At 65.3% G+C, this 56,773-nt stretch carries 51 protein-coding genes and 1 tRNA gene (1 of these 52 cut by a window edge); 28 read left to right on the top strand and 24 right to left on the bottom strand.

The window, feature by feature from the left end; translation table 11 throughout:
• From J7367_RS06615 to J7367_RS06595, 5 genes are all read right to left on the bottom strand, one after another.
• Positions 1-1,442, bottom strand: partial view of a glucoamylase family protein gene (locus J7367_RS06615; RefSeq protein WP_057661553.1) — the 5' portion only. It extends 178 nt beyond the left edge of the window; the window shows 1,442 of its 1,620 coding nt (coding positions 1-1,442); the start codon lies at positions 1,440-1,442; its stop codon lies off the left edge, out of view.
• Between the two features lie 103 nt (positions 1,443-1,545).
• Positions 1,546-4,524 carry a TonB-dependent receptor gene (locus tag J7367_RS06610; RefSeq protein ID WP_057661551.1) on the bottom strand — a complete coding sequence of 993 codons (2,979 nt, stop codon included), beginning with the start codon at positions 4,522-4,524 and terminating at the stop codon, positions 1,546-1,548.
• A gap of 136 nt (positions 4,525-4,660) precedes the next feature.
• Positions 4,661-5,683: a LacI family DNA-binding transcriptional regulator gene (locus J7367_RS06605; RefSeq protein WP_057661548.1), complete on the bottom strand. Its 1,023-nt coding sequence runs from the start codon at positions 5,681-5,683 to the stop codon at positions 4,661-4,663.
• Between the two features lie 382 nt (positions 5,684-6,065).
• Positions 6,066-6,335 carry a BolA family protein gene (locus J7367_RS06600; RefSeq protein WP_008571805.1) on the bottom strand — a complete coding sequence of 90 codons (270 nt, stop codon included), beginning with the start codon at positions 6,333-6,335 and terminating at the stop codon, positions 6,066-6,068.
• A complete protein-coding gene (locus tag J7367_RS06595; protein ID WP_057661546.1) occupies positions 6,332-6,631 on the bottom strand; it encodes a YciI family protein in 300 nt (99 codons plus the stop codon). Before J7367_RS06595 ends, J7367_RS06600 begins: the two co-directional genes overlap by 4 nt.
• A 365-nt stretch (positions 6,632-6,996) precedes the next feature.
• Here J7367_RS06595 and J7367_RS06590 point away from each other — a divergent pair, with 365 nt between their 5' ends.
• Genes J7367_RS06590 through J7367_RS06580 form a run of 3 tightly spaced genes read left to right on the top strand, consistent with a single transcriptional unit; the run spans position 6,997 to position 10,736 of the window.
• Complete coding sequence (locus J7367_RS06590) at positions 6,997-7,902, top strand: ScpA family protein (RefSeq protein WP_057661544.1); 906 nt, start codon at positions 6,997-6,999, stop codon at positions 7,900-7,902.
• 13 nt (positions 7,903-7,915) lie between these two features.
• Positions 7,916-9,115: an SMC-Scp complex subunit ScpB gene (scpB, locus tag J7367_RS06585; RefSeq protein WP_057661541.1), complete on the top strand. Its 1,200-nt coding sequence runs from the start codon at positions 7,916-7,918 to the stop codon at positions 9,113-9,115.
• Complete coding sequence (locus tag J7367_RS06580; RefSeq protein WP_057661539.1) at positions 9,108-10,736, top strand: pseudouridine synthase; 1,629 nt, start codon at positions 9,108-9,110, stop codon at positions 10,734-10,736. Before scpB ends, J7367_RS06580 begins: the two co-directional genes overlap by 8 nt.
• A 335-nt stretch (positions 10,737-11,071) precedes the next feature.
• Here the strand turns inward: J7367_RS06580 and J7367_RS06575 are convergent, their stop codons facing one another.
• Positions 11,072-11,509, bottom strand: a complete 438-nt coding sequence (locus tag J7367_RS06575) for a hypothetical protein (protein WP_003487019.1) — start codon at positions 11,507-11,509, stop codon at positions 11,072-11,074.
• 163 nt (positions 11,510-11,672) lie between these two features.
• Between J7367_RS06575 and J7367_RS06570 the strand changes: the two genes are divergently transcribed.
• Positions 11,673-12,443, top strand: a complete 771-nt coding sequence (locus tag J7367_RS06570; protein ID WP_279627083.1) for a glutaminyl-peptide cyclotransferase — start codon at positions 11,673-11,675, stop codon at positions 12,441-12,443.
• Positions 12,444-12,519: 76 nt separating this feature from the next.
• On the opposite strand, the gene J7367_RS06565 is transcribed toward J7367_RS06570, so the two are convergent.
• The gene (locus tag J7367_RS06565) at positions 12,520-13,323 is read right to left on the bottom strand and encodes an amidohydrolase (protein ID WP_007964633.1); all 804 of its coding nucleotides are present in this window, start codon (positions 13,321-13,323) and stop codon (positions 12,520-12,522) included.
• A 140-nt stretch (positions 13,324-13,463) separates the two neighbouring features.
• Positions 13,464-14,612: a pyridoxal phosphate-dependent aminotransferase gene (locus J7367_RS06560; protein ID WP_057661535.1), complete on the bottom strand. Its 1,149-nt coding sequence runs from the start codon at positions 14,610-14,612 to the stop codon at positions 13,464-13,466.
• Positions 14,613-14,840: 228 nt separating this feature from the next.
• On the opposite strand from J7367_RS06560, the gene ccmA reads away from it, so the two are divergent.
• The 11 genes from ccmA to J7367_RS06505 all read left to right on the top strand — a co-directional run bounded on the left by ccmA (position 14,841) and on the right by J7367_RS06505 (position 24,130).
• A complete protein-coding gene (gene ccmA / locus J7367_RS06555) occupies positions 14,841-15,485 on the top strand; it encodes a heme ABC exporter ATP-binding protein CcmA (RefSeq protein ID WP_008573812.1) in 645 nt (214 codons plus the stop codon).
• On the top strand, positions 15,482-16,177 hold the full coding sequence (gene ccmB / locus J7367_RS06550; protein WP_003487009.1) for a heme exporter protein CcmB: 696 nt from the start codon (positions 15,482-15,484) through the stop codon (positions 16,175-16,177). The genes ccmA and ccmB overlap by 4 nt, the downstream gene beginning before the upstream one ends.
• Before the next feature lie 94 nt (positions 16,178-16,271).
• Complete coding sequence (ccmC, locus tag J7367_RS06545; RefSeq protein WP_007971022.1) at positions 16,272-17,024, top strand: heme ABC transporter permease CcmC; 753 nt, start codon at positions 16,272-16,274, stop codon at positions 17,022-17,024.
• Positions 17,021-17,191 (top strand): heme exporter protein CcmD, encoded by a 171-nt coding sequence (gene ccmD / locus J7367_RS06540; protein ID WP_022559269.1) that lies wholly within the window; start codon positions 17,021-17,023, stop codon positions 17,189-17,191. The genes ccmC and ccmD overlap by 4 nt, the downstream gene beginning before the upstream one ends.
• On the top strand, positions 17,188-17,658 hold the full coding sequence (gene ccmE, locus J7367_RS06535) for a cytochrome c maturation protein CcmE (RefSeq protein ID WP_042675285.1): 471 nt from the start codon (positions 17,188-17,190) through the stop codon (positions 17,656-17,658). Before ccmD ends, ccmE begins: the two co-directional genes overlap by 4 nt.
• Before the next feature lie 171 nt (positions 17,659-17,829).
• Positions 17,830-19,767, top strand: coding sequence for a heme lyase CcmF/NrfE family subunit (locus tag J7367_RS06530; protein ID WP_057661590.1), 1,938 nt, complete (start codon positions 17,830-17,832; stop codon positions 19,765-19,767).
• Positions 19,760-20,362 (top strand): DsbE family thiol:disulfide interchange protein, encoded by a 603-nt coding sequence (locus J7367_RS06525; protein WP_017157799.1) that lies wholly within the window; start codon positions 19,760-19,762, stop codon positions 20,360-20,362. The genes J7367_RS06530 and J7367_RS06525 overlap by 8 nt, the downstream gene beginning before the upstream one ends.
• Positions 20,359-20,793, top strand: coding sequence for a cytochrome c-type biogenesis protein (locus J7367_RS06520; RefSeq protein ID WP_057661533.1), 435 nt, complete (start codon positions 20,359-20,361; stop codon positions 20,791-20,793). Before J7367_RS06525 ends, J7367_RS06520 begins: the two co-directional genes overlap by 4 nt.
• Positions 20,793-21,791: a tetratricopeptide repeat protein gene (locus tag J7367_RS06515; protein WP_057661531.1), complete on the top strand. Its 999-nt coding sequence runs from the start codon at positions 20,793-20,795 to the stop codon at positions 21,789-21,791. Before J7367_RS06520 ends, J7367_RS06515 begins: the two co-directional genes overlap by 1 nt.
• A gap of 371 nt (positions 21,792-22,162) precedes the next feature.
• Positions 22,163-23,365 carry a homoserine O-acetyltransferase gene (locus J7367_RS06510; protein ID WP_057661528.1) on the top strand — a complete coding sequence of 401 codons (1,203 nt, stop codon included), beginning with the start codon at positions 22,163-22,165 and terminating at the stop codon, positions 23,363-23,365.
• Positions 23,366-23,515: 150 nt separating this feature from the next.
• Positions 23,516-24,130 carry a DUF1294 domain-containing protein gene (locus J7367_RS06505; RefSeq protein WP_022559274.1) on the top strand — a complete coding sequence of 205 codons (615 nt, stop codon included), beginning with the start codon at positions 23,516-23,518 and terminating at the stop codon, positions 24,128-24,130.
• 71 nt (positions 24,131-24,201) lie between these two features.
• Here the strand turns inward: J7367_RS06505 and cydC are convergent, their stop codons facing one another.
• Both cydC and cydD read right to left on the bottom strand, forming a co-directional pair.
• The gene (gene cydC, locus J7367_RS06500) at positions 24,202-25,887 is read right to left on the bottom strand and encodes a thiol reductant ABC exporter subunit CydC (RefSeq protein WP_057661525.1); all 1,686 of its coding nucleotides are present in this window, start codon (positions 25,885-25,887) and stop codon (positions 24,202-24,204) included.
• Positions 25,884-27,620, bottom strand: a complete 1,737-nt coding sequence (gene cydD, locus J7367_RS06495) for a thiol reductant ABC exporter subunit CydD (protein WP_057661523.1) — start codon at positions 27,618-27,620, stop codon at positions 25,884-25,886. The genes cydC and cydD overlap by 4 nt, the downstream gene beginning before the upstream one ends.
• Before the next feature lie 152 nt (positions 27,621-27,772).
• Between cydD and J7367_RS06490 the strand changes: the two genes are divergently transcribed.
• The 5 genes from J7367_RS06490 to J7367_RS06470 all read left to right on the top strand — a co-directional run bounded on the left by J7367_RS06490 (position 27,773) and on the right by J7367_RS06470 (position 32,259).
• Positions 27,773-29,410: a cytochrome ubiquinol oxidase subunit I gene (locus J7367_RS06490; RefSeq protein WP_057661521.1), complete on the top strand. Its 1,638-nt coding sequence runs from the start codon at positions 27,773-27,775 to the stop codon at positions 29,408-29,410.
• 16 nt (positions 29,411-29,426) lie between these two features.
• Positions 29,427-30,578 carry a cytochrome d ubiquinol oxidase subunit II gene (gene cydB / locus J7367_RS06485; protein WP_057661519.1) on the top strand — a complete coding sequence of 384 codons (1,152 nt, stop codon included), beginning with the start codon at positions 29,427-29,429 and terminating at the stop codon, positions 30,576-30,578.
• 85 nt (positions 30,579-30,663) lie between these two features.
• A complete protein-coding gene (gene cydX, locus J7367_RS06480; protein ID WP_022559279.1) occupies positions 30,664-30,774 on the top strand; it encodes a cytochrome bd-I oxidase subunit CydX in 111 nt (36 codons plus the stop codon).
• Positions 30,775-30,833: 59 nt separating this feature from the next.
• Positions 30,834-30,910: transfer RNA gene (locus J7367_RS06475), tRNA-Pro, on the top strand.
• An 83-nt stretch (positions 30,911-30,993) separates the two neighbouring features.
• On the top strand, positions 30,994-32,259 hold the full coding sequence (locus J7367_RS06470) for an MFS transporter (RefSeq protein WP_081027830.1): 1,266 nt from the start codon (positions 30,994-30,996) through the stop codon (positions 32,257-32,259).
• Here J7367_RS06470 and J7367_RS06465 read toward each other — a convergent pair.
• Positions 32,240-34,153, bottom strand: coding sequence for a CocE/NonD family hydrolase (locus tag J7367_RS06465; RefSeq protein WP_057661588.1), 1,914 nt, complete (start codon positions 34,151-34,153; stop codon positions 32,240-32,242). The genes J7367_RS06470 and J7367_RS06465 overlap by 20 nt on opposite strands.
• 326 nt (positions 34,154-34,479) lie before the next feature.
• Between J7367_RS06465 and J7367_RS06460 the strand changes: the two genes are divergently transcribed.
• On the top strand, positions 34,480-36,891 hold the full coding sequence (locus tag J7367_RS06460; RefSeq protein WP_057661515.1) for a glycoside hydrolase family 95 protein: 2,412 nt from the start codon (positions 34,480-34,482) through the stop codon (positions 36,889-36,891).
• Positions 36,892-37,153: 262 nt separating this feature from the next.
• On the opposite strand, the gene J7367_RS06455 is transcribed toward J7367_RS06460, so the two are convergent.
• The 12 genes from J7367_RS06455 to J7367_RS06395 all read right to left on the bottom strand — a co-directional run bounded on the left by J7367_RS06455 (position 37,154) and on the right by J7367_RS06395 (position 49,405).
• A complete protein-coding gene (locus J7367_RS06455) occupies positions 37,154-38,398 on the bottom strand; it encodes a glutamate-5-semialdehyde dehydrogenase (protein WP_057661513.1) in 1,245 nt (414 codons plus the stop codon).
• 164 nt (positions 38,399-38,562) lie between these two features.
• Positions 38,563-39,717, bottom strand: a complete 1,155-nt coding sequence (gene proB / locus J7367_RS06445) for a glutamate 5-kinase (protein WP_057661510.1) — start codon at positions 39,715-39,717, stop codon at positions 38,563-38,565.
• A 13-nt stretch (positions 39,718-39,730) separates the two neighbouring features.
• On the bottom strand, positions 39,731-39,991 hold the full coding sequence (locus J7367_RS06440) for a YciI family protein (RefSeq protein WP_003486965.1): 261 nt from the start codon (positions 39,989-39,991) through the stop codon (positions 39,731-39,733).
• The gene (locus J7367_RS06435) at positions 39,988-41,286 is read right to left on the bottom strand and encodes an argininosuccinate lyase (protein WP_057661508.1); all 1,299 of its coding nucleotides are present in this window, start codon (positions 41,284-41,286) and stop codon (positions 39,988-39,990) included. Before J7367_RS06435 ends, J7367_RS06440 begins: the two co-directional genes overlap by 4 nt.
• Before the next feature lie 223 nt (positions 41,287-41,509).
• On the bottom strand, positions 41,510-42,460 hold the full coding sequence (gene argC / locus J7367_RS06430) for an N-acetyl-gamma-glutamyl-phosphate reductase (protein ID WP_057661506.1): 951 nt from the start codon (positions 42,458-42,460) through the stop codon (positions 41,510-41,512).
• Positions 42,457-43,068 (bottom strand): GNAT family N-acetyltransferase, encoded by a 612-nt coding sequence (locus tag J7367_RS06425; RefSeq protein ID WP_057661504.1) that lies wholly within the window; start codon positions 43,066-43,068, stop codon positions 42,457-42,459. The genes argC and J7367_RS06425 overlap by 4 nt, the downstream gene beginning before the upstream one ends.
• Positions 43,069-43,073: 5 nt before the next feature.
• Positions 43,074-44,417, bottom strand: a complete 1,344-nt coding sequence (locus J7367_RS06420; RefSeq protein ID WP_057661502.1) for an acetylglutamate kinase — start codon at positions 44,415-44,417, stop codon at positions 43,074-43,076.
• Between the two features lie 44 nt (positions 44,418-44,461).
• Positions 44,462-45,562 carry an acetylornithine deacetylase gene (locus tag J7367_RS06415; protein WP_057661498.1) on the bottom strand — a complete coding sequence of 367 codons (1,101 nt, stop codon included), beginning with the start codon at positions 45,560-45,562 and terminating at the stop codon, positions 44,462-44,464.
• 5 nt (positions 45,563-45,567) lie between these two features.
• Entirely contained in the window at positions 45,568-46,020 is a 453-nt protein-coding gene (locus tag J7367_RS06410) for a GNAT family N-acetyltransferase (protein WP_057661496.1), read from the bottom strand.
• Between the two features lie 241 nt (positions 46,021-46,261).
• The gene (locus tag J7367_RS06405) at positions 46,262-47,503 is read right to left on the bottom strand and encodes an argininosuccinate synthase (RefSeq protein WP_022559288.1); all 1,242 of its coding nucleotides are present in this window, start codon (positions 47,501-47,503) and stop codon (positions 46,262-46,264) included.
• Between the two features lie 70 nt (positions 47,504-47,573).
• On the bottom strand, positions 47,574-48,599 hold the full coding sequence (locus J7367_RS06400) for an N-acetylornithine carbamoyltransferase (protein ID WP_007963158.1): 1,026 nt from the start codon (positions 48,597-48,599) through the stop codon (positions 47,574-47,576).
• A gap of 311 nt (positions 48,600-48,910) precedes the next feature.
• Complete coding sequence (locus tag J7367_RS06395; protein WP_057661494.1) at positions 48,911-49,405, bottom strand: hypothetical protein; 495 nt, start codon at positions 49,403-49,405, stop codon at positions 48,911-48,913.
• Positions 49,406-49,581: 176 nt separating this feature from the next.
• Between J7367_RS06395 and cysS the strand changes: the two genes are divergently transcribed.
• The 3 genes from cysS (at position 49,582) to J7367_RS06380 (ending at position 52,964) form a co-directional block, all read left to right on the top strand.
• Positions 49,582-51,006 carry a cysteine--tRNA ligase gene (gene cysS / locus J7367_RS06390; RefSeq protein ID WP_033481156.1) on the top strand — a complete coding sequence of 475 codons (1,425 nt, stop codon included), beginning with the start codon at positions 49,582-49,584 and terminating at the stop codon, positions 51,004-51,006.
• A 273-nt stretch (positions 51,007-51,279) separates the two neighbouring features.
• Positions 51,280-51,717, top strand: coding sequence for a SufE family protein (locus J7367_RS06385; RefSeq protein ID WP_007963163.1), 438 nt, complete (start codon positions 51,280-51,282; stop codon positions 51,715-51,717).
• Positions 51,714-52,964: an MFS transporter gene (locus tag J7367_RS06380; RefSeq protein WP_057661492.1), complete on the top strand. Its 1,251-nt coding sequence runs from the start codon at positions 51,714-51,716 to the stop codon at positions 52,962-52,964. Before J7367_RS06385 ends, J7367_RS06380 begins: the two co-directional genes overlap by 4 nt.
• A gap of 201 nt (positions 52,965-53,165) precedes the next feature.
• Here the strand turns inward: J7367_RS06380 and dksA are convergent, their stop codons facing one another.
• Positions 53,166-53,654: an RNA polymerase-binding protein DksA gene (dksA, locus tag J7367_RS22215; protein WP_007963167.1), complete on the bottom strand. Its 489-nt coding sequence runs from the start codon at positions 53,652-53,654 to the stop codon at positions 53,166-53,168.
• 58 nt (positions 53,655-53,712) lie between these two features.
• On the opposite strand from dksA, the gene J7367_RS22210 reads away from it, so the two are divergent.
• From J7367_RS22210 to J7367_RS06360, 4 genes are all read left to right on the top strand, one after another.
• Complete coding sequence (locus J7367_RS22210; protein WP_057661490.1) at positions 53,713-54,306, top strand: hypothetical protein; 594 nt, start codon at positions 53,713-53,715, stop codon at positions 54,304-54,306.
• Positions 54,306-54,599: a membrane protein insertion efficiency factor YidD gene (gene yidD, locus J7367_RS06370; protein WP_005913106.1), complete on the top strand. Its 294-nt coding sequence runs from the start codon at positions 54,306-54,308 to the stop codon at positions 54,597-54,599. The genes J7367_RS22210 and yidD overlap by 1 nt, the downstream gene beginning before the upstream one ends.
• Positions 54,596-55,945 (top strand): dihydroorotase, encoded by a 1,350-nt coding sequence (locus J7367_RS06365; protein WP_057661488.1) that lies wholly within the window; start codon positions 54,596-54,598, stop codon positions 55,943-55,945. The genes yidD and J7367_RS06365 overlap by 4 nt, the downstream gene beginning before the upstream one ends.
• Positions 55,945-56,773, top strand: an 829-nt coding sequence (locus tag J7367_RS06360; RefSeq protein WP_057661486.1) for a M23 family metallopeptidase, incomplete at its 3' end; no start/stop codon positions are given. The genes J7367_RS06365 and J7367_RS06360, both read left to right, overlap by 1 nt.

Here is a 56,773-nt window from a genome sequence, read left to right as displayed (position 1 = left end):
CGGATGTAGGGGTTCTTCTTCATCACGTTCCAGACGAATTCGTCTTGGTAGTTGGCGATCATCGTCAGGATCGGGCCCTGGTCGATGGCGATGTAGTCGCTGGCCACCCAGCCACGGTCCGGCACCATGCGCCCGGTCTTGATCGGGATGTCGTAGTTGAAACTGGGGTTGAACGAATCCAGGAACCCATAGCTCGAATACAGGAAGTCGCCATAGCGCTTGTGCATCTCCTGGGTGGCAGGAATCACCACTTCCGGGGCGAACACGATCGAGGAGATCGCCGCAGTCGGGGCGATGGTGCCGTCGTCGAAATTCTCGCGCAGACCGGCGCCGCGCGAAGAGTAATGGCGGAACTGGCGCTGCTCGCCGCGGTATTCCTGGCTGGTGTTCTGCGGACCATCGCTGGCGGTAAGGCCCCAGACGTTCTCGCCGTAGTCCTTCCACTTCATCGGGTTGTCGATGGCGTAGTCGCGCTGCGCCAGGGTGGCGCGGCGGCTGTTGAGGAAGTAGTCGATGCCGCGTTCGCGCATGTACTGGTCCTGGATATCGCGAAAGTCGATCCAGACATGGCTGTATTGGTGGCCGAACAGCGGGCCGAACGACAGGTATTCCTGGCCCTGGTAGACGCCCCAGTCGTTGTTGTAGGTGCGGGTCCAGCTGGTCCAGGCGTCCGGGTCCACGCCATGCGTCGGCGAGCCCAGCGCGAGGATGTACAGCATCATCGCCTCGTTGTAGCCCATCCAGTCGTGGTTGATGAAGCCGCTCTCGGGGAACCAGCCCATCGAGATCAGCGGCGCACGCTGTTGCAGCCAGCGCCAGTCCACGCGCTTGTAGAGCGTGTCGGCGATCTGGCGGATCTCCTTCTCGCGCGGGTCGTCGCCGTCGTAATACGACTGGGTGAACAACACGCCCATCATCAGCAGTGCGGTGTCCACGCTCGACAGCTCGACCCAGCTGTCGTAGCGGTTGCCCTGCTGCATGTCCAGAAAATGGTAGTAGAAACCTTTGTAGCCGGCGCGGCCGGTCTTCTGCGGGCCCATCGGCGCGTCGCGGAAGAATTTCAGCGTGGTCAGGGTGCGGTCGATCGCCTGATTGCGGCTGACCCACCCGTTTTCGATGCCGATCGGATAGGCAGTGAGCGCAAATCCGACCGACGCAATGCTGGCGAACGGGCGCGACGGAAACCGATCCGGCGACAGGCCGTTGACCTCGTTGGTGGTGTCCCAGAAAAACTGGAACGTGCGGCGTTCGATGTCCGAAAACAGCGGCGGCAGCGGCGGCTTGACCGGTTTGGGCGGCAGCTGCGCCTCAACCAGGATGACTTTGACCGGTGCCTTCTTTTCGGCCACCTTGGGTTCCTCGGCTTGCTTGCACGACGCCACGACCAGCGCGCCCAGCAAGAGTGGAATCGTCAACCATCGCGACGTGTTGCCCCTGTCCATCCGCCCCCCACGTGTGTAATCGATTACATCTGACACGCCAACCTACCCTATCCAGGCGCCGAGTTCGACCGCCCTGGCGTTGCGGCCAGGGCGGTCGAGCACCTCACCAGTTCAGGCCGAAAGCCAGACGGAAGGTGCGCATCGGCGACGCCAGCACACCGGTCGGTGTGCCGTAAGCCGTGTTCAAGTCCTGCAATGTTCCGGTATCGCCGTTGAAGGTGGCGTAATTGACCCAGTTGAACACGTTGAGGATATCCGCACGCACATTGAATTTGACACCACCGCCGGTGTCCCACTCTTTATTGGCGGCAATGCTGAATTCCTTGTAGCCCAGCGTGCCATCCGGCTTGAACTGGATGATCTCGCACTGGTCGTTGCCGGCCAGGCAATTCTGGCCATAGCGCGCGGTCTGGCTGGCCAGGGAGAGCTTGCCGGACAGCTTGATCTCGTACGGCAGCTCGTAGATGCCGGTGACCACCAGGCGGTTCTTCGGGATGCCGCCGGCCTCACGCCAGCCGTAGTCCTGGATGCGTTCGCGGTCCAGCGCATAGTGCTCGCCGAACTGACGGTTCTCCTTCGCATCGGAATAGGTGTAGGCCACGGTCAGGCCCCAGCCGGATTCTTCGTCGAAGGGCTTTTCCACCTGCAAGGCCAGCTGGTTGTTGCGGGTTTCCACGCCATTGGTGCCCAGCACGATGGCGCTATAGCCGTTCGGGCCATCGGTCGGCACGCCGGAGGTGGTGCCCGGCTGGAAGAACGAACCGTCCGGCAGGCGGTTGCCGCGCACGAAAGCGAAACCGTCGTGGCTCTCGATGCGGCTAAGGGTGACATCGGTGAACCAGTCCTGGCCCCACAACGGCACCATATTGCGCATGCCGATGCTGAATTGGTCGGAGTACGGGGTCTTGAGGTTGTTGTCGATCAGGTAGACCTCACGTCCGCCACCACCGGTGCTGTTGGCCGTGAGTGTGTTCAAGCCATCCTGGCTGTTGTACGCCGGATTCCAGGCCGTGCACGGGTCGCCCAGGCAAGTGGGGTTGTTGGCGCTGGTGAAGTAGTAGCTATACGACTTGAAGGAGTTGTTGAGCTGCTCCAGTGCCAGGTAATCGAAGATGTTGCGGTCATAGGCACGGCCGGCGCCGCCATAGATCACGTGGGCCTGATCGCCGAACAGGTCGTAGGACGCACCCAGGCGCGGCTGCCAAGCATTCTTGAACGCCTTGCGGTTGTTGCCGGTGCTGATGAAGTCGTTGATGTTGTAGTTGGCGTTGCGCAGGTTGGGCCAGTTCTGCAGCGCGCTGGCGACATCCGAGGGGGTCACGAAGTCCAGGAATGCCGGGGTTTCTTCGTAGTCGTAGCGCACGCCCAGGTTCACGGTCCAGTGCTCGTTGACTTCCCAGTCGTCCTGCAGGTAGATGCCGTACTGCTTGTTCTTGGACACCACCGAACCGCCACCTTCCACCAGCGGCGCACCGAAGCGCACCCGGTACGGCGTTTCGACGTCGGTGAGGATGTTGTAGTAGTACTGCGGGTTGGCCGGGTTGAACTGGGTCGAATCCAGGTCGATGCTCTTGAACTTCACACCCATCTTGACGGTGTGCGCGCCGTGCCATTCCAGGCTGTTCAGGGTGAGGTCGTCCTGGAAGGTCCAGCCCTTCTGCCCCTTGCGCTGGAAGCTGCTGCCGGCCCCCGCCGCCAGGATGTCGGTCTCGTTGCCGCGCCCCGGCGCGTAGCTGAGGATGTAGCCATTGCCGTTGTTGATCGGCGCCTGGTTCCAGAACGCGCTTTCGTAGCTCAGGTTGGCCTCGTTGAGGAAATTGGCCCCGCTGTACTGCCAGCGCAGGTTGGCGCGCTTTTCTTCCTGCCCGTTGATGCTGCCGTGCTCATAGGTCGAGGTGCGGCCAACGTCGTTGAGCTCGTCTTCCTTGCGGTACTTGCCGGTCAGCTCGAAGAGGTTGTTCTCGCCAATGGTCCAGTCGATCTTGCCGAAATACAGGTCTTCCTTGAACGGCGTGCTGGAGGTCACCACCAGCGGCTGCAGCTGGGCCGGCAGCTGGTCGACGCGGTCGGAATAGATCGAGCCGGGAATCACCACGTTCGGGGTGGTGTATTCCTTGGCCTCATAGGCGATGAAGAAGTGCGCCTTATCCTTGAGGATCGGGCCGCTGAAGGTGGCGCCGTACTGGGTTTCTTCGAAGTCGTCGCGCACGCCGGCCTTTTTCTCCAGCGGGCTTTCCTCGCGCCAGCCGTCGTTGCTGGTGTCCCAGAAGAAGCTGCCGTGGAAGTCGTTGGTGCCGGACTTGGACGAGGCCACGATGGCCGCGCCGCTGACCTGGTCGAACTCGGCCTTGTAGTTGGACGTAATGACCTTGTATTCGCCGATCGCCGACTGCGGGAACGGGTTACCGCGGCTGGAATCCTGGCCGCTCACACCGCCGGTCAGCACGTAGTTCTTCTGGCTCACACCGTCGATGTAGACATTGGTGCCTTCGGCCGAGGTGGCACCGGTGCGCACCTTGGTGGTGCCGTTGGCCTCGCGGGTGAACTGCACGTTGGGCACGGTGTCGGCCAGTTCCAGGAAGTTGCGCGTGGCGCGCGGCAGGTTCTGGATCTGCACGTTGGAAATGTAGGTCGCGTTCTCGGAGGTGCGCGTCTCCACCAGTACCGGTGGCGCCTTCACCTGCACCGCATCCAGCGTGGTGGCGTTACCACCGGCGGCCGTGGCCGGTTCGCCGCCGACGCCCAGATTCAAGGTCGCGGTCTGGCCGACCTGCACGGTGACGTTCTGCGAGCTGGTCTGGCCATTGGCGGTGACATCGATGCGGTACGAACCCGGCGGCAGGCCGCCTACCGAATAGCCGCCATTGCTGACCTGCACGGTGCGGGTCAGGCCGGTGGCCAGATTGGTGGCGGTGACCTGCGCCTGGGCGGCAGGTGCGGCATCGACGGTGACCTGGCCACGGATGGTGGCGGCGGTGCTCTGTGCGAAGGCCGGTGCGGCGCCCAGCAGCAGGCAGCTGGCAAGCGCGCAGCTGAGCAGCTTGCGCGCCGGGCGGGCGGAATGGGGGTGGTGGTGGCGCATGGTCGTCCCTCCAGGGATCGGTACAGATTGTTGTTGTGGCAGTGCAGTGGTGCAGGAACAGCCGCTGCGGGGACAGCGGGAGCGGACAGAACGTCCGCGAAAGGGTCGGCAGCCCAGAAACGCGTGGCCGCAAAGGTCAGTGAGCCGATTCGCCAGCACCGCAGGAGGCGCGGATCACCAGCTCGGGTGTCAGCAATTGCCGGATGCCGTCGTCGCGGTCGGGCGTTTCGACCAGGCGCATCAGCCGGCTCATCGCCTGCTCGCCCAGCCGGGCGATGCTCACCCGCATCGTGGTCAGCGCAGGGTGGACAAAGCGGGCCAGCGGAATGTCGTCGAAACCCGCCAGCGCCACGTCGCCAGGCACCGACACATCGGCCTGGGCGAACGCGTACAGGCAGCCCAGCGCAGTCATGTCGTTGGCGGCGAAGACCGCATCCGGCAACGCGCCGGCCGCCAGCATCGCCATCCCGGCACGGTGGCCGGAGGCTTCGTCGAAGTCGCCCGGGTATTCCACGCCCTGCGCTTGCGCACCGAACGCAGCAAGCGCATCGCGGAAGCCGCGCAGGCGTTCGCGCGCGTCGAAATTCAGCGCCGGGCCACCGATGAAGGCGATTCGGCGGTGCCCGGCACGCAGCAGGTGCTCGGTCATGGCCATGGCACCGGCGTGGTCGTCGATGCCCAGCACCGGATAGTCGGCACCGGGCAGGTGCGCATTGATCAACACCGTCGGCAGCGACTGCGGCAGGTTGTCGGTCAGGAACCCCGGCTGCTCGGCGTAGGGCGAGAGCACCAGCAAGCCATCGACGCGCCCGCGCATCGAGCGCAGCGCCCTGCCCTGGGCTTCCGGGTCGCCGTGATAGCTGGACACCAGCAGGTGCTGGCCCGCCGCACGCGCCGCGCCATCGATGCCGCGAATCAATTCGGAGAAGAATTCGCCATACAAGTCCGGCAGCACCACGCCCAGCGTCTGCGACCGCCGGCTGCTCAGGCTGCGCGCGGCCGCATGCGGGCTGTAGCGCAGCCGCTCGGCCACTTCCAGCACCTGCTGGCGCACCGGTCCGGCGACATTGTCGTGCCCGTTGAGCGCACGCGACACCGTTGCAACGGAGACCTGCGCTTCCCGAGCGACATCTTTGATGGTGACCGCACCCTTGGCCATTCGTGTCGCCCTCCGCGACCGACTTCCCAAAAACTGGCGCGGACTGTAAGCGTTTTCATACAGAGGCGTAAACCCCTATCTTCACACGCGTGAAAGCGCTTACAGATCAACTAGCTGCAAGTGAGGAGCGCGTGAAGCAATGTGCTGCGACGCAACAAATATGTACCCATGCGTCCACAAGCGAAGCACGATGCAGGTCACGCTTAACAACGAATCGACCAGGTCTCACCAGGAGTCGCACGACCGGTAGCCATCATCGGAACCGCCACGGCCTGGCCGGCTGCGCCCTGACCTTAGCTGGCGTGAAGGCGGTTGCCGTTGTGCCCCTGCGTTTCTGACACCGCGCGCGTTCGGGTACGACCGCATCCCTGCCCTGCAACGTTCAGCCCACCTCGCCCGGCGCGAAGGCCTCGATCGACAAGGCATGAATATCGGTCTGCATCATCTCGCCCACCGCGGCATACACCGCGCGGTGCCGTGCCAGTGGCGGCTTGCCGACAAATGCGGCGCTGACCACGCGCACATTGAAGTGCCCGCGCCCGTCGCGCGCACCGGCATGGCCTGCATGCCGCGCGCTATCGTCGACGACGTCCAGCTCGGTGGGCGCCAGTGCCGCCTGCAACGCTGCGCGGATCTGCTCGACCCGGCTCACGGCAAGACCCGGCGGAACGGCCGGACCTCGGTGCGCGTGTACACACCCGCTTCCACATAGGGGGCGGCATCGGCCCAGGCGCGCGCCTCGTCCAGAGCGTCGAACTCGGCAATCACGACGCTGCCGCTGAAACCGGCCGGACCCGGATCTTCGGCGTCGATGGCCGGGCACGGGCCCGCCACCAGCAATCGCCCCGCGGCCGCAAGTTCCTGCAGACGCGCCAGATGCGCCGGCCGCGCCTGCTGCCGTGCCGCCAATGCGTCGGGCCGGTCATACCCCTCGATTACGTACCACACACGCCACCTCGCCCAAGACTGGAAGATCACCGCGCTGATTCTAGCCGCGTCGGCGCTGGACACCGCCCCCGCGCACGCATTACCCTTGGCACCACTGCACACGCAACCGGACGCAGCGGCCCGTCGGCCCAGGCTCAACGCTCTTCCCGACGACCGATTCGCTGCCCACCGCCGGCCCGCGTAGACGACCTCCTCGCTGTTCCGTCGCCGCATGCCACACGGCGCCTGCTTGCATGTGGATTGGCGTATGTAGATTTGTGGGATCGTGCCGGCACAGGCACGACATTGATCGCAATAACTCAAGGCAAAGCCCTGCAGGCGCGGCTCAGACCTCCGCCGGCGACCGTAAGACCGATGTCGACCTGATGAATTCCGAACTCGCGCACGCCGCGACTCCGCCAGCCACGAGCGCGCCGCCACAGCAGCAGGAAATGCCGCTGGCGGTGGTGCATGGGCAACCGGTCCTGCAGATCCCGCAGGATCTGTATATCCCGCCGGATGCCCTGGAAGTCATCCTGGATGCCTTCGAAGGCCCGCTGGACCTGCTGCTGTACCTGATCCGCCGCCAGAATCTGGACATCCTGGACATCCCCGTCGCCGAGATTACCCGGCAATATGTGGACTACATCAATGTCATGCAGGAACTGCGCTTCGAACTGGCAGCCGAATATCTGGTGATGGCGGCGATCCTGGCCGAGATCAAATCGCGCATGCTGTTGCCGCGCCCTCCCAGCCAGGATGGCGAAGAAGAAGATCCGCGCGCCGAATTGGTCCGCCGTCTGCAGGAATACGAACGCTTCAAGCAGGCCGCCGAGGATTTGGACACCCTGCCCCGCATGGGCCGCGACAGCGCGCCGGTGCATGCGCATCTGCCCGAGCGCGCAGCGGTCAAGCTGCCGCCGCCGGTGGAATTGAAAGAAATGCTGATGGCGCTGTACGACGTGCTCAAACGCGCCGAGCTGTTTACCGGCCATGCGATCAAGCGCGAGGCGCTGAGTGTGCGCCAGCGCATGGGCGATGTGCTGAGCCGCCTGGACGATGGCAAGTTCTACCGTTTCGAATCGTTGTTCACTGCCGAAGAAGGCAAGCTCGGCGTACTGGTCACCTTCCTGGCGCTGCTCGAACTGGCCAAGGAGCAGTTGCTGGACATCGTGCAGGAAGCGCCGCTGGCGCCGATCTACGTGAAGTCGCTGGCGTTGGGCAATACCAATGCGCCGTTGCAATTCTCCAGCGAATTCGACGACAGCGATGCCGCCAACGAACCTATCTGAAGCCGATCATCGAATGGATCAAGCGCTGATCACCCGCATTATCGAAGCCGCCCTGCTGGCGAGCAGCCAGCCGCTGACGCTGGCGCAGCTGCAGGGACTGTTTCCGGAAGAAGAGCCGGCGCCGCCCGGCAGCGTGGAGCGCGCACTGGAACTGCTGCGCGAGGCCTGTGCCGACCGTGGCGTGGAACTGGTCGAGGTGGCCTCCGGCTTCCGCTTCCAGGTCAAGGCCGATGTGCATGGCTGGGTTGCCCGGCTATGGACCGAGCGCCGCACCAAGTACACCCGCGCCACGCTGGAGACACTGGCGCTGATCGCCTACCGCCAGCCGATCACCCGCGGCGAGATCGAGCAGGTGCGCGGCGTGGCAGTGAGCAGCAACATCATCCAGGCGCTGGAAGAGCGCGAATGGATCCGCGTGGTGGGCCACCGCGACGTGCCCGGCAAGCCGGCCCTGTTCGGCACCACCAAGGGCTTTCTGGATTACTTCGGGCTCAAGCGATTGGACGAGCTGCCGCCATTGTCTGAGTTGAAGGACATCGCCGAGCTGGAACCGCAGCTGCCGCTGGACCGCGACGGGCAACTGGATGGCGCAGTGCCGGCCTCGGCAGCGATGGACGCGGCGCAGGATCGGGCGGATGCCGGTGACGCTGAAGGCGGCGATTCGGATGCAGCGGCTGACGCTGCGGGTACTGCGGACGCGGATGCAGAAGCCAACGCTGGCGCCGAGGCCGACGACATCGGCGGCACCGGCGGTTGGCAAGATGCCCCGGATGCGGACGAGGCCGACGCCTCGGCGACTCCGTCCCGCAACACCGATGCAGCGAGCGACCACCAGACCAGCGCCGAACGCGATCCTGAAAGTGAAACCGACAACGATGCCGATGCCGACCAGGATGCGCAGGAACCGGTCGGCGATGCCGGGTTCGACCAGCAAGCCCCCGATCTCGACCAAGCAACCGATACGCACGCGACCGACGCAGTAAACGACCAGACACCGCAACACCCCGAGCATGGCTCGGTGCACGAGAAGAACACGCAGGACCCAGACGACGCCCGTGAGGGCGACCCCGACACCGCGCCGGGAACGCGCGCGGATGCAGTGAACGAAGACGAAGACAACGCCGTCGCGACGACGACCGTGGCTGTTGACGAAGCCGATTCCGCCCCAGAGGCCGACCCGCAACGCGGCGGCCGGAGCCAGACACATGAGTGACACCCCCCGCAAGCTGTCGTTGAACAAGCTTTCCCTCAAGCGCGACAGCGCGCACGAAGCGCCCAAGCTGGAAGAGCGCCTGCACAAGGTGCTGGCCCAGGCCGGCCTGGGTTCGCGCCGCGCGCTGGAACAGCGCATCGCCGACGGCCTGATCAAGGTCAATGGCGCCGTTGCGCAGACCGGCATGTCGGTGCGCAGCGGCGACAAGATCGAGTTGGACGGCCGCAGCTTCGTGGCCAGCGCGCTGACCGAACCCTCGCGCGTGCTGATCTACAACAAGCCCGAAGGCGAAGTGACCACGCGCGAAGATCCCGAAGGCCGCCCGACCGTATTCGAGTCGCTGCCGGCCTTGAAGGGTTCGCGCTGGATCGCCATTGGCCGCCTGGACATCAACACCACCGGCCTGCTGCTGCTCACCACCGACGGCGAGCTGGCCAACGCGATGATGCATCCCTCCTACGAGGTCGAGCGCGAATATGTGGTGCGCGTGCGCGCACCGGAAGGCGAAGAAAAAGTCTCCGATGCCATCATCGAGCGCCTGTCGCGCGGTGTGCTGCTGGAAGACGGCGGCGCCAAGTTCGACGAAATCGAACGCATCGGCGGCACCGATTCGCACGACTGGTTTCGTGTGGTCGTCAAGGAAGGCCGCAACCGCGAAGTGCGCCGTCTGTGGGAATCGCAGGGTTGCCAGGTCAGCCGCCTCAAGCGCAGCCGCTACGGCAAGATTTCGCTGCCGCGCGAACTGCTGCGTGGGCACTCGGTGGAAGTGGCGCAGGACAAGGTCGACGCCTTGCGCGCCGAACTGAAACTGGAAGAAGGCGCGCCGTCGGCACTGACGCTGCAGCCGGTGATCGGCCAACGCCGCGCCGCCAAGTCCACCGTGCACGTCTCGCGCGATGGCCGCAGCAATGCCTACGTCAACGGCCAGACCTCCGGTGCCGATGAAGGTCGCGAGCTGCGCCGTTTCGACAATCTGCGCGAAGATCGCGGCCGCGGCGGTCGCGGCAAGCCGGGCGGCTTCAAGGGTGGCCTGACGGTCAGCGGCGAAGCGGCCGCGCGGCAATCGCAGCAGCGCCCGTTCAAGCAGCGCGGCCCGGCCAAGGGCGACCGCGGCGCGTTGCCGGACGGCAATCCGGCCGCGTTCCGCAGCTGGTATGTGCCCGATGGGGTGAGCACCGGCCCGAGCGGTCACCGCAATGCCGGCCCAAGCGGCCCGGGCACCGGTCAGGCACGCCCGTATGCGAAGAAAGGACCAGGCGGCGCGCGTCCGGGTGCTGGCGGTCCAGGTGGCGCCCGCTCGGGTGGTCCGGGACGCGGCGCTGGCGGCGGACAGGGGCAATCGCAAGGTCAAGGCCAGGGGCAGCGCAAGCACCCGTATGGCCACCCGGGCAACGCACCGAGCTTCCCTTCCGATCACGCCAACCCGGGTTTCAATCCGTACGGTGCGGCACGCCCTGCTGGCCGCCCGAGCGGTGGGCGGCCGGGACCGGGTGGCAATCGTGGCCCGGCATCCGCCAACCGCGGTCCTGGCGGTCCAGGTGGCGCACCGCGTGGCCCGGGCGGCCGTCCGCCGGGCGGCGGCAATCGTCGCCCTCCCGGCGGCGGCAATCGCGGTCGTTGAGCGTCAACTGATCCGCACGATAAAAAACGGCCCTGCAAGGGGCCGTTTTTTATGGCGGACGGCATCGGCCATCTACTTAAGACCGGGAAGTTGCGGCGCATCCGCGCATGCGGTCGTTTAGCGAAGGCACTCCCGGCGTCATCGCGATGCAAGGACCGCACGCACCGATTGGGTGAGCGCACCCCGGATGCTGCGACTCAGGCCGGCAGACGCCCGCGCAGCCGTCGAGTGGGCGCGACTCGTGCCGGAGATCGACACGAATCACTCGTGCTCGCCGATTTCGGACGTGCCGTGCACGCCCACCCGGGACCTGCTCGCCCGGTTTGTCACCACGCTTACTTGCGACGCTCGATCACGAAGTTACCGACGTTGACACCCAGGTCCACGCCCTCGCCTGTGCCTGCCAGCGCGAGCGAGATATCGCCCTTGGTGACCACCTGTGCGGTGCTGGACTTCACGACGCCCGCATGCGCTTCGGCAGCGGCATAGGTGCCGAACAGGTCGTTGAGGCTATAGGCACCGCTGAAGGTGCCGCGGCCGCCGACAATCTTGGATTTACCGACGGTCAGGCCACCGCCTTTGCTGGAGATCTTGACCGGAATGACCGCACCGTTATCGCACTTGATGGTGCCGGTACCGCTGGCGGTCTTGTAGAACACCGACCAACCGGACAAGTTGAACGACAGCTGGCAATCGATGTTGCCGGCGGCCTGCGCCTGCGGCGCCAGCGTGGCGGCGCCGAGCAGCGCGATGAGCGAAAGTGACTTGATCATGTGAGCAGTGCCAGTGGTGGACGTGGCGCGAGACTAGCAGCGCCGATGTGGCAGCCGCGACAAGATTTCAGTGCGGCGGATGCGTTTGTTCAGCGGGGTCTTAGCTAGCCTCGACATGGCAGCAGAGCTGCCGCCTGCAGCCGCGCCATGGGATGATTACCGCATGCCACGCACCGTCTACAGCCTGCTCGTCAGCGCACTGCTGCTGCCCACCCTCGCCCATTGCGGCGAGGCAATTCCCACCCAGGGTTACGCGGTCGTCAGGACCTATCCGCACGACACCGCTGCCTTTACCGAAGGCCTGTTCTATCTGGACGGGCATCTCTACGAGAGCACCGGCGAGCTGGGCCAGTCCAGCGTGCGCAAGGTCGACCTGGACAGCGGCAACGTCCTGCAGCAGGTCGACACGCCGCCGCCTTTCTATGGCGAAGGCATCGTGGCCTGGAAGGACCGCCTGATCCAGCTGACCTGGCGCAATCAGCGCGGCTTCGTCTACGACCTGGCCACGCTGGCACCGCGTACCCAATTCACCTATTCCGGCGAGGGCTGGGCGCTGACCAGCGACGACCGCCAGCTCTACATGAGCGACGGAACGGCCAACATCCGCCGGCTGGACCCGCTGAGCCTGAAACAGATCGGCACCATCCAGGTCACCGCCCGCGGCAAGCCGCTGGACAACCTCAACGAGCTGGAATGGGTCAAGGGCCAGTTGCTGGCCAACGTCTGGCTGACCACGCGCATCGCACGCATCGACCCCGCCAGCGGCAAGGTCATCGCCTGGATCGACCTCAAGGCACTGGTGCCAGACCCCGACACCTTGACCGACCCCACCAACGATGTCCTCAACGGCATTGCCTACGACGCCGAGCACGATCGCCTCTTCGTCACCGGAAAGCGCTGGCCGAAGATCTACGAGATCACGCTGGCTCAGTAGCCGGGATTGGGGATTTGGGATTGGCAGCAGCGGGCTGGCAGGGCATCTGTGCGGCCGTGCTTGTACCAATCTCGAATCACGAATCCCCAATCTCGAACCGATCGGCATCCAGCATCGCGGGAAAACGGGCGCGGTGCTCGGCCAGCGCGGTGGCGCTGATGGTGGTGGTGACCACCTGCTCGCGTTCGCGGATTTCCACCTGCGGCTGGCCAAGGAAATCGATCACCGCGCTGTCGCCGGCGTAATGCAGTTGGTTACCATCGATGCCAATGCGGTTGACCGCTGCCACAAAGCACAGGTTTTCGATTGCGCGTGCGCGCAGCAACGTCTTCCACGCATAGGCGCGGGCGGACGGCCAGTTGGCGACGAACAATTGCAGATCGAAATCCAGCTGCCCCGGGCGCTCCACATCGAAGCGGTTGCGGCAGAACACCGGGAAACGCAGGTCGTAGCAGACCTGCGGATTGATCCGCCAGCCCTTCCATTCCACTGTCAGACGCTCGCGCCCGGCCGCGTAGCGCAGATGCTCGTTGCCGAAGCGGAACAGGTGGCGCTTGTCGTAATACTGCAGCGCCCCGTCAGGCGTGGCCCAGAGCAGCCGGTTGAACACACCGGCATCAGTGCGCAACTGCACGCTGCCGGTGACCACCGCACCCAGGCGTGCGGCTTGCGCGCGCACCCACGCCACGGTCGGCCCGTCCATCCCTTCGGCCTTATCGATGGCGTCATTGGAGAACCCGCTGGTGAAGGTTTCCGGCAGGATCACCAGATCGGTCCGCCCGACCAGCGGCTCCAGCAGCGCAGCGTAATAGTCGCGATTGCCGGCGGGGTCATGCCAGCGGGTGTCGCCTTGGATCAGGGAGATGCGCAGGTCGTTCATAGAGAGGCGGGATCTGGGAGTCGGGATTGGGGATTCGAAACAGCGGGTGTCGGGCGGCTTGGTGCTATCGGTTTCGTATGGATTCAAAGCGACAAACAGCGCGCCGCCGTTGCCAATCCCGAATCCCGAATCCCCGCTCGTTAGAGCCTTTGCAGGCGCTCGATCGCCGCATCCAGCGTCGCATCGTTCTTGGCAAAGCACAGCCGTGCCAGGCGCTGCCCTGCAGGCGCGTTCTCGTAGAACGGCGACAACGGAATCGCGGCCACGCCCTTCTCGATCGTTAGCCACTTCACGAATTCGGTATCGGGCAGATCGCTGATGGCCGAGTAGTCCACCAACTGGAAGTAGCCGCCGGGCACAGGCAACGGCTTCAAGCGCGTGGTCAGCAATTGTTCGCGGAACCGGTCGCGCTTGGCTTGATAGAACGCGCCCAGTTGCTCGTCGTGTTCGGGTTCGTCGCGGATCATCGCAGCGAAGGCGTGCTGGGCCGGACCGAAGCTGGTGAAGGTGTTGTACTGGTGCACCTTGCGGAATTCGGCGGTGAGCGCCGGCTGCGCGATGGCGTAGCCGATCTTCCAGCCGGTGCAGTGGTAGGTCTTGCCGAAGCTGGAAATCACGAATGCGCGCTCGCGCAGTGCCGGCCAGCGCAGCACCGATTCGTGCCGGTGGCCATCGAACACGATGTGTTCGTAGACCTCATCGGACAGCAAAAAGATCTCGGTGCCGCGCAGCAGTTCGGTCAGCGTGTGCATGTCCTCGGCCGACAGCATCGCGCCGGACGGGTTGTGCGGCGAGTTGATCATCAACAGGCGCGTCCTGGGCGTGATCGCGGCGCGCAGCGCATCCCAGTCCACCGCAAAAGTCTGCGGGTGCAGCGCTACGTGCACCGCCCGCGCGCCGGCCAGATCGATCGCCGGCTCGTAGCAGTCGTAGGCCGGGTCCAGCACGATGACCTCTTCGCCGGCTCGCACCACCGCGTGGATGGCGTTGAAGATCGCCTCGGTGGCACCGCTGGTGACGGTGATCTCGGTGTCGGCATCGACCTGCGCGCCATAGCAGCGCTGCGCCTTGCCGGCGATGGCCTGGCGTAACGTGGCCACGCCGGTCATCGGTGGGTACTGGTTGTGGCCGGCCGCCATGGCCTTGCTCAGTTCGTCGACCAGCCGCTGCGGCACCGCGAAATCGGGAAAGCCCTGGCCCAGATTGACCGCGCCGTGCTCGGCCGCCAGCTGCGACATGACGGTGAAGATGGTGGTGCCCACCTTGGGCAGCTTGGTCGTGAGGGGCATGGTGCCTGTCCGGACAAGAAACGGGGGGACCGCGAGTGTACGCAAAGCCGCCAGCAGGTTGCGCCCGGACGCTGCAAAACAGCGTTCCCTGACACACCGCGGCGCCTGCAGCGCTGCCGCCGACGTCCCCGGCATGCCACCATCGTCGCTACAATGCGCGCCCGGTCCGGCGCGTGCCTGCCCCCGGCCCTTCCCCATGCCGTCCTGCGACCCGAGCCCGCTGCACCGATGATCGAACCGCTGCACACCGCACCGCCGCTGCTGGCGGCGCACGCCCTGGCCTTCAGCCGCAACGAGGAGCCGGTGTTTGGCCCGCTGGATTTCCATGTCGATGCCGGCGAGGCGCTGCTGGTGCAAGGCGACAACGGCGCCGGCAAGACCACGTTGCTGCGCGTGCTGGCTGGCCTGCTGCATGTGGAGCGCGGGCAGATCCAGATCGATGGCAAGACCGCCAAGCGCGGCGACCGCAGCCGCTTCATGGCCTACCTCGGCCACCTGCCCGGCCTGAAGGCCGACCTCAGCACGCTGGAAAACCTGCACTTCCTGTGCGGCCTGCACGGCCGCCGCGCCAAGCAGATGCCCGGCAGCGCGCTGGCGATCGTCGGCCTGGCCGGTTACGAAGACGCACTGGTGCGGCAGTTGTCGGCAGGCCAGCGCAAGCGGCTGGCGCTGGCACGGCTGTGGCTGTCGCCGGCGCCACTGTGGTTGCTGGACGAGCCGTACGCCAACCTGGATCTGGATGGCATCACCCTGGTTAACCGAATGATCTCCGCGCATCTGCGCGGCGGTGGCGCGGCGCTGGTCACCACGCATGGTGCGTATGCAGCGCCACCGGTGCGCACGCGCATGCTCACGCTGGAGGCTGCGGCATGAGCACGCATTCGCCGCAACCGTCGCTCTGGCAGGCGGCCCGCGCTCTGCTTGCCCGCGACCTGCAGCTGCTGTGGCGGCGCCGCAGCGATGCGTTGCAGCCGGCATTGTTCGCGCTACTGATCGTGGTGTTGTTCGCGTTGGGACTGGGCGGCCGCCCGGACCTGCTCGCGCAGGCTGCACCGGCGGTGTTGTGGCTGTCGGTGTTGCTGGCTGGCCTGCTGTCGCTGGATGCCTTGTTCCGCAGCGATGTGGAAGACGGCTCGATGGAGCAATGGCTGCTGGCACCGGTGCCATTGGCGTGGTTGATCGCAGTGCGCGTGCTGCTCCATTGGGCGACCAGTGCGTTGCCGCTGATTGCAGTGACGCCGCTGCTGGGCGAATTGCTGCACCTGCCGCATGACCAACTGCCGGTGCTGCTGGCATCGTTGGCGCTGGGAACGCCGCTCCTGAGTCTGCTCGGCGCTGTGGTTGCGGCACTGACGGTGACGATGAAACGCTCTGGTATTCTCGTCGCGTTGCTGGCGTTACCGTTGTACGTGCCGGTGCTGGTGTTCGGTGCCGGCAGCGTGGCGGCCAGCGGACAAGGGCAGGATGCGGTGGGTGCGTTGTTGTTGTTGGGCGCCGGATTGGTGATCGGTGTGGTCCTCGCACCGCTGGCTGCAGCGGCCGCGATCCGCATTTCGTTGAGTTGAGCGCTGCCGTCGATGCATGGTCGATAGCACGCCCCACACAACGCGTTGTTGCTGTTTCGAGAGCCAATGCCATTCCAAAGGCTACTGCCATCGCATGAACGTCGTCGTCCGCTGGTTCCACCAACTCGCATCGCCCCCGATCTTCGACCGTTTTACTGCGCGCTGGGCGCCGTGGTGCTACGCGCTGGCCGCGTTGCTGCTGGGCGTGGGCATCTGGCAGGCCTTGTTCGCGGTGCCGGCGGATTACCAGCAGGGCGACAGCTTTCGTATTCTCTACATCCATGTGCCGAGCGCGTGGATGAGCCTGTTCGTGTTCGGGCTGATGGCGCTGTATGCGGCCATCGCCTTGATCTGGCGCATCAAGATCTGCGAGATCCTGGCGATGGCGTGCGCGCCGATCGGCGCTGCGTTTACCGTGATCACCCTGCTGACCGGCAGCATCTGGGGCAAACCGATGTGGGGCGCCTGGTGGGACTGGGACCCGCGCCTGACCACCGAATTGATTCTGCTGTTCCTGTATCTGGGCGTGATCGGCCTGTACCACGCCATCGACGACCGCCGTCAGGCGGCGCGCGCGGCGGCGTTGCTGGCCATCGTCGGGGTGGCGCTGCTGCCGGTGATCCGCTATTCGGTGGTGTGGTGGAATTCGCTGCATCAAGGCCAGAGCATTCGCCTGCTTGGGCCGTCCACGATCGATGCAAGCATGCTGCTGCCGCTGTGGTTGATGGTGATCGGCACCAAGTTCTGGTTTGTCGGGTCGCTGCTGACGCGCGCGCGCGCCGACAACCTGCGTCGCGAGGCCGGCAAGGCCTGGATCGTGCGCGATGCGCCGGAGAGTGCGGCATGAACTACCTGCCTTACGTCATCGCCGCCTATGCGGTATTCGTGCTGGTGCTGCTGTGGGACCTGATCGCCGGCCGTTGGCAGGTGCGTCGCGCATTGAAAACCGCCCAGGCGCGCCGCCTGCGCGAGCGCAAGCGCGCGGTGCCCGGCGATGCGGAGCTGATCCGGTGAACCCGCAACGTCGCCGCCGCCTGTGGCTGGTACTGGCGTTGGTGCTGGCCGGCGGGTTGGCAACCACGCTGGTGGCCATGGCCTTGCAGCGCAATGTGGCCTACCTGTACACCCCTTCGGAAGTGCTGCGTGGCGATGCCGGCGCACATTCCCGCTTCCGGCTTGGCGGCATGGTCGAAAAAGGCTCGTTCAAACGCGCCTCCGGCGCATTGGAAGCGCAATTCCGCGTCACCGATGGCGATGCGCAATTGACCGTCAGTTACGACCGCATCCTGCCGGACCTGTTTCGCGAGGGGCAGGCCGTGGTGGCCACTGGCCGCATGCAGAACGGCATCTTCGTCGCCGAAGATGTGCTGGCCAAGCACGACGAAACCTATATGCCGAAGGAAGTGGCCGACAAGATGGGCAGCGCGCATCGCAAGCACGATGTGCCAGCCGCGGCCGGTCAAGTTGGAGAGCGGCAGTGATGCCGTGCATCAGGACATCGGCATGCCGGCAGGCAGGTGGCTTGCGCGGTGCGTGCGCAGGTAATGAAGTCACCGCGCGTGGGCAAGCAGGTGCAACCGCTGCAGGAATGCGGACTCGGCAGTGCACTTGCCGTTGTGGCACCGGCCCACGCTCGACAACGCGCCGGCCCGATGCTTCCTGAACTCGGGACGTTCCTGCTGGTGCTGGCCCTGCTGGTGGCGCTGGTGCAGGCCGTGGTGCCGCTGGCAGGCGCACAGCGCGGACGCAGCAGCTGGATGGCCGTGGCGCGACCGGCGGCGCTGGTGCAGCTGGCACTGATCGCATCGGCCTTCGCCGTGTTGACGCACGCCTTCTTGGTGCAGGATTTTTCGGTGCGCTACGTCGCCGAAAATTCCAACAGCCTGCTGCCGGTGATGTACCGCTATTCGGCAGTGTGGGGCGCGCACGAAGGCTCGCTGCTGCTGTGGACGCTGGTACTGGCGTTATGGACCGGCGCGGTGGCGCTCTGGTCGCGGCAGCTGCCCGCGCACGTGATCGCGCGGGTGCTCGGCGTCATGGCGCTGGTAAGCATTGGGTTTCTGGCCTTCCTGCTGTTTACCTCCAACCCGTTCGCGCGGTTGTTCCCGGTGCCGCTGGAAGGTGGCGACCTCAATCCGCTGCTGCAGGACCCGGGGCTGATCGTCCATCCGCCGATGCTGTATTGCGGCTACGTCGGCTTTGCGGTGCCGTTCGCGTTCGCCATCGCCGCACTGCTGGAAGGCCGCATGGATGCGCGCTGGCTGCGCTGGACGCGGCCGTGGACCAATGTCGCCTGGTCGATGCTCACCGTCGGCATCGCGCTTGGCAGCTGGTGGGCGTACTACGAGCTGGGCTGGGGTGGCTGGTGGTTCTGGGACCCGGTGGAGAACGCCAGTTTCATGCCGTGGTTGGTGGGCACCGCCCTGCTGCATTCGCAGGCGGTGACCGAAAAGCGCGGCAGCTTCGCCAGCTGGACCTTGTTGCTGGCAATCGCCGCCTTCGCGCTGTCGCTGCTGGGCACCTTTCTGGTGCGCTCGGGCGTGCTGACCAGCGTGCACTCGTTCGCGGCCGACCCGTCGCGTGGGCTGTTCATTCTGGTCTTCCTACTGGCCGTGGTCGGTGGTTCGTTGCTGCTGTATGCGTTGCGCGCGCCGCTTCTGTCGGTGGTGGACGATCCGCGTCGCGCATTCGCCGGCAGCTCGCGCGAAACCTTGTTGCTGTTGAACAACCTGTTGCTCACCTGCGCCTGCGCAATGGTGTTGCTGGGTACCTTGTATCCGCTGCTCGCCGATGCCTTGGGGCTGGGCAAGCTGTCGGTTGGGCCACCCTACTTCGGCACCTTGTTCGTGGTGTTGATGGCGCCGCTGGTCGCACTGTTGCCCTTCGGCCCGCTCACCCGCTGGCAGCGCGAACAGGCTTCGCGGCCGATGGCGATGCTGGCGCCGTGGGCGGGTCTGGCGGTGGCGGCCGGCGTACTGGCCTGGTTCGCCGCGCCGCAGGGACAATTGAAAGCCGCCTTCGGTGTCGCCGGTGCAGCCTGGGTGCTGCTGGGCACCACGCGCTTCCTGTGGACGCGACGGGCGGCCAAGGGGCGCAAATTCACTGCCGAGATGCTCGGCATGGTGCTGGCGCACCTGGGCGTTGCGGTGTTCCTGTCCGGTGCCATGCTGGTGGAGGGATTGAGCCTGCAGCGCGAAGTGGCGCTGGCACCCGGGCAACAGGTGCAGATCGGCCGCTATGCACTGCATTTCGACCGGATCGAAGAACGGCGCGGGCCCAATTACGTGTCCGACCGTGCCAACCTGCAGGTATTCAAGGACGATGCCCCGGTAGACGCGCTGCATGCCGAAAAGCGCCGTTACGCCAGTGGCGGCCAGACGTTGACCGAGGCGGCGATCCGCCCTGGTCCGTTTGGCGATCTGTATGTCGCCCTTGGCGAACCGCTGGGCAATCAAGCCTGGGCGGTGCGTGTCCACCTCAAACCGTTCGTCCGCTGGATCTGGCTGGGAGCGTTGCTGATGGCGCTTGGCGGCCTGGTGACCGCGGCCGACCGGCGTTTTCGTCGTTCTCCGGAGATCCAAGATGGTTGAGTCACGTTCGCCCCGCCTGCCCACTGCGGTTCTCGTGGGCGCCATCGTGCTGCTGCTCGCCCTGGCAGCGCTGCTGGTCTATGCGGTGGTGCGCTCCGGTCAGGACGATCGCGATGCCCTGCCCTCTGCGCTGATCGGCAAACCAGCGCCGGAATTCGCGCTGCCGTTGCTGCACGACCCGGCCATCGTGGTGCATGCGCGCGAATTGCGCGGCGCGCCATACATCATCAACGTGTGGGGCAGCTGGTGCCCGGCCTGCCGCGAAGAACACCCGGTGCTGAGCCGCTTCGCCCTGACCAAACGCGTGCGCGTGATCGGCTACAACTGGAAGGACGAGCGCAACGATGCGCTGCGCTGGCTCGAACAACTCGGCAACCCGTATCTGCTTGTGGTCGCCGATCAAGATGGCCGCACCGCCATCGATTTCGGCATCGCCGCCGCGCCGGAAACCTTCTTGGTCGACGGGCGTGGCGTGGTGCGCTGGAAGTACAGTGGCATGCTGACCCAATCCATCATCGACACCCAGTTGATTCCGGCGCTGAGCAAGATCGAGCGTTCCCCCACTGCCGCACCGGACCTGCACGCCAAACGATGACGCGCACCTGGCTGCTCCTGCTGCTGTTGCTACCCTGGCTGGCCGTTGCCCAGCCGGTCGGCGACCCGGCGCCGCTGCGCTATGCATCGGCCGAAGAGGAGGCGCGTTTTCATGCACTTACCGCCGAGTTGCGCTGCGTGCAATGCCAGAACCAGTCGCTGGCCGATTCCAACGCGCAAATTGCGCAGGACTTGCGCCGCGAGGTGCTGGCACTGATGCACGAAGGCCGCAGCGATGCGCAGATCCGCCAGTTCCTGGTCGCGCGCTATGGCGAGTTCGTGCTGTACCGTCCGCGTGTGGAGTCGCGCACCTGGCTGCTATGGTTCGGTCCGCTGCTGGTGTTGCTGCTGGGCGCGGGCGCCGTTGTGCTGGTGGTACGCAAACGCAGCGTGGCCGCGCCTGCCATGCCTGCCGATGAGCAGGAGTGGTGATGGCCGGCTTTGTCATCGCGGGGATCGTGATTGCGCTGCTGGCCTTCGGCGTGGTGGTGCGCCCGCTGTGGCGCGAGGCGCGCGGCCTGGCCGCAAGCGTGGCAGTGTTGCTGCTGGCCGCGAGTGCGGCGTTGTACTGGCTGGTCGGCACGCCAGGCGCCATCACCCAGCCGACCAATCGCCCGGCCACGCCACGTTCGCTGGATGAAGCCATCGTGCAGCTGCGCGCGGCGCTGGCCAGTAACCCCGAACAGGCCGAAGGCTGGGTGTTGCTGGGGCGCTCGCTGTCCAGCCAGCAGAAATTTGCCGAAGCGCGCGATGCCTTCGCACGCGCGGTGGCACTGCGTCCGGACGAAGCGGACGTGCTGGTCGCCGCGGCGCAGGCGCGCATGCTTGCCGACGACAGCGGTCGCCCGGATCCGGAAGCCATGCGCCTGCTCGAATACGCGCTGGCGGTGCAACCGGACCATCAACGCGCACGCTGGTTCCTGGGGGTGGTGCAGCGCCAGGCCGGTGAGCCGGCCAAGGCCAGTGCGACATGGGAGCCGCTATTGCGCGTGGTCGATGTCGCAACCCGCCCTGGCCTGCTCGAACAGATCAATGCAGCCCGACAGGACGCCAAGCTCGAGCCGATCCAGGCACCGGCTGCACCTACCGCCGCTGCAGCGAGCGACAAACGCATCCAGGTGCGCGTGACGCTGGATGCCGAATTCGCCAAGCGCGCCGGATTGTCCGGCGACACCAGCGTGTTCGTGATCGCGCGCGCGGCCGACACGCCGATGCCGGTGGCGGTGGAAAAACACGCGCTGAGCGAGCTTCCATTGACCATCATGCTGGACGATGGCGACAGCCCGATGCCTACGCTGGACAAGGTACAGCTGCTGGCCCGGCTGTCGCGCAGCGGCAACGCCATGCGTCAGGCCGACGACGTGGAAAGCGCACCGGTGACGATCGCACTGCCTGCGGACGCGCCAGTGGAGCTGGTGATCGGCCGCTGATGGCGTGTTGCGTCTCATTGCGACGCTTCGGCGCAGTGCCGCATAAGAATGCCAAACACCATCTGCGCCAGCCTGACGGCTGCGCAGGAGTTCTGTTGGTCGCTCCTGGTCGGTTGCGATGTTCAAATCATCTGTACCGACCATCTCGACCGGCCCTTGCCTGCTCACCGTCGCGGCACGGATGTCGCTCAGGCGCTTGCAAGGACGCATTGCAGCGTTCCGCGCTGGTGGGCATGCAAGGGTCTTGCAGCCAAACCGCAGGTCTGCCGCCCTGCAAAGTGGCATCACGCAGCGCATGGCTTCCAGCCAATTCCGGATTTCCCATTCCCATCCTGCACACTGGCGCGTGCCATGGCAGATAGAATTGGCCCATGACTGAATTCATCCCCGCCGGCACGCTGTACCACGCCCTGCCCTCACCGTTTCCGATGAAACGCGGCGGCGTGCTGCATCAGGCACGCGTGGCGTACGAGACCTGGGGCACGCTGGCAGCAGACCGCAGCAATGCGATCCTGATCGTCACCGGCCTGTCGCCTAACGCGCACGCGGCGGCAAACCAGGCCAACCCAGAGCCGGGCTGGTGGGACGCAATGCTAGGGCCGGGCAAGCCGATCGATACCACACGCTGGTTCGTGGTGTGCGTCAATTCGTTGGGCAGTTGCAAGGGCTCGACCGGGCCGGCTTCGGTGAACCCTGCCACCGGCTTGCTGTATCGCCTCACCTTTCCGGACCTGTCGATCGAAGACGTGGCCGACGCCGCAGCCGATGTGGTACGCGCGCTGGGTATCGCGCAGCTGGCCTGCCTGATCGGCAACTCGATGGGCGGCATGACCGCGCTGGCGCTGTTGCTGCGCCATCCTGGCATCGCGCGCAGCCACATCAATATTTCCGGCAGCGCGCAGGCATTGCCGTTTTCAATCGCAATCCGCTCGTTGCAACGCGAGGCGATCCGGCTGGATCCACACTGGAACGGCGGCCACTACGACGATGTGCGCTACCCGGAATCGGGCATGCGCATGGCGCGCAAGCTCGGCGTGATCACGTATCGTTCGGCGCTGGAATGGGACGGCCGTTTCGGCCGCGTGCGGCTGGATTCGGAGCAGGCGGCCGATGATCCGTTTGGCCTGGAATTCCAGGTGGAAAGCTACCTGGAAGGCCACGCACGTCGCTTCGTGCGCTTCTTCGACCCCAACTGCTATCTGTATCTGAGCCGCTCGATGGACTGGTTCGACCTGGCCGAGTATGTCGATGACGAACCGGCCGCCAACGTCGGCATGGACAGCCCCGGTGCAGCTGCCCTGCCCGCCTCCGCCAAGCCGGAGACCGGCATCTCGACCGCCGCAACCGTGCTCGCCGGGCTGGCGCGGATTCGCATCGCGCGTGCGCTGGCGATCGGTGCCAACACCGACATCCTGTTCCCGGTGCAGCAGCAGGAACAGATCGCCGACGGCCTGCGCGCCGGCGGCGCCGATGCGCAATTCATCGGTCTTGACTCGCCGCAAGGCCACGACGCGTTCCTGGTCGATTTCGCCCGCTTCGGCCCAGCGGTGAGCGACTTCTTGCAGGACTGTTGAGCTCCTTGACCCTCGCTCTGCGCTGCCGAATATCCTCCGATGTTGCTGCAATAGGACGACCATCACCGCTGCTTTGCCGGCTGAGCAATTGATGCGTTATAGACGCGCAGACCGCACCGGCAAGCCAAACCATCCGACAGAGCTATGCCAATGCGCTATCAAGGACGTCTCAGCGACTGGAATGATCACAAGGGCTTTGGCTTCGTCACGCCCCATGGTGGTGGCGACCGTGCATTCGTCCATATCAGCGCATTTGCACAGAAGACGCGTCGCCCGCGCGATGGGGAGATCATCACGTATGCAATCGAACGCGATGCGCACAAGCGCCTGAATGCCACGCAAGTGCGTTGGGCAGACCGTACCACCGCCGCCAGAACCGAACAGCGTCGCAGCGGGTTGCCGCGCAAGACGCTGGCTGCGGTGTCGATGCTCGCCTTGACGGCAGCCACGCTGATGCACGCGGTACCGGTGATCGTACCGCTCTGGTACGCGGCGGCCAGCCTGGTCACGCTGCTGATCTATGCGATGGACAAATCGGCCGCGCAACGCAATCAATGGCGTACACCCGAATCCAGCTTGCACCTGCTGGCGCTGATCGGTGGCTGGCCAGGTGCATTGCTGGCGCAGGACATCCACCGGCACAAATGCAGCAAGGCGGCGTTTCAGCTGACGTTCTGGCTCACGGTTGCGTTGAACGTCGGCGCGCTGGTGCTGGCGGTGACCGGGACCGATCTGATGGCCTCGCTTCCGGTGCTGTTCGATTGACGCGACCAACAGCGTGCGGCCAGGTGATCAATGCGCATCCCGCGACCACGTTCGAGGACCGCAGCGATTGGCTATGCGTTCTGATCGAGCAGTTCCAGCGTTCCCTCACGCATCCGGTAATGCCGTTGCACGACACCGCGCGGTAGCGCGTCGTGGGTGATCATCACCAGCGAGCGTTCGCCGAGTGCGGCGGCCAGGTCGAGCAGCAGCGCGTCGGCGGTATCCACGTCCAGACCATCGGTGGGTTCGTCGAGCAATAGGATCGGGGCATCGCGCAGCAGTGCCCGCGCGAGGGCAAGCCGGCGCGCCTGGCCGGCAGACAGTGTGGCGCCGTTTTCGCCTACCCAGGTGTCCAGGCCGTTGTTCGCACTGGCCCACGCGCCCAGACGCACCTGCTCGAGCACCTGCCACAACGCGGCATCGTCGGCAGTGGCGTCGCCGATGCGCAGGTTGTCGCGCACGCTGCCGGCAAACACCGGCGCATTCTGGGGCAGCCAGGCGATACGCTGGTGCCATTGCGCCTGTGCGACGTCACGCAGGTCGATGCCGGCGTAGCGCAGCTGCCCGGCCTGCGGATCCCACAGCCGCAGCAACAACGCCGACAATGTGCTTTTACCGCTGCCGCTGTCGCCGCTGATGGCAATGCGCTCGCCCGGCGCCAGGGTCAGATCGAGCGCATGCAGCACCGGGCGCACGCTACCGGGCCAGGCAAACGACAACTGCTGCAATTGCAGCGTACCAGTGCGCGGCACGTCGATTGCGTGCGTCGGATCGCCGACCGATGGCGCTTGATCGACGATGGCCTGCAGGCGCCCGGCGGCAACGCGCGCGCTTTGCAGCGCCTGTAACGCCAGCCCGGCACCGGCCCAGACTTCCAGCAACGCCATGGTCAAAAACACCAGGCCTGCAGCCAGTTCGGCGGCGATCAGCCCGCCTTCGGCCGCGCCAAGTGCCAGCCACAGCATGCCGGCCAGCCCCAGCCCGCCGCAGAGCGCATGCAGCAGGTTGCCGGTGATCAGCCGTCTGCGCTGGATGCAATCGCCGCCGGTGACCGCGGCGGCCGCGGCGTCGCTGCGCTGCAGCCAGGCGCCCTGCGCATCGACCGCAGCAAGGTCGGCTGCGCCCTCCAGGCCTTCGAATGCCTGCGTGCGCAAGGTGGTGCGCTGCTGCGCACGCAACTGCTCGCGCTGCGCGCCGCCGCGTGCCACCTGCCACGGCACCAGCCCACCGATCAGCACGCCGAGCACCAGCAACAAGCATGCAGCGGGAAGATAGATCAGTGCAGCGGCGGCGACACCGCCCAGCCAGATGCCGAGCAACGCGACCAGCGGTGCCAATGCGCGCACGCTGAGGCCGTCGACCTCGCCGATGTCGGACATCAGCCGCGCCAGCAGATCGCCGGTGCGGGTGGCCGACAATCGCCCGGGCGCCAGCGGCAAGGCGCGACGAAAGAACCACACCCGCAGATCGCGGGCGATGCGCAAGGTGGCATCGTGCCCGATCAACTTTTCGCCGTAGCGCGACACGATACGCGCGAAGGTCAAGGCGCGGATGCCGGCCGACGGCGAGAAGAAATTGAAGCCGGTCCCCATACCGGCAACGCCTGCCAGCGCAGCGGCGGTCAGGAAGCTGCCGGACAAGCCCAGCAGGCCGACACCGGCAAGCATGGTGACCAGCACCAGCACTGCCGACAACAGCAGACGCCAGGCATGCCGACCGAACACATCGCGCAAACGATCAGGCTGGGCGCGGCTCATGGTGCCTCCACCGTGACCGTCGCGCCGCGCAGATCGATCACCGTGTCGGCCCAACGCATCGCCGCAGCGCTGTGCGTCGCCAGAACGACCGCACGGCCGCGCGCAAAGATGCCCAGCGTACGCAGCAATTCCGCTTCGGTGTCCGCGTCGAGAAAGGCGGTGGGTTCGTCCAGCAGTAACACATCCGGCTCGCGCAACAACAACCGCGCCAACGCCACGCGTCGGGCTTCGCCACCGGACAAACCAAAGCCACGCTCGCCGATCACCGTGTCCAGGCCAGCCGGCAAGTGCGTGGTAAAGCGCAGCACTTGCGCCGCCTCGGCCACCGCATGCAGGCGCGCATCGTTGGCCTGCGGGTCGCCCAGGCGCAGGTTGTCGGCGATGCTGCCGTGAAACAGGTAGGGCCGCTGCGTGGCATATCCAATGCGCGCACCCGGGCGCACGGCCACGCTGCCCGCCTCGGGTGCAAGCCAACCAGCGAGTCCTTCCAGCAGCGTGCTCTTGCCGCTGCCGCTGGCGCCGATCACTGCAACGCGCTGCCCGGGCTCCAGCGTCAACGCAAACTCCTTGACCATCACCTGCGGTGCGCCGGCAGGACGCAGTGCCAATCGACGTGCCTGCAACAAGGGCGCATGCGCTTGTGCTGGCTCCAGGGCACGTGCGGGTAGCGCACCGGTGTCTGCAACAGCAGGCGGCTGGAAACCCTGCAGCAACCGCTCGGCCTCGGCCACTGCAGCCAAGGCGTTTGCGCGGTCATGGTAATGCGCGGCCAGGCGCCGCAGGGGCGCGAAGAATTCCGGCGCCAGCAAGAGGCAGAACATGCCCGCGCCCAGCGACGGCATACCGTGCAGATGGAGCATGCCCAGATAACTCAAACCGAAGTACAGCGCCACGATCGCCACGCTGACGGAGGCAAAAAATTCCAGCACGGTCGACGACAGGAATGCGATACGCAACACTTTCAGCGAGCGCTCGCGCACGCCCTCGGCAGCGGCGGCAATGCCCTGCAACTCAGCCTGGCCGCGGCCATACACGCGCAGCAATCCCAGGCCCTTGAGGCGATCGGCGAAATGCCCGCCCATGCGCGCCAACTCGCCGAGTTGTTCGCGCCCTGCGGCCTCGGCGCCCCACCCCACCAGCATCATGAAGAACGGAATCAGCGGCGCGGTGAGCAGCAACACCAGCCCGACCACCCAATCGACCGAAAACACCGCGATCAGGATCAGCGGCGGCACCAGCAACATTTCGATGCGCGCGAGCTGGTAGCCGACGAAATAGCCTTCCAGTGCATCGGTATGCGCCAGGCTCAATTCGCCCAGTTCGCCGCTGCGCTGCCGGCGCAACCATAGCGGTCCGTGCTGCGTCAGGCGTCTGGCAATGCGCGTGCGCAGTTCGCGTTTGGCCACGTCGGCCACTCCACCGGTCAGCGATTGCGCCCAGGCGTTGAGTAGTGCGCGCCCGATCAGCGCCAGCAGCAAGCCCGCGCCCACGTTGCGCAATTGCGTCAACGCCAGGTGCTGCACCAGCACCGCCTGTACCAGCCAGGCGATCGCAGCCGATTGCACGAGCAGCAACACACCCGACAACGCCACCGCAACCCCGGCAAGCCGCCGCGCACGCGTGGCCGATGCGGCAAGCGCATCCAGCCACTGGCCGCGTTGACGGCGCCGGGCGGGCGTTTCGCTGGCTTGCACGCTGGGCTGGCCCACGTCGCTCTTCTGAAGACTGCGCATTGCACGCGATTGTAAGTCGCCGCCTCCCGGTCGGGGGATAGACAGTGTGACGCACCTGTCCGGGGCCGCATTGATTTGGATCAACGCGGCCGACGCGATCGCGGCAGATGATCGCCACATTCCTTACCGCCCCTCAACCAGGCCCACCCGCCATGATCGACTCGACAGTTGTCGAACTGTCGCGGCTGCAGTTCGCAGTCACCGCGATGTACCACTTCATCTTTCCGCCGCTCACCATGGGTCTGTCGTTCCTGCTGGGCATCATGGAAAGCGTCTACGTCATGACCGGCAAGCAGATCTGGCGGCGCATGACCATGTTCTGGGGCGTGCTGTTCGGCATCAACTTCGCCATGGGTGTCGGCACCGGCATCGTGATGGAGTTCGAGTTCGGCATGAACTGGTCGTACTACAGCCATTACGTGGGCGACATCTTCGGTGCGCCGCTGGCGATTGAAGGACTGATGGCTTTTTTTCTGGAGGCCACGTTTCTGGGGCTATTCTTTCTGGGCTGGAATCGCCTGAGCAAGGTGCAGCACCTGATCACCACCTGGCTGGTGGCGCTGGGCAGCAATTTCTCCGCGTTATGGATCCTGATCGCCAACGGCTGGATGCAGAATCCGGCCGGTGCGGTATTCAACCCGGACACCATGCGCATGGAAGTGGTGGATTTCGTGGCGGTGCTGTTCAACCCGGTGGCGCAAGCCAAGTTCGTGCATACCGTCAGCGCCGGCTACGTGCTGGGTGCGGTGTTCGTGATGTCGATCAGTGCGTTTTACCTGTTGCGCGGCAAGCATATTGAGATGGCACGGCGTTCGTTTGCGGTGGCCGCAGCGTTCGGTCTGCTGTCGTCGCTGTCGGTGGTGGTGCTGGGCGACGAGAGCGGCTACGCCGCCAGCGAACACCAGAAGATGAAACTGGCCGCCATCGAAGCGATGTGGGAAACCGAAGCTGCGCCGGCCGACTTCACTGCGTTCGGCATTCCGAACCAGACCACCCATCGCAACGATTACGCCATCAAGATTCCATACCTGATGGGCTTGATCGCCACGCGTTCGCTGAACGAGCCGATTCCAGGCATTCTCGAATTGGTCGGCCGTGCCGAACACCGCATCCGCGGCGGTCAAATCGCCTATGGGGCACTGCAACGCATCCGCGCCGACAAGAACGACGCCCAAGCGCGCAAGGTTTTCGATGCGCATTGGCAGGACCTGGGCCACGGCCTGCTGCTCAAGCGCTACCGCGACGATATCGGCAACGCCACGCCGGAGCAGATTGCCCAGGCCGCGATGGACACCGTGCCACGCGTGCTGCCGCTGTTCTGGACCTTCCGCATCATGGCCGCCATCGGCATGTATCTCATCGCGTTTTTCGCTGTCGCCTTCTGGTTTGCCTGCAAGCACAACTTCCAGGAAAAACGCTGGTTCCTGACCTTGGCCCTGTGGACGTTGCCGCTGCCCTGGATCGCGATCGAATGCGGCTGGTTCGTTGCCGAATACGGCCGCCAGCCGTGGGCGGTGGAAGGCGTGCTGCCCACGTTCTACGCCGCCTCGGGGCTGGATCTGTACGAGATCGTGCTGACGCTGGTGGGCTTCACCGCGCTGTACACCACGCTACTGGTGATTGCGATCAAGTTGTCGCTGAAGACCATCAACAAGGGCCCGGATGCGCTGTTCCCGCCGATGCTGCCCAACGCATTGCGCGTCGCCCCACACGAGCATGCCCCGCAAGACCACGCCCCGTCGCGTCACGCACCGCTGAGTTCCGGTGCCGTGGCCGGCAGCGCACCGTAAGCGAAGGAGAGACATCATGGATTTCGTATTGCTCGATTACACAACCCTGCGCGTGATCTGGTGGCTGCTGCTCGGCGTGCTGCTGTCCGGTTATGCGGTGATGGGCGGCTTCGATCTTGGCGTGGGCGCACTGCTGCCGTTCGTCGCCACCAACGATGCCGAACGCCGGCTGGTGATCAATACCGTCGGCCCGGTCTGGGAAGGCAACCAGGTGTGGTTGATCCTGGGCGGCGGCGCGATCTTTGCCGCGTTCCCGCCGTTGTATGCAGTGAGTTTCTCCGGGTTTTATCTGGCGATGTTCCTGATCCTGTTCGCGCTGATCCTGCGCCCGGTCGGTTTCAAGTTCCGCGGCAAGCTGGCGAGTGCACGCTGGCGCAGCAATTGGGACTGGGCGCTGTTCGTCGGTGGCTTCATTCCGGCGCTGATCATGGGCGTGGCGGTCGGCAACGTGCTGCTGGGGGTGCCGTTCCATTTCGACGACAGCATGCGCACGTTCTACACCGGCAACCTGTTGGGGCTGCTGACGCCGTTCGCGTTGCTCGCCGGCTTGCTCAGCGTGGCGATGCTGCTCGCGCATGGCGCCGCGATGCTCGTGCTCAAGACCGATGGACCGGTGGCCGAGCGCGCGGCACGTTTCGGCGGCATCGCTGCGCTGTGTGCGCTGGCACTGTTTGCAGCAGGCGGCGCATGGGTGGCGCTGGGTCTGCCCGGCTATGCGGTGACCTCGTTGCTGGCCACAGACGCGGCCACCAACCCGCTCGGCAAGACCGCTGCGCTCACCGCCGCGGGCGGCTGGTTGCACAACTACAGCAGCATGCCGGCCACATTGGTGGCGCCGCTGGTGGGCATGGTCGGGCTTGCGATGAGCGCGATGCTCTTGCGCATGCGGCGCGGCGGCGTGGCCTTCATCGCTTCCGGCAGCGCCATCGTCGGCATCGTGTTCACGGTGGGCTTTGCGTTGTTTCCGTTCCTGCTGCCCTCTTCCAGCACGCCGAGCGCGAGCCTGACGCTGTGGGATGCATACAGCAGCCGTCTGACGTTGTGGATCATGTTGCTGGCCACTGCCGTGTTCATGCCGATCGTGCTGGCGTACACCAGCTGGGTGTATCGCGTGCTCAAGGGCAAGGTCACCGACGATGCGGTCACGGCCAATCCCAACGCCTACTGAGCGCCGCGGCAGCGATCGCAGTGCCTGCGCTGCCGTTGCCGCACCGCGCGTCACCATCTTTTTCAACGACTCGAGGAGCACCCCAATGTGGTATTTCGCATGGATACTCGGCACCGGCCTGGCGGCATCGGCCGCGGTGCTCAACGGCATGTGGTTCGAAGCACGCGAGCCCGAGCGTGGCGAGCCGCCCCAGTAAAATAATTTCATCGGATGCTTGCCGATTCCCCATTCCCTATGTAACATACGCGGCTCCTTCGGGGTGTAGCTCAGTCTGGTAGAGCGCTACGTTCGGGACGTAGAGGTCGCAGGTTCGAATCCTGTCTCCCCGACCAGTTTCAAAACACAAACCGGCCTCGTGCCGGTTTTGTGTTTTCAGGCGTCGTTGCACGCAGGTGCGCGGCGCGGATGGTCTGTCATGTCTGTTGTCACTTCCGCGTCTTCTTCGTCCGCCCAGTTGCGTGGTCGCGGCCTGGTGCTGGCCGCGATCTTGCTGTCCGCATTCAACTTGCGCACCGCGGTGACGTCGCTGACGCCGCTGCTGGAACGCATTGCCGACGAGTACGCCTTCGGCGCGCCCACCATGGGCGCGCTCGGCATGTTGCCGACCGCAGCGTTCGCACTCACCGGCGTGGCAACGCCCGCGTTGCTGCGCCGTTTCGGTTTGCTGCGCGTGGCGCTGGCGTCGATGGCGTTGGCCACGCTGGGATTAGTGCTGCGCCCGCTGCTGCCGGGCACCGCCGGGTTGCTGGTCGGCTCGCTGGTGGCGTTGGCCGGGATGGGCATGGGCAACGTGGTACTGCCGCCACTGGAGAAGCGTTACTTCGGCGACCGCGTGGGCCGGGTGAGCACGCTGTACATCACCGTGCTGCAGGTCGGTACGCTGCTGCCGGCGCTGCTGGCAGTGCCGGTGGCCGATGCGCTGGGTTGGCGCAGTTCGATGGTGGCGTGGGTGCTGCCGGCCCTGCTGGCAACGGCGGCGTGGGCGCTGGTGCACGCCAACCATCGGCGCCTCCGCGCAACCGGCCCGGCACCGGTCACCCCCACGCCCGAAGCCGAAGGCCGCGTCGCCCGTACTGCGCTGGGGTGGTGCATGGCGGTGACCTTCGGCATGACCTCGCTGGTGACCTATTCCATGTTCACCTGGCTGCCGACGCTGCTGCGCGAAGCCGGTGCATCGCCTGCGTTCGGCGGCACCATGGTGGCGTTGTTCGCGGCATTGGGCATGGCCGGGGCGCTGACCATGCCGGCGCTGGCGGTGCGCATGCGCAATCCGTTTCCGATCGTACTGCTCTGCGCAGCCTGCCACCTCGTCGCGTTTGCCGGGCTGTGGTGGGCGCCGCTGGCCGCACCGGTGCTGTGGGTGACCCTGCTCGGCCTGGGGCCGAGCACGTTTCCGTTGGCATTGGTGTTGGTGAATCAGCGCAGCCGCACGGCGGCCGGTTCGGCCGCACTGTCCGGTTTCTCGCAAGGTGTGGGCTATGCGGTGAGCTGCCTGGGGCCATTCCTGTTCGGCTGGCTGCACGCGCACAGTGGCGGCTGGACCTCCCCGTTCGTGTTCCTGGTCATCTGCCTGCTGGTGCAGCTGGCCGCCGCCTGGGTGGTCTGCCGCCCGCAGCTGCTGGAAGATGCGTGGGCGCCGCCGGCACGCGGCGCCCACGCGCTCAACGTACCGGCAGAGTGATGTAGCTGGGCTGCTCGGGGGACACGTACACCCGCTGCGTGGCTTTTTGATAGTCGCCAGGCTTGGCGAAGAAGATGTTGGGCACGTAGGTCTGCGGATTGCGGTCGTATAGCGGGAACAGGCTGGATTGCACCTGCACCATCACCCGGTGGCCCGGTTGGAAGGTGTGGTTGGCGGTTGGTAAGCCGAACTGGAATGCCAGCGGCTGATTGGACGCCAAGGGTTTGGGCGTGCTGAAACTCTCGCGGTAGCGGCCGCGGAAAATCGCCAACGACACCGGCAACTCGTAGCCGCCCATCTTCGGGTTCGAGGCCATCTCCTCCGGATACACGTCGATCAGCTTCACCACCCAATCGCTGTCGCTGCCGCTGGTGGAGGCCTGCAGATGCACTTCGGGCGCACCGGCGATCTGCAGTGGCTCGGTCAGCGGCTCGGTGACGAAGGTCAGCACGTCCGGGCGGCCATCGACAAAGCGCTGGTCGTGCACCAGCCAGGTGGTCCACATCGTGCGGTCGGCAAAGTCCACCGGGCGCGGCACGAACGGCACCGGCTTGGCCGGGTCGGACACGTACTCTTCAAACCCCACCTGCCCGGCCACCGGTTGCTGGAACGACAACTTGCCGCCGGCCTGCAGATACAGCGGCTTGCTGGCCGAGGCGCAGCCATTGTCGCAACTGCGCGGCCACGCCTTGAGGCGGTCCCAATGGTTCTCGCCGGTGTTGTAGATGAACACCGGCGGCGTGTCTGCCTTGGGCGCGCCATCGACCAGGTACTGGTCGAAAAACGGGCGCAGCACCTCGGAACGGAATTGGCGCGCGGTGTCGCCTTCGAAATTCAGCGCACCCAAGGCGCTACCGTCGTAGTTCACCTGACTGTGGCGCCACGGGCCCATCACCAGGTAGTTGAGGGTATTGCCCTTGTCGCGCGGCTCCATCGCCGCGTAGCTGTGGATCGCCCCCCACATGTCTTCCTGATCCCACAGGCCTTGCAGCCACATCGTGGGCACCTTCAGCGGCGTGCGCGCCATCACCTTGTCCAGCGCCTGTTCCTGCCAGAACGCGTCATAGGCGGCGTGTTCGGTGAGCTTGTGCCACCACGGCAACTGCTCCAGGCCCGCAGCCTTGGCGAAGTCGCCGGCCGAGCCGGCCTGCAGGAAATTGCTGTAGTCGTCGTGCCCCTGGCGCGCGATGCCGGCGCCCTTGCCGCGTTTGCTCAGCTGGCCGGTGAAGTAATCGAAATTGACCTGGCGGAACGCGCCGTAATTGAACCAGTCGTCGCCCATCCAGCCGTCGATCATCGGGCTTTCCGGCACCGCCACCTTCAACGCGGGATGCGGATTGGTCAGCGCCATCACCACGGTGAATCCTTCGTAGGACGAACCGATCATGCCAACCTTGCCATTGGATTCCTTGACGTTCTTCACCAGCCAGTCGATGGTGTCCCAGGCATCGGTGGCATGGTCGACCTCGCTGGAATTGAGCGGCCCACGCAGCGGGCGCGTCATCACGTAATCGCCTTCGGAACCGTACTTGCCGCGCACGTCTTGGAACACGCGGATGTAGCCGCCTTCCACGAACACGTCGTCGCCGGGCGGCAGCAGATCCTTCATATGCGGCGAGGCCAGGCGCTCGCTCCGGCCACTGGCATCGTAAGGCGTGCGCGTCAGCACGATCGGCGCGTTCCTGGCGCCCTTGGGCAGCACGATCACCGTGTGCAGCTTGACCCCATCGCGCATCGGAATCATCACCTCGCGCTTGATGTAGTCGTTGCTCGCATCGGCAGCCACGAACGGCTTGCCGGTGATGTCCGGCGTCATCGGCGAGGTTTGCGCCCAGGCGCTGCAGGTGGCGGCGGCAATGGCGGTGGCGAGCAGGCAGGCGGCAAGGCGGCGCATGGAATCTCCGGCAGCAACGGTGGGCAGGATGAACAACTGCAGCAGCGTAGGCACAGACAACTGGCTTGCGGGAGTGTCGAAGGTACCGGGTCGGCCAGGCTGCGGCGAGCACGCGCTGCGGATCGGCTGCACGGGCGCCGACGTTTAGGTTGTCCTGAAATGACCACGCCGTGCATTGCATCCCTTGCACGCCAGTCTTCGATCGGTGCGCGCAAGCCACCCCCAAGCCAAGCAAACGTCATTGGAAGACCGGCAAAATCGCACGCTTCCGCAGGCGCGGCAGATGCTTTACAACGTTTGATCCCACGATTGCAGCGAGCGCTCGCATGCGCATTCCCCCCTCGCACGATTGCGCCAACCCACACCGCCGTCGCCTGCTCACCCACCTCGGTGCGGCCGCGCTGCTGCCGTTGCTCGGCCGTGCTGCCAGTAGCGACGCGACCACGCCACCGCTGCGCCCCACCCGTTCGCCGTTGCTGCCGCCCGAGCATGCGCTACGCCTAGCGTATGCGGCGCCTGCCAGCGATGCCCAGCTGTTGCGCGAAGGACTGCCGATCGGCAACGGCCGGCTCGGGGCGCTCTGCGGCGGAGCTCCTGCCTGCGAGACGCTGTTCGTTTCCGAAGGCAGCCTTTGGTCAGGCGGCAGCAACGCAGTGCTGCAGGACGATGGCCAGTTTGCATATACCAAGGAAGAGTTCGGCAGCTTCATGCTGCTGGCCACGCTTTTTGTGGAACTGGAAGGGCATGCGCAGGCGCAGACGTCCGATTACCAGCGCGAACTGGACATGAGCAACGGCTGCGTACGCGTGCGCTATCGCATCGGCGACACGCGTTATACACGGACGCTGTTCGCAAGCCACCCGGATGCGGCCATCGTGTTGCGCCTGGATTGCGAAGGCGCAGGCAGCCACCGTGGCCGCATTCGCCTGGTCGACACGCATGCCGGGGCCGGTCGCGCCGACGGCCACGCCGGGCTGCGCTTCGCCGGCCAGCTCGATAACGGCCTGCGCTATGCCGCAGCGCTGCGCGTGCACAGCGACGGTGGCAGGCTCGAAACAGGCGAAGGCCTGCTGCAGTTTCATGACTGCCGTGGCCTGACCATCGTGTTGTGCGGCGACACCGACTACGCCGCCGATGGCGCACGCGGCTGGCGCGATGCCACGCGCGACCCGCTTGCGCTGGCGCGCAACCGTGCACAGGCCGCCGCCACAGTGCCTGCGGCGCTGTTGCTGGACACCCATGTGGCCGATCACCGTGCGTTGTTCGATACGTTGCAGGTGGAGCTTGGCCAGTCCAGCGATGCGCAACGCGGCCTGGAGACCTGGCAGCGCATCCAGGCCCGCGCCGCCACGCCTGCGCTCCCCGACCCGGAACTGGAGGTGGCCTATCTGCAATTTGGCCGCTATCTCACCATCGCCGCCTCGCGTGATGGATTGCCCACCAACCTGCAGGGCCTGTGGCTGGAAAACAACGACCCGCCATGGATGAGCGACTACCACAGCGACGTCAATCTGCAGATGAACTACTGGCTGGCGGACCCGTCCGGCCTGGGCGCCTGCGTCGATGCGCTGACACGCTATTGCCTGGCGCAGCTGCCGTCCTGGACACGCATCACCCAAACCCACTTCAACGACCCGCGCAATCGTTTCCGCAATACCTCCGGCAAGATCGCCGGCTGGACCGTGGCCATTTCCACCAATCCGTTCGGCGGCAACGGCTGGTACTGGCACCCGGCAGGCAACGCGTGGTTATGCGACAGCCTGTGGCAGCACTACGAGTTCACCCAGGACCGGGACGACCTGACGCGCATCTATCCGCTACTCAAGGGCGCCTGCGAATTCTGGCAGGCGCGCCTGATCGCAATGGAGGTCACCGACGCCGACGGGCGCACGCGACAGTGCCTGGTCGACGACCACGACTGGTCGCCAGAGCATGGCCCGGAAAATGCGCGCGGTATTGCCTATGCGCAGGAACTGGTATGGACGTTGTTCGGGCAATACCGCCAGGCCAGCGCCCTGCTTGGCCGCGACGCAGCCTACGCCGCGACCATCGCCACGCTGCAGCAGCGTCTGTACCTGCCGGAGATCAGCCCGCTCAGCGGCCAATTGCAGGAATGGATGTCCCCCACGGACCTGGGTGAAGCCCATCACCGGCACCTGTCGCCGCTGATGGGTCTGTTCCCCGGCCATCGCCTGCATCCGGATCTGGCGCCGCCTGCGCAGCTGGAAGCAGCGCGTAAGCTATTGGAAGCGCGCGGCATGCAGAGCTTTGGCTGGGCTTGCGCATGGCGGGCGCTGTGCTGGGCAAGACTGGGCGATGCGGAGCGTGCTTATGCGCTGGTGCTGACCAATCTGAAACCCTCGATCGGTCATCGCAATGGCACCGCGCCGAATCTGTTCGATATCTACGATCTCAGCCAGCACGGCGACCCCACCCTTGGCGGGGTGTTCCAGATCGATGCCAACTTCGGCACCCCGGCCGCAATGCTGGAAATGCTGCTGTATTCGCGCCCTGGGCAGATCACGCTGCTGCCGGCACTGCCCAAGGCCTGGGCCGCGCAAGGCCGCGTTACCGGCCTGGGCGCACGTGGCGGATTTACGGTGGACATGGCGTGGCGCAACGGCGTGCCGACGCAGATCAGCGTGCGCAGCGTCGGCGGCACCCGCACCCGCCTTAGCTGGGGCGCCCAGGCGCACGACATTACGCTTGCACGTGGCCAAGTGCTGCGCGTGCTGTGAGCCAGTGCCACGTGCCGGCCGCGCTTGAAGCGTGACGCGGTTGCAAGCGCGGCAAGGCATCTGCTCGTTGGCCGGCGATTGGCTGCGCCCCGCAGTATGGCCTGGCCCAGCGTTACCCAGCCAGGTCGCACTGCGCACGCAAGGTATTGTGGAAAGCAGGTGCGTCCGGGCAGCATCCAATGACGCAGCGACGACATTGCCGATCGCTCAGCGATGCAAGCAGCCGCCGTTGATGGCGCTTGCGGCAGGTGTGCAGCCTTGCCTAATGCCGCACCTGGCCTTGGCCGCGCACCACGAAGCGCTCCACGGTCAGCGCTTCCAGGCCCATCGGGCCATAGGAATGCAGGCGCGTGGTGGAGATGCCGATCTCCGCGCCCAGGCCGAGTTCACCGCCGTCGGAAAAGCGCGAGGAGGCGTTCACCATCACCACCGCCGAGCGTAGCGACTGCACGAACCGTTCTGCGTTGCCGGCGTCCTGCGTGGCGATGACTTCGGTGTGGTCCGAGCCGTACTGGCGGATGTGCGCCAGCGCCGTGTCCAGATCCGGTACCACGCGGATGGCAAGGATCAGGTCGAGAAATTCCGCGGCATAGTCGTCGTCGTCGGCAGGGGCGATCTCGGGCAACACCGCGCGCGTCGCCGCGTCGCCACGCAGTTCCACCTTGCGTTCGCACAATGCCTGCGCGGCAAGCGGGAGAAAGCGCTCGGCGATGTCTGCATGCACCAGCAAGGTCTCCAGCGAGTTACAGGCGGCCGGCCGCGTCGCCTTGCCATCGATCAACAGACGTAGCGCAAGCGTCAGGTCGGCCGACGCATCCACAAACAGATGGCACACACCCTTGTAGTGCTTGATGACCGGCACGCGCGCGTGCTCGGCGACAAACCGGATCAGGCCTTCGCCACCGCGCGGAATCGCCAGATCGACGATGTCGCTGAGCTGCAGCAGCTCCAGCATGGTCTCGCGGCGCAGATCCTCGACCAGGGTCAGCGCCGCTTCCGGCACATTGGCCTTGCGCAAGGCGCGCTGCAGTGCGCGGGCGATGGCGGTGTTGGAATGGATTGCCTCCGAGCCACCGCGCAGGATCACGCCATTGCCGGCCTTGATGCATAGCGCCGCAGCGTCTGCGGTGACGTTGGGCCGCGCCTCGTAAATCATCGCGATCACGCCCAGCGGCACACGCACCTTCTGCACGCGAATCCCGTTGGGGCGCACCTCTTCGCGCGTGACCTGGCCGACCGGATCGGGCAAGGCCGCCACCTCGCGCAACGCATCCGCGATACCGGCCAGGCGCTTGTCGTCCAGCGCCAGCCGATCGAGCATGGCACTGCCGGTGCCCTTGGCACGCGCGGCCTCCAGATCGCGCGCATTGGCGGCCAGAATCGCCGCGGCATCGGCTTCCAGCGCGGCAGCCATCGCGTCCAGCAAGGCGTGCTTGGCCTGTGCAGACAATTGCGACACCACCTGCGCGGCGTCACGGCATTGCAGAGCGAGCGTTTTGATGGTCATTGGAGAATCGGGAATGGAGAATCGGGAATGGGGAATCGGGAATGGGGAATGGGGAATCGGGAATGGTAAAAGCACGCGACATCACTTTACTGCGACGTAATTGGCGCTGGGAACGTTCGGTGGGAAGCTCTTGCGATTCTCCATTCCCGATTCTCCATTCCTCGCTACAACACCACCAGATCATCGCGATGCACCACGTTTTCGCCATAACTGTAGCCGAGCACGTTCTCGATCTCGCGCGAATGGCGGCCTGCGATACGACGGATATCCAGGGCCGAATACTGGCTGACGCCGCGTGCCAGACACTGTTCGCCCGTGGTATCGCGCCGACGGATCTCCACCATGTCGCCGCGACGGAAATCGCCGTGCGCGTCGGCCACCCCGCCTGGCAACAGCGAGGCGCCTTTGCCGGTCAAGGCCGCTGCGGCGCCGTCGTCGATGAGGATCGCGCCCGCTTCCACCGGTGCGTGCCGCAGCCAATATTTTCGCGCAGCGATGCGCGTGCGTGCGGCGTGGATGCGCGTGCCACGCAGGCGGTCCTGCGCCAGGGCGCGCACCACCTCGCCACTTCGGCCGTTGAACAGATAGGTTTCGATGCCGGCCGCGCCGGCCTTTGCAGCGGCTTCCAGTTTGGTGCGCATGCCACCGGTCCCTACGTTGCTACCGCTGCCGCCGGCCATCGCCAGCACCTCCGGGGTGAGCTCGGGCACATCGTCGAGCGGGCGCGCCAACGGGTTGCTGCGTGGGTCGGCGCTATACAGGCCATCGATGTCGGTGGCGATGAACAAGGCATCGGCATCGACCAGCGCAGCCACGATCGCGGCCAGGTTGTCGTTATCGCCCAGCTTCAACTCATCCACCGAGACGGTATCGTTTTCGTTGATCACCGGCAGCGCGCCCAGCCGCAGCAACTCGCCCAAGGTGGCACGCGCATTGAGGTAGCGGCGACGGTTGCGCAGGTCGTCATGCGTGAGCAGTACCTGCGCCACCGGTCGCTCGAAAAAGCGCTGCCACAACGCAATCAACTGCGCCTGGCCCAAGGCGGCCAGTGCCTGCCGTGCCGCGATCGGTGCGCCGATATCCATCGCTTTAGGCAGGATGGCACGGCCGGCGGCCACCGCGCCCGACGACACGATCACCAGCTCGCGCCCGGCTGCCAGATTGGCGGAGACGAACTGCGCCAGACCGAGCGCGAAGCGCGGGGACAGGCCACCCCGATCGGCGGCGAGCAGGCTGCTGCCGACCTTGAGCACCGCACGGCGCCATGGCGGCAGCGCCTGCTCGGTAAAGGGCGACAACGTGCTGGCAGGCGTGCTCATGGCAATGGCATCCTCAGTGCGTATTCCACTCATACACGGTCAGTGCAGAGGCATCGCGCAGCACCAGCGGGTCACGCGCAACGATCTGCTGGGCGTCTTCGAGGGTGGCCACGTTGACCAGCACATACGCGCCACCGCTGCGATCGCTGAAACCACCGGTCAGCTCAAGCTGCCCGGCGGCGCGCAACGCATCGAGAAAGTCCAGATGCGGCTGCACCACATCGGCGGGGAACCCCGGCTTGCGCAGCGCAAGCACCAGGTAGCGGGTCGTCATGCGCGCAGCGCCTGCCAGCGCGCCTGCAACACATCCAGTTGCAGGTCGGCCGCAGCACCGGGTGAGACGCGCGCAGCCAGGCTACCTTCCGGCGTGCGCCCCTGCCCTGCGGTCTCGGAGGCTTGCGCTGCGGCCTTGTAGGCCTCGCGGAACGGCACGCCGGCCACGGCGGCTTCCACTGCCACATCGGTGGCGTACATGCCCGAATCGATGGCTGCGCGCAGTTTGTCCGGGCGCCATTCCAGATTGGCCAACAAGGCCGGCAACAGTTCCAGCGCCGCAAGTCCGCGGCCAAAGCCGTGCACGATCGCGCCCTTGCTGCTCTGCAGATCGCGGTGATAACCCGACGGCAGCGACAGCAGCTGTTCGATCTCGATGCGCGCTGCCGCCACGCTGGCATGCGTTGCGCGCATCAGTTCGATCACGTCCGGGTTGCGCTTGTTCGGCATGATCGAACTGCCGGTGGTGTATTGCGCCGGCAAAGCGACAAACGCGAATTCGCCGCTGGTGAACAGCGACAGATCCCAGGCGATGCGGCGCAGATCCAGCGTGGCGCTGCCCAGCGCTTCGAGCGCGGCCAGTTCGTATTTGCCGCGCGAGAGCTGGGCATAGATCGGCGAGACCAACAGGCGTGCAAAACCCAGTTCGGCGGTGGTATGCGCACGATCCAGCGGCAGATTCACGCCATAGCCTGCGGCCGTGCCGAGCGGATTGCTGTCCACCAGCTGCAAGGTATCGGTTGCGCGTACGGCATTGTCGATGAAGGCTTCTGCCCAGCCCGCCCACCACATGCCGGCCGACGACACCACCGCCCGTTGGATATGCGTATAACCGGGCACCGGCAGTTCGGCCTCTGCCTGCGCGCGATCCAACGCCACCTTGGCGATCTCGGCGCTGAGCGTGGCAACGCGCTGCAGCTTGTCCTTCAGCCACAAGCGCGTGGCGACCAGGATCTGGTCGTTGCGGCTGCGCCCGGTGTGGATCTTGCGGCCTGCATCGCCCAGACGCTCGGTCAAGCGCGCTTCGATAGCCGAGTGACAATCTTCGTATTGCGCATCGAGCACGAAGGCGCCGCTGCGAAAATCGGCGGCCAGCAGGTCGAGCTGTTCGCTCAAGCCACCCAGCTCCTGCAACGACAAGATGCCGATGTGCTGCAGCCCCTGCGCATGCGCCTTGCTGGCAGCGATGTCATACAGGAAGAATTCGCGATCCAGGATCACATCGTCGCCGGCCAGGAAACTCTGGATCTTGGCGTCCACGGCAACGCCAGGTTTTTGCCACAACAGATTGGTCATCGGAAAGCGTCTCGAGTCAGTCGTCCAGTTTCGATCCCCGCACAGGGATGTGCGGGCTGTTGCAAGGCACTCGCTTCGTTGAATCCCTGCACAGGGATGTGCAGGCCCCTTGCGAGGGACCCGCTTCGTTGAATCCCTGCACAGAGATGTGCAGGCCCTTGCGAGGGACTCGCTTCGTTGAATCCCTGCACAGGGATGTGCAGGCCCTTGCGAGGGACTCGCATCAACGAATCGCCATCAACTCGTCCCAGCCCAGCGCCAGGTTGAGGTTCTGCATCGCCTGCGTCGCCGCACCCTTGAGCAGGTTGTCCAGCGTCGCCACCACCACCACGCGCTTGTTGCCGGGCGCCAGCGTTACCCCGCCGATCTGCACGCCGTGCTTGCCGGCGATGCGGCTCACCCAAGGCGCTTCGTCGACGATCTCGATCAACGGCTCGTCGGCATAACGCTGCGTATAACGCGCCTGGATCTGCTCGCGTGTCAGCGGCTGCTGCAGCCACAGATTGACGGTCATGGTGATGCCGCGGAAATGCGGCGCCACGTGCGGCATGAACTCCACCGGCACGCCGAGCTGCGCAGACACCTCGCGCTCGTGCATGTGATTTGTCAGCGCATACGGCATCAAATTATTGGAGAGCAACTCGGGGTTGTTCTTGTCCGAGGGCGTGGTCCCCGCGCCCGAATACCCGGAGACGCCGAAACACTGCGGCGGCCCGGCCAACTGGTCGAGCAGCGGCGCGATGGTCAGCTGCATCGCGGTGGCATAACAGCCCGGGTTGCTGATGCGTCTTTGTCCGGCGTAGCTGCCGCGCGTCAGCTCAGGCAAGCCGTAGTACCAGGCCGGATCGAAGCGATAATCTGCCGACAGATCGATCACCAGCGTCTGCGGCGTTGCTGTATCGATCGCGGCGACGAAGGGCGCTGCCTTGCCGTTGGGCAGCGCCAGGATCACCACGTCGGCAGCCTTGACGGCCACTGCGTCGGCATCCAGGTTCTCGTAGCGCAACTCGCCTTGGTAGGCATCGTTATGCTCGGCCACGCGCTGCCCGGCCAGCTCGCGCGAGGACACGAAACTCAATTGCAGCTGCGGGTGCGCCGCAACCAGTTTGATCAATTCCGAGCCGGTATGCCCGCGGGCGCCGACAATGCCGATGGTCTTTGGTTGAACAGTCATGCGTTTTCTTCCAGGCGGAACTGCAGGTGGCGTTTGACCCCGGCCCATTCCGTATCGATGATGGAAAACACCACGGTATCGCGCAGCGTACCGTCGGCGTGGCGGGTGTGGTTGCGCAGCACACCGTCCTGTTTTGCGCCCAGCCGCGCGATCGCCGCGCGCGAAGTGTGGTTGAACCAGCTGGTTTCGAACACCACGCTCAAGCACCCCAATGTTTCGAAGGCGTATTGCAGCAGCATCAGCTTGGCTTCGGTGTTGACGCCGCTGCGCTGCACGCGCGGTGCGTACCAGGTGTAGCCGATCGACAACCTCGGCACTGCTGCATCCAGCGCGTAGTAGCGCGTGCAACCGACGATGTCGCCGGCCGCATCGCGCACCGCAAATGGCAACGCCGCGCCATCGGCGCAGGCGGCCAAGGCCGCAGCGATATACGCATCGACCTGCTCCGGTGCGGGCACGCTGGTGTACCACAGCCGCGACAGCGCGCCGTCGCCCACTGCCTCACGCAACCCATCGGCATGCGCTGCCTGCAGCGGTTCCAGGCTCGCATGCCGTCCACGCAGGCTGGGCTGTTCTCGCCAAAGGGGCGGCAAGCCGACGGCGCTCATCGCGCTCAGCCCAGCAAGGTCGGCTGACGCGTCGCGCAGTGCGCAACGCAATGCTGGATCTGCTCGAAATTTTCCAGCCCGTACCAGAACACCTTCCACTTCTCCTGCTTGATGCAACCGTCGGATTCGGCGTAGTAAAAGATATTGACCTGGTTGTTATGGCGCGAGCGCCAGAACAACTGCGGGGTCTCTTCGCGCATCACATTCCACACCGCCCGGCCAAGACCTTCGCCCTGCGCATCGTCGAGCACGGCGAACTTGTCCAGATAGGTCAACCTGCCCGCACCCAGCTGGCCCTCGTCGGTCAGGATCACCGCCGCACGGTAGTTTTCGCTGACATACGCGCGCAGCAACGTGGTGGTGTGGAAATACTCCGGCACCAGCGTGCGGCCGAAGCTGGATTCGATCAGCGACTTCAGGCGAGGCAGATCCAGTTCGTCCCAGGAGGTCGCGCGCAACACCCGCTCGCCGCGCCGCACCAGCGTGCCCGAGCCCTTGTGGGTGAACAGCTCCTTGGCCAGGTCCGACGGCCGGGTGATCGACACCGACGACTCCAGCGGCAGGCGATCGAGCAAGTCCTTGATCTGCTCGATCTTCACCCGCATGCCGCCGTTGATCCACGGCTGCTGCATCAGGTGATCGAACTCGGTAGACAGGTTGATCGAATCGATCAACTTGCCATCGGCATCCAGCAGGCCGCCGGTGCCGGTGAGGAAAATGATCTTGTACGGCTGCAGCTCCTGCACCAACTCATTGGCGGCAAAATCCGCATTGACGTTGAGGATCTGCCCGCTGGGCGTTTCGCCCAAGCTGGTGATCACCGGGATGGAGCCGGCCTGCAGACTGGCTTCGATCGGCGCCAGATTCACCGCCTTGACCTCACCGACCAGGCCGTAGGTGTCGCGATCCAGATACTCGGCCTCGAACACGCCGCCGGTGATCGAAGTCGCACGCGCGCCATTCTGCTGCAACGCTTCGACCAGTTTGAGGTTGGAGGTCTGGAACACCTTGCGCACGATCGCCAACGCTTCCGGCGAGGTCACGCGCAGTCCGTTGATGGTGTGCTTTTCGATGCCGGCTGCCGACAGCTCTGCATCCAGCTGCGGGCCGGCGCCATGCAGCACGATCGGGGTCAACCCCACTTCCTGCAGGAACGACAGCGACGAGGTCAGTGCGTCCAGATCGTCGCGCAACACCGCGCCGCCCACCTTGACCACCGCAAAGCGCTTGGCATCGAGCTGCGAAAACCGCTTGAGGTACTGGCTGATTTCCTTCGCGCTGGCCATGCTCGAGAGCAGGCGCACGATGGTCTGGCGGGTCTGTTTGTGGGGCTGTGCGGAAGAGGACATTGCCGTGTTCGAAAGAGGAAGGGGAGCGCCAGGCGCGTGTCGGTTCAGTGAGAGCCGTTGATGATGCGATGGACCGATTCGCCGTAACGCTGCAATTGCGCAATCGTCACGAATTCGTCGGCCGTATGCGCCTGGGCAATGTCGCCCGGGCCATAGACCAGCGCGGTGTAGCCACCGGCCGAAAACAGCGATGCTTCGGTCCAGAAGTCCACTGCGCTGCCGATCGGCAGGTCCAGCGCATCGGCCACATCGCGTGCGGCCAGGCGACGTTCTTCCGCGCGTGCGATATCGCCGGATGGCAGGCTCGGCCCGCGAAAGGTTTCTTCGAAATGCGCTGCCGCCGGTTCGGCGAATCCGGCGAAGGTTGCCAGCAATCCATCCACGTCCATCGACGGCAGCGGACGAAAGCCGAAGCGCACTTCGGCTGCCGGCGCGATCATGTTGGCCTTGATGCCGCCCTCGACGCGTCCGATGTTGAAGCGCAATCCGGTCAAACCACCGAAGCGCGCATGCGCCAGCGATTCGACATGCTCCAGGGCTTTGCCGCCCCAGCGCATTGCCTGATGCAAGGCGCTTGCAGAGGGGTCCTGTTTGCCCGAGGCGTGCCCGGCGCGCCCGGCAAACCGCATCAGCGCCGAACTGATGCCACGATGCGCCAGCACCGCTTCGCCCATGGTCGGCTCGGCCACCAAAACAGCTTCATACGGCACGCCACGCGCCAGGAACGCGGCGATACAGCGCGGATCATTGGCTTCTTCGTCAGAAGAAAACAGAAACGCGGCATCGCCGTCACCGGCATTGGCCGCGGCAACCAACGCCGCCGCCGCGCCCTTGATGTCGCACACGCCCAGGCCCACCACGCGGTCGTCCAGACGCCGCATCACGTGCGGGTCGGCACTCCAGTGCGGCGAATCCGGCACGGTATCCAGATGCACGTTGAACAGGTACTTCGGCGTGCCACGCACCGCGTACAAGCTCACCGCCCCTGCACCGTGATCGACCACCTCGACCTGGAACCCCGGCAGCTGCGCACGCAGGTAATCGAAGATGCCGCCTTCGGCGGCAATCGCACGCGGCGGATTGCGGGTGTCGAACGCCACCAGCGCCTGCAGGTGGTCCAGCGTGGAGGTGAGCAGGTCAGTCATGTGTGTCAGGCAGCCGTGGTGGTGGTGCGGTAGAGATCGGGATAGGCGATTTCCATCAACGCCTGCGGCCGCGCGGGCGCGGCGAAGCCGTGCTGTGCGTACAGCGCATGCGCATCGGAGGTGGCGAGCATGAAGCGGCGAAGGCCTTGCAGATGCGGATGGGCCATCACTGCCGCCACCAGTTGCTTGCCATAGCCGCGTCCACGGTATGCATCAAGCACGAACACATCGGCGAGATAGCCGAAGGTGGCACCGTCGGTGATCACCCTGGCGAACGCCACCTGCCCTACGCCCTCGCAATAACCGCCGAAACACAGCGAGCCGGCGATCGCCCGCTGCACCGTGTCCAGCGGGATGCCCAGGCACCAATCGGCCCGCTCGCTGAGGGAGCGATGGATCAACGGCAGATCGAGTTCCTGCTTGTCGGTACTGATGCGTAGTGCGGGCATGGGTTCCATCGCAGTGGCCCTCTTCTCCCACCGGGAGAAGGTGCCCCGAAGGGGTGGATGAGGGGCGCCTCACGAAACTTCGAGAAGCAACCCGGTCGAACGCGTCGCCACGCGTCCAGAGGGAAAACGATGGCAGCAAATGCTGCAGTAGTTCCCCATGACTGGCGCGTGGCGACGCGTTCGTCATGAGCGATCCTGAAGGTTTCCTGCGGCACCCCCAACCCCTCTCCCGGGGGAGAGGCGCTTTTGCTCAGCGGTTGACCTGCGCGTACAGCGTGGAGCTCATCCCGAACAGCTTGATGAAGCCCTCGGCCTCTTCCACACCCCAGTCGGCCGATTGCGCGTAGGTCGCACCCTTGGTGTTGAGCAGGTGCGGCGAACGCACCGCCACCGCATCGACGCGACCCCCGCGGGTTTCCAGCGTCACTTCGCCATTGACCTTGGACTGCGAGGACTTCAGGAACGCCTCGATATCGCTCTTGAGCGGGTCGTGATAGAAGCCTTCGTACACCAGCTCCACCCACTTGCGCGCCACGTCCGGCTTGAAGCGATTCTGCTGCTTGGTCAGCACCGCATCTTCCAGTGCACGGTGCGCGGTGAGCAGCGAAATCAGGCCCGGCGCTTCGAATACGATGCGGCCCTTCAAACCGATCACGGTATCGCCGGTATAGACGCCGCGGCCCACGCCATACTGCGCGAACAAGGTGTTGAGCTTGGCCAGGATCTTCGCACCCGGCAGCGGCTTGCCGTCCAGTTCCACCGCTTCGCCTTCGACGAACTTCAGTGTCACCGTTAGTGCTTCGCTCGGCCAGGCGCTACGCGGCGCGCACCAGCCGCGTGCACCCTCGCCCGGCGCTTCCCAACGGTCGATCTCGCCGCCAGACATGGTCAGGCCCAGCAGGTTCTCGTTGATGGTGTAGGCCTGCTGTTTGGCACGCACGCCGAAGCCACGCGCTTCCAGATACTTCTGCTCATAGGCACGGGTCTGGGTGTGCTCTTTCTGGATCTCGCGAATCGGCGCAACGATCTGATAGTCGCCCAGCGCCTTCACTGCCAGGTCGAAACGCACCTGGTCGTTGCCCATGCCGGTGCAACCGTGCGCAATGATGCGCGTACCCAATTCTTCGGCACGCTTGAGCGCAGCATCCACGATCAGGTAGCGGTCGGACACCAGCAATGGGTACTGGCCCTGGTACCCCTCGCCCGCCCACACGAACGGCTTGACGAAGCCTTCCCAGATCGCCGGGCCACCGTCCACGGTGACGTGGCTGGCCGCGCCCAGTTCGGCGGCGCGCTTCTCGATGAACTCACGCTCTTCGGCATCCACACCACCGGTGTCGGCAAACACGGTGTGCACCGCATAGCCCCGCTCCTGCAGGTACGGAATGCAGAAGCTGGTGTCCAGACCACCGGAAAACGCGAGAACGATGTCCTTGGTGCCGGAAGTCGGGATTGGGGATTCGGGATTGGTGGAAGCGGTCTGCTGCGACATGGGGGTCTCTTAGGAGTTGACTAAATAGGAGTGGGAGTCTGATTTGCCGTGGCGAATCACGAATCCCCAATCACGAATCCCGGCTGCCCTGGCCCACCAGGGCAGCCATGATCGCCTTCTGCACATGCAGGCGATTTTCGGCTTCATCGATGGCGATGCAGTTGGGCGAATCCATCACAGCGTCGGTCGCCTTGACGTTGCGACGCAGCGGCAGGCAGTGCGAGAACACGCCATTGTTGGTCAGCGCCATCTTGCGTTCGTCGACGATGAAATGCTGGTACTGGTCGCGAATCGGCTTTTCCGGTTCCCAGTTGCCGAAGAACGGCAGCGCGCCCCAGCTCTTGGCGTAGACGACATCGGCGCCGGCATAGGCGCTGTCGATGTCATGGCTGACCTGTAGCGAACCACCGCTTTCGGCCACGTTTTGCGCGGCCCAGTCCATGTAGCGCTGATCCAGGATGTAATCCGGCGTCGGGCACAGCAGGGTCACGTCCATGCCCATGCGGGTGGCGATGGTCAGCGCCGAGTTGGCCACCGCTGTGTTCAGCGGCTTGGGGTGGTAGGTCCAGGTCAGCACGTACTTCTTGCCGCGCAGATCCTGTGTACCGAAGTGTTCCTGCAGCGCCAGCGCATGCGCCAGCTCCTGGCACGGGTGGGTGATGGTTTCCATGTTGATCACCGGCACCGGCGAATACTTGGCAAAGCTCTTGAGCACCTGGTCTTCGCGGTCCTTGGACCAGTCCACGAACTTCGGAAACGCGCGTACGCCGATCAGGTCGACATAACGCCCCAGCACACGCGCCACTTCGGCGATGTGCTCTTCGGTGTCGCCGTCCATGACCGTGCCCAGATTGAACTCGATCGGCCAGGCGTCCTTGCCCGGCTGCAAGACCACCGCATGCCCGCCCAACTGAAATGCGCCCAGCTCGAAGCTGGTACGGGTGCGCATAGACGGGTTGAAGAACACCAGCGCGATCGACTTGCCCTTCAGCTCGCTTCCCAGCTTGTTGCGTTTGAACAACGCGGCCTGGGTCAACAGCGCGTCCAGTTCGGCGCGGCTCCAGTCCTGGGTGTTCAAGAAGTGCTTCAGTGACATCGATCGATCCTTTGCTGCGTGCTACTGCTGCGTTGGTCCGCCAGGAGCGACGGGGTGCGCGACATGCGCGTTTCTTGCGGTTGAAACTTTTGTGACGCCAAACGAAAAAACCCAGCCTGGGGGCTGGGTCTTCGACGTCGGAACAGCAAACGCCCCGGCTTACCCAGCGAAAATGTGGGATTCCGGTCGGCGGGCACGCGAAGTCATGCCGGAGGCCATCCGGGCGGCGCTGGTGTCGTGCTGAAAGGCGTTTGCTTGCATAGGGCGCGAATCCTCGCACGCATGTGGGCACGGCGCAACCGCTGCGCATCTCATCGTGGCGGCGCGACGATGGCGTCGGGAATGTACGGGGTCACCGAAACCCGGATGCGCAGCCGGTTACCCGGATCTTCCGGCAACCGCGAACGGTATTTGGTGCCCTTGTAGACATAGTCCACGTCGAAGGCGATCGGCCGGCGGAACTCGCGCGGCACTTCCACGACCTTGCAGTTGCGCCGCGTGCTGGTCGGCGGCACCGCAGCGGGCGCGGCTGGTTCGGGGCGACGCGAGAACATTTCCTTGACCGAATCCACCATGCGGTTGATGGGGCCCTCGTCCTCGGCCGGCGCTGCAGCAGCCTGTGCCGCCTGTTCGGATTCGCATTGCTCTTCGATACGCGTGGCGCGAAGCGTCTGGTAGACCGGCTCGACGTTGAGCACCTGCGCGTAATCCAGCTTCACGTTCTCGATCACCACGACCCGGTTCTTGGGGTCGGGCTCCGCCGCGTACGCCGGAGTGAGTTGCCCGGCAAACGTACACAGCAGCATGAAGAACGGAGAAGGTCGCATCAGTACCGGAACGCGCAGCCAGGCAGTACGTAAGTGTATGGAGCTTGCGGCCGCGTGGGCTGAACGCAACCCATCCGGTCGCCATTGTCAGGCTGGCGATTCGCCATCGCGCCACAACGGGCTAGAATCGCGCGATTGCCCTTTTTCGGATGCCGATGAGCCTGCGCCTGCACAACAACCTGACGCGGCGGGTCGAGCCGTTCGCGCCGCTCGATCCGTCCAGCCCCACCCTGTATGTCTGCGGCCCCACCGTCTACAACTACGCGCATATCGGCAACGCCCGCGGCCCGGTGGTCTTCGATGTGCTTGCCGCATTGCTGCGGCGACGCTACGGCGCGCTGCGCTACGCGCGCAACATCACCGACGTGGACGACAAGATCAACGCCGCCGCGCAGGCGCAGGGTGTGCCGATTTCGACGATCACCGACCGCTTCGCGGCGATCTACCGGCAGGACATGGCGGCGCTTGGCGTGGTTCCACCGGATATCGAACCGGAGGCCACCGCGCATATCCCGCAGATCGTGGCGATGATCGATCAGCTGATCGCCAACGGGCATGCCTACGCCGCAGAAGGCCACGTGCTGTTTTCGGTTTCCAGCTTCGATGGCTACGGCAAGCTCTCGCGGCGCGACCCGGACGAAATGCTGGCCGGCGCGCGCGTGGACGTGGCGCCGTACAAGCGCGACCCCGGCGACTTCGTGCTGTGGAAACCCTCCAGCGACGACCTGCCCGGCTGGGAATCGCCCTGGGGCCGCGGCCGCCCGGGTTGGCATATCGAGTGCTCGGCGATGGCTGCGGCGCATCTGGGCCCCACCATCGACATTCATGCCGGCGGCGTGGACCTGCAGTTTCCGCATCACGAAAACGAGATTGCGCAGAGCGAGTGCGCGCATGGCGGCGCCACCTTTGCGCGGTTCTGGCTGCACAACGGCATGCTCAATTTCAGCGGCGCGAAGATGAGCAAGTCGCTGGGCAATATCGAAACCGTGCACGAGCTCATCGCCAGGCATCCGCCCGAAGCGCTGCGCTATGCGCTGTTGAGCGCGCATTACCGTCAGCCGCTGGATTGGTCGGATGGGCTGATCGAGCAGGCCAAGAACACGCTCGACCGCCTGTATGGAACGCTGCGGGATCTGGCTGCACTGGAAACCGAAAGCGGCGGCGATGTCGCGATATCCAAGACGATTCCCGCCGAGGTGGAGTCCGCTCTGGATGACGATCTCAACACGCCGCTGGCCTTGTCCGTCATGGCAAGCATCGCCTCCGATGCGCGCGCATTGCGCAGCGAACTGATGCACAGCGGCCAGGCGTCGGCACGCATGGCCCAGCTACAGGCAGCGCGTGCCAAGTTGCTGGGTGCCGGGGTGGCACTGGGGTTGCTGCAGCAAGACCCGGCTGCTTGGTTCTCGCGCGGCACCGACGTGGGCGACGATGCACGCATCACCGCATTGGTGGAAGAACGCAGCGCGGCGAAGAAAGCCAAGGATTTCGCCCGCGCCGACGCCATCCGCAAGCAACTCGCCGACGAAGGTATCGTGCTGGAAGACACGCCGCAGGGCGTGCGTTGGAAGCGCGCTTGATCCTTCTCCCTTCTCCCTGCCGGAGAGAAGCTGCCCCGCAGGGGCGGATGAGGGTGCGCCGCAGCGACAATGAATCGTCGGTCATGGCAAACGCGTCGCCACGCGCCAGTGCAAGACGCATGACCGACGGCTCTCGAAGGGTGCCCCGCCCTGGCACCTGGTGACACATGCATCGGCCACAGGCGCTCCAAGGCCCGCGCGCCAGTGGCGCGTAAACCGTGCCTTCTTGCCCACAGGGGAGAGGGACTTGATCGAATGCTTCTGGATGTTTAGATGACCACCTCCCCCTTCCCGCTTGAACCCACTGCCACCGAGGCGCAGGACGCCATTGCCGAGGAATTCTCCTTTTTTGGCGACTGGTCCGAGCGCTACCAGTACCTGATCGATCTTGGCCGCAAGTTGCCCGCCTTCCCGGAACAGTGGAAAACCGAAGAGCACCGCCTGCACGGCTGCCAATCGATGGTCTGGATCGTGCCGGAAGGCAACGCCGAGCGGCTGGATTTCCATGCCGTCAGCGATTCGGCCATTGTCTCCGGGCTGATCTACCTTGCGCTGCGCGTGTATTCAGGGCGTAGCGCGCAAGAGATCCTGGCCACCGAGCCTGACTACATCGCCGGAATCGGTCTGGCCAAGCATCTGTCGCCGACCCGCAGCAACGGTGTGGCGGCGATGCTGGCCTTCATCCGCGATACCGCGCGCGCGCAGCAGTGAGCACGCCCGCCCCGTCACCCGCCGATTCGCTGCGGACGCTGCTCGCCCATCCAGGCTTCGGCCTGGTGCTGCTGTACCGCGTGGCGGCGATGCTGTCCTACCAGATCGTCGCCGTGACGGTCGGGTGGCATATCTACGAAATTACCGGCAACCCGCTCTCGCTGGGGCTGATCGGCCTGGCCGAAATCCTGCCGTTCTTCTGCATCGCCCCCTTCGCCGGCTACCTGGTCGATCACCTGCCGCGCCGCCGGCTGGACATGGTCGCCGTGCTGGGCTTGGTCGCAACCGCGTTGCTGCTGTTGGCGATCACGCAAGGCTGGCTGCCCGTGGAAGGCGTGTGGCCGATCTATGCCGCCATCTCGCTCACCGGCGCGGCGCGCTCTTTCTTGTCGCCGGTCTACAACGCCTTGTTCGCACGGGCGCTGCCGCGCGAGGCATTCGCGCGCGGTGCCAGCATCGGCAGCGTCACCTTCCAGGCCGGCATGGTGATCGGCCCGGCGCTGGGCGGTGTGCTGGTCGGCTGGGGCGGCAAGGGCCTGGCCTACGGGGTCGCCGCCAGCGTGGCGATGCTGGCGATCCTGGCGTTGGCACTGCTGCGTGTCAGCGAGCCGGTCAGCGAGGGCCCACGTGCGCCGATCTTCCGCAGCATCGCCGAGGGCGCGCAATTCGTGCTGTCCAACCAGATCATGCTGGGCGCGATGGCGCTGGACATGTTTTCGGTACTGCTCGGCGGCGCGGTATCGATGTTGCCGGCCTTCATCCACGACATCCTGCACTACGGCCCCGAAGGCCTGGGCATCCTGCGCGGCGCGCCGGCGCTGGGTTCGATCGTGGTTGGCGTGTGGCTGGCGCGGCACCCGCTGCAGCGCAATGCCGGGCGCGTCCTGCTGCTGTCGGTGGCCGGCTTCGGACTCTGCACCATCGCCTTCGGACTGTCGCGCCATTTCTGGCTATCAGCGGCAATCCTGCTGATGTACGGCATGTGCGACGGCGTCTCGGTGGTGGTGCGCCAGACCATCCTGCAGCTGGTCACCCCCGATGCCATGCGTGGCCGGGTGTCTTCGATCAACGGCATCTTCATCGGCTCGTCCAACGAGCTGGGCGCGTTCTACGACGGCGTCATGGCGCGCCTGGTCGGCCTGGTGCCGGCGGTGGTCATCGGCGGCTGTGTCACCCTGGGCGTGGTGGCCACCACCGCCTGGAAGGCGCCGCGCCTGCGCAAGCTGGACCTGCGCGATCTGCAGTGAGCTACGCGATCGCGTGATTGCCCGTGCCCGCTGCGGTGCGAAGGTGCTCGTGCTGCGGGCCGCGGTCACGTGCCGCCATGCAGCTGCGTGCGACGGCGCCCCACTGAACGGCGCTAACCGACCAAGCGCTAATTCGACGGATCGGGCCCCCATCAAAAAACCCCGCACATGGCGGGGTCTTTCGGCGAGCCAGGCGGACGATCAGTCGCCCTGCTGCTTCTGCAAGTGCTCCCAACGCTCCTGGGCGTCGATGGTGCGCTCGGCGGTCAGACGCGCTTCCAGGCGGTCCAGGCCGATCTCTTCGCCGGTATCCACGCAGTAGCCGTAGTCGCCGTCTTCCAGACGCTTGAGGGTACTGTCGATCTTGGAGATCAGCTTGCGGGCGCGATCACGGGCACGCAGTTCCAGCGAGTTTTCGGTCTCGCGGGTGGCGCGTTCGGCTTCGTCGCCGATGTCGCGCACTTCTTCGCGCAGGTTTTCGATGGTCTGCTTGGATTCCTCCACCATCTCGTTGCGCCAGCTCTGCAGACGCTGGCGGAAATATTCCTGCTGCAGCTTGTTCATGTACTCCTCGTCCGCGGCAGGCTTGTAACCCTGCGGCAGGATCGGGCGACCGGTGGCTTCGTCGGTCTTGTACTCGACCACCTTGTACTTGGTCTTGGGAGCCGCGTTGGACGGCTTGGAAGTCACGGCCACGGCCACCTTGCCGACCGGACGGGTCGCGGCAGGCTTGGCGGGGGCTTCGGTTTTGGTTGGCGTTTTTGCGGAAGATTTCGAAACGGGCACGGGATTCTTAGATGACGGGGTCGCAGGCTTTGCCGGCTTCGCAGGGACGGCCTTGGGGACCGGTGCGGGCGCGGGCTTCTCGGCCTTGACCGGGACTGACTTGGCCGGAGCCGGCTTGGTGGCCGGCTTCGGTACGGACTTGGACGCCACCGGCTTGGCAGCCGGTTTGGCGGCAGCCGGAGCTGCCTTTTTCGCCGCCGGCTTGGCAGCACTCTTGGCGACGGGTTTCACTGCCTTGGGGGCTGCGGACGCGGTGGTCTTGGAAGCCGGCGCCGGCTTGGCGGCGGCCTTCTTCGCAGGTGCCTTCTTCGCGGGTGCCTTCTTCGCGGGTGCCTTCTTGGCAGCCGGCTGCTTGGTCCCCGGCTTTGCGGCCGGTTTCGCAGCAGCGGACGTCGCTGCCTTTTTCGCAACGGGTTTGGCGGACTTCTTGGCGGCCTCTACGGCCTTTTTTGCAGGTTTTTTAGCAGCCACGAAACGCTCATCCTTGGTTCCCCCGGGGCCCGGGAAAGCGGGCCTTTATAACGTACCCCGCGGACCCCCGGCAACCACCTATTAATGCAAGTGGCATATCATTGGCAAGTGATCTCACGCCTGCTCATCGCGCTGCTGCGCGTCTACAAGCTCGTCATCAGCCCCCTGCTCGGGCCGCGCTGCCGTTTTGCGCCAAGCTGCTCGGACTACGCGATGACCGCCATCGGCCGCTTCGGCCCGCTGCGCGGCAGTTGGCTTGCCGCACGCAGGCTCGGCCGCTGTCATCCCTTCCATCCGGGCGGATTCGATCCGGTGCCCGATGCGCCCACGTCGCCCTCCCCGTCTTCTTCCTGCAGCTGCAAAGGACCCCATCCATGAGCCGAACCGTCATCGTCAATGCCCGCCTGGTCAATGAAGGCAAGGAGTTCGACGCCGATCTCCTGATCGAAGGCGGCCGCATCGCCAAGATCGACAGCAAGATCGTCCCTGCCCCTGGCGATACCGTGGTGGACGCCGCCGGACGCTGGGTGCTGCCCGGCATGATCGACGACCAGGTGCACTTCCGCGAACCCGGCCTGACCCACAAGGGCGACATCGCGACCGAATCCGGCGCCGCGGTTGCTGGTGGCCTGACTAGCTTCATGGACATGCCCAACACCAATCCGCCGACCCTGGATGCCCCCGCGCTGCAGGCCAAGTACGCCGCCGCCGCCGGGCGCGCCTGGGCCAACTACGGCTTCTACATGGGCGCCAGCAACGACAACTTGGCCCACATCCAATCGCTGGACCCCAAGACTGCACCAGGCATCAAGGTGTTCATGGGCGCCTCCACCGGCAACATGCTGGTCGATAACCCCGAAACGCTGGACGCCATCTTCCGCGACGCGCCCACGCCGATCATCACTCACTGCGAAGACACCCCGACCATTGATGCGACGATGGCGCAGTACAAGGAAAAATACGGCGATGCGCTGACGCCGGAGATGCATCCGGACATCCGTTCGCGTCAGGCCTGCCTGAAGTCGTCGCAGCTGGCGGTGTCGCTGGCACGCAAGCACAACACCCGCCTGCACGTATTGCACATCTCCACCGCCGACGAGCTGTCGCTGTTCGAAGCCGGCCCGCTGGTCGATGCCGACGGCAAGTTGCGCAAGCGCATTACCGCCGAGACCTGCATCCATTTCTTGCGCTTCGATCGCAGCGATTACGCGCGCCTGGGCAACCTGATCAAGTGCAATCCCGCGATCAAGGACGCCGAAGATCGTCTGGCGCTCATCGATGCGCTGGCCGAAGACGTCATCGACGTGCTCGCCACCGACCACGCCCCGCATACCTGGGAAGAAAAGCAAAAGCCCTATGCGCAGGCGCCCTCGGGCCTGCCGCTGGTGCAGTACGCGCTGGTCGCGGCACTGGAGCTGGTACACGAAGGCAAGTTGCCGATCACCCGTATCGTGCAGAAGTTCGCGCATGCGCCGGCGCAATTGTTCGATGTGGAAGAACGCGGCTTCCTGCGCGAAGGCTATTTCGCCGACCTGGTGATGATCGACAACACCCCGTTCACCGTGAAGCGCGAGCAGGTGCTGTCCAAGTGCGGCTGGTCGCCGTTCGAAGGCACCACCTTCCGTTCGCGTATTGCTGCGACGTGGGTCAACGGCCAGCAGGTGTGGGATGGCGAACAGCTGGTAGGCAGCGCTGCCGGCCAGCGCCTGACCTTCGACCGCTGATGCGCGCAGTCCTGTTTGGCGCCTGGTTGATCCTGGCGCCGGTCGCGCTGGTTGCGGGACGCGCCGATGCGCGCAGTGCGGCCGTCGCAACTGATGTCGTGTTTCCGCAAAGCGCTTCGCAAGGTGCGCTGGTCATCGGCAAGGTGCCGGCTGATAGCAGGGTGCAATACGCCGGCCGCAGCCTGCGTGTGAGCGGTTACGGAAGCGTCGTGTTCGGTATCGGCCGCGATGCGACCGGGCCTTTGCAGGTGCAGGTCACCCAACCCGATGGCAGCACGCGGACCGTGAGCATCGCGGTGACGCCGCGCGACTGGCCGGTGGAACGCGTCAATGGCGTACCGCCGAAGACGGTCAACCCGCCGGCCGAGATTGCTGCGCGCATCAAACGCGAACAGGCGCAGGTCACGGCGGCACGCGACCGCGATGACGCACGCACCGATTTCGCCCAACCCTTCATCTGGCCGGTGCAGGGACGCATCAGCGGCCGCTTCGGCAATGCACGCGTGTACAACGGGCAGCCGGGCGCCGGCCATTCGGGCATGGACATCGCCGTATCCACCGGCACCCCGGTGAAGGCACCGGCTGCCGGCGTGGTGACGTTCGCCGCACCGAACCTGTATCTCACCGGTGGTACGGTGTTGCTGGATCACGGTTTTGGTGTGAGCTCGAATTTCCTGCATCTCTCACGCATCGACGTGAAGGTGGGCGATCGGGTCGAGCAAGGCCAGGTGATTGCTGCCGTCGGTGCGACCGGGCGCGCCACCGGGCCGCATCTGCATTGGGGGATGAATTGGTTCGATGTGCGGATCGACCCGTTATTGGTGCTTG

The organism is Xanthomonas sp. D-36-1 (assembly GCF_017746155.1).
GTDB lineage: Bacteria > Pseudomonadota > Gammaproteobacteria > Xanthomonadales > Xanthomonadaceae > Xanthomonas > Xanthomonas cissicola.
Note: the sequence above shows the minus strand (reverse complement) of the source record. Positions and strands in the feature narration are given on the sequence as shown.

Excerpts from the sequence above, each read along its gene's own strand:
- J7367_RS06610 (WP_057661551.1), bottom strand. The coding sequence starts at position 4,524 with ATGCGCCACCACCACCCCCATTCCGCCCGCCCGGCGCGCAAGCTGCTC.
- J7367_RS06605 (WP_057661548.1), bottom strand. The coding sequence starts at position 5,683 with ATGGCCAAGGGTGCGGTCACCATCAAAGATGTCGCTCGGGAAGCGCAG.
- J7367_RS06590 (WP_057661544.1), top strand. The coding sequence starts at position 6,997 with ATGAATTCCGAACTCGCGCACGCCGCGACTCCGCCAGCCACGAGCGCG.
- scpB (WP_057661541.1), top strand. The coding sequence starts at position 7,916 with ATGGATCAAGCGCTGATCACCCGCATTATCGAAGCCGCCCTGCTGGCG.
- J7367_RS06580 (WP_057661539.1), top strand. The coding sequence starts at position 9,108 with ATGAGTGACACCCCCCGCAAGCTGTCGTTGAACAAGCTTTCCCTCAAG.
- J7367_RS06575 (WP_003487019.1), bottom strand. The coding sequence starts at position 11,509 with ATGATCAAGTCACTTTCGCTCATCGCGCTGCTCGGCGCCGCCACGCTG.
- J7367_RS06570 (WP_279627083.1), top strand. The coding sequence starts at position 11,673 with ATGCCACGCACCGTCTACAGCCTGCTCGTCAGCGCACTGCTGCTGCCC.
- J7367_RS06565 (WP_007964633.1), bottom strand. The coding sequence starts at position 13,323 with ATGAACGACCTGCGCATCTCCCTGATCCAAGGCGACACCCGCTGGCAT.
- J7367_RS06560 (WP_057661535.1), bottom strand. The coding sequence starts at position 14,612 with ATGCCCCTCACGACCAAGCTGCCCAAGGTGGGCACCACCATCTTCACC.
- ccmA (WP_008573812.1), top strand. The coding sequence starts at position 14,841 with ATGATCGAACCGCTGCACACCGCACCGCCGCTGCTGGCGGCGCACGCC.
- ccmB (WP_003487009.1), top strand. The coding sequence starts at position 15,482 with ATGAGCACGCATTCGCCGCAACCGTCGCTCTGGCAGGCGGCCCGCGCT.
- ccmC (WP_007971022.1), top strand. The coding sequence starts at position 16,272 with ATGAACGTCGTCGTCCGCTGGTTCCACCAACTCGCATCGCCCCCGATC.
- ccmD (WP_022559269.1), top strand. The coding sequence starts at position 17,021 with ATGAACTACCTGCCTTACGTCATCGCCGCCTATGCGGTATTCGTGCTG.
- J7367_RS06530 (WP_057661590.1), top strand. The coding sequence starts at position 17,830 with ATGCTTCCTGAACTCGGGACGTTCCTGCTGGTGCTGGCCCTGCTGGTG.
- J7367_RS06525 (WP_017157799.1), top strand. The coding sequence starts at position 19,760 with ATGGTTGAGTCACGTTCGCCCCGCCTGCCCACTGCGGTTCTCGTGGGC.
- J7367_RS06520 (WP_057661533.1), top strand. The coding sequence starts at position 20,359 with ATGACGCGCACCTGGCTGCTCCTGCTGCTGTTGCTACCCTGGCTGGCC.
- J7367_RS06515 (WP_057661531.1), top strand. The coding sequence starts at position 20,793 with ATGGCCGGCTTTGTCATCGCGGGGATCGTGATTGCGCTGCTGGCCTTC.
- J7367_RS06510 (WP_057661528.1), top strand. The coding sequence starts at position 22,163 with ATGACTGAATTCATCCCCGCCGGCACGCTGTACCACGCCCTGCCCTCA.
- J7367_RS06505 (WP_022559274.1), top strand. The coding sequence starts at position 23,516 with ATGCGCTATCAAGGACGTCTCAGCGACTGGAATGATCACAAGGGCTTT.
- cydC (WP_057661525.1), bottom strand. The coding sequence starts at position 25,887 with ATGAGCCGCGCCCAGCCTGATCGTTTGCGCGATGTGTTCGGTCGGCAT.
- cydD (WP_057661523.1), bottom strand. The coding sequence starts at position 27,620 with ATGCGCAGTCTTCAGAAGAGCGACGTGGGCCAGCCCAGCGTGCAAGCC.
- J7367_RS06490 (WP_057661521.1), top strand. The coding sequence starts at position 27,773 with ATGATCGACTCGACAGTTGTCGAACTGTCGCGGCTGCAGTTCGCAGTC.
- cydB (WP_057661519.1), top strand. The coding sequence starts at position 29,427 with ATGGATTTCGTATTGCTCGATTACACAACCCTGCGCGTGATCTGGTGG.
- cydX (WP_022559279.1), top strand. The coding sequence starts at position 30,664 with ATGTGGTATTTCGCATGGATACTCGGCACCGGCCTGGCGGCATCGGCC.
- J7367_RS06470 (WP_081027830.1), top strand. The coding sequence starts at position 30,994 with ATGTCTGTTGTCACTTCCGCGTCTTCTTCGTCCGCCCAGTTGCGTGGT.
- J7367_RS06465 (WP_057661588.1), bottom strand. The coding sequence starts at position 34,153 with ATGCGCCGCCTTGCCGCCTGCCTGCTCGCCACCGCCATTGCCGCCGCC.
- J7367_RS06460 (WP_057661515.1), top strand. The coding sequence starts at position 34,480 with ATGCGCATTCCCCCCTCGCACGATTGCGCCAACCCACACCGCCGTCGC.
- J7367_RS06455 (WP_057661513.1), bottom strand. The coding sequence starts at position 38,398 with ATGACCATCAAAACGCTCGCTCTGCAATGCCGTGACGCCGCGCAGGTG.
- proB (WP_057661510.1), bottom strand. The coding sequence starts at position 39,717 with ATGAGCACGCCTGCCAGCACGTTGTCGCCCTTTACCGAGCAGGCGCTG.
- J7367_RS06440 (WP_003486965.1), bottom strand. The coding sequence starts at position 39,991 with ATGACGACCCGCTACCTGGTGCTTGCGCTGCGCAAGCCGGGGTTCCCC.
- J7367_RS06435 (WP_057661508.1), bottom strand. The coding sequence starts at position 41,286 with ATGACCAATCTGTTGTGGCAAAAACCTGGCGTTGCCGTGGACGCCAAG.
- argC (WP_057661506.1), bottom strand. The coding sequence starts at position 42,460 with ATGACTGTTCAACCAAAGACCATCGGCATTGTCGGCGCCCGCGGGCAT.
- J7367_RS06425 (WP_057661504.1), bottom strand. The coding sequence starts at position 43,068 with ATGAGCGCCGTCGGCTTGCCGCCCCTTTGGCGAGAACAGCCCAGCCTG.
- J7367_RS06420 (WP_057661502.1), bottom strand. The coding sequence starts at position 44,417 with ATGTCCTCTTCCGCACAGCCCCACAAACAGACCCGCCAGACCATCGTG.
- J7367_RS06415 (WP_057661498.1), bottom strand. The coding sequence starts at position 45,562 with ATGACTGACCTGCTCACCTCCACGCTGGACCACCTGCAGGCGCTGGTG.
- J7367_RS06410 (WP_057661496.1), bottom strand. The coding sequence starts at position 46,020 with ATGGAACCCATGCCCGCACTACGCATCAGTACCGACAAGCAGGAACTC.
- J7367_RS06405 (WP_022559288.1), bottom strand. The coding sequence starts at position 47,503 with ATGTCGCAGCAGACCGCTTCCACCAATCCCGAATCCCCAATCCCGACT.
- J7367_RS06400 (WP_007963158.1), bottom strand. The coding sequence starts at position 48,599 with ATGTCACTGAAGCACTTCTTGAACACCCAGGACTGGAGCCGCGCCGAA.
- J7367_RS06395 (WP_057661494.1), bottom strand. The coding sequence starts at position 49,405 with ATGCTGCTGTGTACGTTTGCCGGGCAACTCACTCCGGCGTACGCGGCG.
- cysS (WP_033481156.1), top strand. The coding sequence starts at position 49,582 with ATGAGCCTGCGCCTGCACAACAACCTGACGCGGCGGGTCGAGCCGTTC.
- J7367_RS06385 (WP_007963163.1), top strand. The coding sequence starts at position 51,280 with ATGACCACCTCCCCCTTCCCGCTTGAACCCACTGCCACCGAGGCGCAG.
- yidD (WP_005913106.1), top strand. The coding sequence starts at position 54,306 with ATGCAAGTGGCATATCATTGGCAAGTGATCTCACGCCTGCTCATCGCG.
- J7367_RS06365 (WP_057661488.1), top strand. The coding sequence starts at position 54,596 with ATGAGCCGAACCGTCATCGTCAATGCCCGCCTGGTCAATGAAGGCAAG.